The sequence below is a fragment of the Candidatus Neomicrothrix sp. genome (genome assembly GCF_035329545.1).
GTDB classification, from domain to species: Bacteria; Actinomycetota; Acidimicrobiia; order Acidimicrobiales; family Microtrichaceae; genus Microthrix; species Microthrix subdominans.
The window spans coordinates 1-57,005 of record NZ_DAOLGP010000026.1 but is presented as its reverse complement, the minus strand read 5'-3'; the positions used below and the strand labels follow the sequence as shown (position 1 = coordinate 57,005).

The following is a 57,005-nucleotide window of genomic DNA, read 5'->3' as shown; positions in this document are numbered from 1 at the left end:
GACGTCTCCCGGCCGGCGGTGTCCGAGATGGTGCACAAGATGGCCGACGAGGGCCTGCTGACCGTCAACCGGGGCAAGATCGCCCTGAGTGTGGAGGGGATGAAGCTGGCCGAACAGGTCGTTCGCCGCCACCGCTTGGCCGAACGGTTTCTCACCGATGTGCTCGGCCTGTCCTGGGCCCTCGCCCACCAGGAGGCCGGCAAGTGGGAGCACGTCATCTCGACCCCGGTCGAGGACGCGATGGCAAAGCTGCTCGGCGATCCGACGACCTGCCCCCACGGCAACCCGATCCCAGGTAGCGATTACCGCGCCCCCGACCTGGTCGCCCTGTCGGAGCTGGCAGTCGGCGACGGCTTCACGATCACCCGCATCCCCGAGGAGCTGGAGTTTGCCAAGGGCATGCTCGAGTTTCTCGAAAGCCACGAGCTGCTGCCCGGAGCGGTCGGCACGCTGGTGGCGCTCTCCCCCGACGGGTCGGCCACCGTTTCGATCGACGACGACACGGTGGGCATCGGATCGTTCGCCTCCGAGCGCATCATGGTGAAGGCCGCCTGAGCGAAGCCGGTTGCACGGAGCCGGCCGAACCGGGCAGGGCTTGAGCGGGTTGAGCTCACGAGAACAGAGCTTGGGCGGGCAGGCCTCAGGTCGCCGAGCGCAGGGCGTCGACCGGCTCGAGGCGGGCGGCACGCCAGGCCGGATAGGCACCGGCGAGTAGTCCCGCAGCGGCCCCGAGAGCGACGGCAACCAAGGGGAGCCACGGGTCGAGCACGGGCGTCCAACCACGGTTGGCCGCCACGGCGACGGTCACCACCACGCCCGTGGCCGATCCGACCATGCCGGCCAGGGTGCCAAGCAGGGCGCTTTCGGCGAGGAACTGGGCGGCGATGTGGCGACGGCCCGCACCGAGGGCCCGGCGCAGACCGATCTCCCCCACCCGCTCGAGTACGGACACCAACGTGACGTTGGCAATGCCCAGTACGCCGACGAGCAGGGCAACACCACCGAGCATGAGGAACAGCCCGGACACGTCCTCGGCCACGCCCCGCCGGACATCGGAGGGCTCCCAGCCGGCGGTGGCGGTGATCAGGTCCGGTTCGTTGGGCGACAGGGCCAACGGCACCTGATCGGCCACCTGCCCCGCTGCGCCGACGTCGGTCTCGGCGACCAGCCCCGACGGGGCGGTCAGCCCCAGTCGGCTGCGCGCCGTACCGTCGGGCACGACGACCGCGTCGAGCAGCTCGCGGCGACGCTCGGCCGTCGAGATGATGCCGATCACCGCATAGGGGTCGTCACCGATCATGATGGCCGGCGACGAGCTCAGCCGGGTGATGCCCAGCTGATCGGCGGCAGCGGCCCCCAGCACCGCTACCTGGTCGCCACGCCGGTCGTGCCCGGCATCAAAGAATCGCCCGGAGCTCAGCCGCCCCCGTATCGCGCGCAGCAGATCGGGCGAGGTTGCGATGACCGGCGGGGCGACGACCGGCGGGGGGCTGGGGGCGGCCACGGGTACAGCGGTGACGGTCTGACCCTGAGCCAACACCACGTCGCTCAGGGTGGCGGCCGCGTCCACTCCCGCCAGCCGGTCAACACGCCGGGGGGCATCCCAGCCCATCGGGTTGCCGACCACCACCCGCTTGGAGCCGTCCGGACCGCCGGGCACGGTGGCCGGCTGGACATCGACGGTCGAGGCGGCCAGCTCGTCGAAGCGATCGACGATCTGTTGGCCTGCGGTGCGGCTGAGCCCGGCGGTCGCCACCAGCGTGACGATGCCGAGCACGGTACCCAACGCGGTGAGCACCGCCCGCCCGGGACGGGCAAAGGCCGAGCTGAGCGCCTCGTCGACCAGGTCGCGCAGGGCCAGCCCCGACCGGGCGGGCGGCTCGCCGGACGTGGTACCTCGCGGCTCGGTCGGGTCGACGGGAGCGTCCGTCGCTACGCCCGCCGACGGCTCCGTCGCCGTCTCGCTCCCTGGCCCGGTCATCCCGCCACCTCGGCTGCCGGCACCCTCAGCGCTCCGTCGCGCATGACGGCGACCGTGTCGCTGCGACGGGCCACGTCGGCCTCGTGGGTCACGACCAGCAGCGTCTGCCCGTCAGCGTGCAACTCCTCCAACAGGTCCATCACCTCGGCGGTGGTGGACGAATCGAGGTTGCCGGTGGGTTCGTCGCACAACAACAACTCGGGGCGTCCGAGCAGCGCACGGGCGATCGCCACCCGCTGACGCTCCCCGCCCGACAACCTGGTGACCGAGGAGTCCAATCGGGCACCCAGGCCCACCCGGACGAGCGCCTCATGGGCCCGAGCCCGCCGATCCCGTCGGGGGCCCCGACGGTACAGGTCGGCGACCATGACATTTTCGGTGGCGGTGCGGGTGCTCAACAGGTGAAAGGACTGGAACACGAAGCCCAGCCGATAGGCGCGAAGGCCGGCGCGACGGGCATCGCTCAGCGAAGCGACATCCACCCCGTCGAAGCGATACGAGCCCTGTGTGGGACGGTCCAGGCAGCCGATCAGGTTCAACAGCGTGGACTTTCCCGAACCGGACGCGCCGGTGATCGACCACCACTCGCCGCGCTCGATACGCAACGACACGTCGGCCACCGCGTGGATCGGCTCCTCGCCGCCCATCGTGGCCCACACCCCGGCCAGCTCGACCAACGCCGGGCTTGCGCTCTCAGCCACGGCTGGGGTCGGCGTCGTCCGGGGTGGACGTCGGCGTCCCATCGGCCGTGCCGACCACCACCTCGTCGCCCGCCTCGAGCGCCCCCTTCCCGGTCGGCGTCACCTCAACCAGCCCACCGGCGGTCAGCCCTGGTTCCACCTCGACCACGGTTGGCGATGCCTGGTCGTCGTCGTTCGACTGCGGCTCGACCACCTCCACCCGGGTGCTGCCGTCGCCGCCGAGCGACAGCGCAGCCGCCGGCACGACGAGCACCTTGTCGTCGGTGCTGCGCACCCGGAGCGTGACGGTGACATCGGCGCCGAAGCTGTTCGCCGGTGGATCGGTGGGGGCGAGCGTCACGGCGTATCGCTCGGGGCCGGCACCACCGGTGCCCGCGCCGGAGGCCACCGCCACCACGGTGGCCTCGAAGGTCTCGCCCGAGTCGGTGAGCTCGACGCTGGCCCGCTGTTTGGGCTTGACCAGCTTGCGGTCCACCTCGGCCACCGATGACCGGATCTGGGGAACCTCGGACCCCAGCGTCATCACCGCCCCGTCGATGCGAGAGCCTCGCTGCACGGCGGCCTTGGCCACCCGGGCCGGAAGCCGGGGTACGAGCACCACCTCGTCGGCGGGCAGCCGGGAACCCACCCTGGCGGTGGCCGCATCCAGCGCCTGTTCGGCCTTCTTGAGGGCGGCGGCATCGCCCCCCTTGGCCGCCGCCTCGGCCTCGGCATTCAACCGGCCAACCTCCTCGGTCACCTCGGGCGGGGCACCGATCGGTGCGAACTTCCGGTCGGTGTACAGGCGATCGAGGGCGGCGGAAGTGTCGGCGTCCCAGGTGTCGTCGGCCGCCTTGGCGAAGTACCCCAGCCGTCCCAATGCCTCCTCGATCAGCCGCACGTCGTCGCCCAGGTCGCCGGGGCCGAGGTCGCGGTACATCGGCAGGTCACCGACGAGGGCGATCACCGGGCGGTTGCCCACCTCCAAGATCACGTCGCCCTCGTTGACGGTGTCGCCGACGGCGGGGGCCGAGACAACCACGTCGTCGGCGGGACCGATGCTCGAAGCCGCCAGCGTCACCTCGGTGGAATCGACCGCACCAAGCGTGCCCCGGATCCGCAGATCGGCCGAGAGCACCCTGCGTTCCACCGGCACGGTGATCGGGCCCGACGCCGGCGGTTGGGCATCGAGGGCAGCGTCGGCCGGGGACTCGATACGGCGGCCGACCAACACGCCGATGAGCACGGCCACCACCGACAGCACGACCGCGCCGATGGCGATTCGGCGCGGTGTCACCGGCTCAGCCCAACCCGGACAGCTTGGCCAACTCGTCGAGCAGGTCGCCGTTGCGGTCGACGAAGCGTTGCTCGGCGGCGCTGCGCACCTCCAGGTAAACAGGCCGGAAGTACTCGGCCTGGCAGTCGCGGTCGTCTGCGGCCATCGCCAGCTCGTCGGCCTGCAGTTGCTTGAGCTGGGCCAGGTCGACGTCGGCCGGGTCGAAGGCCCGCTCGTTGGATGCGGCGTTCCCGGCTCCGGCCTCGTCGTCATCGCCGGCGACCACTTCGGAGTCGCCCCCGGCTCCCGGGTCGGTTCCTCCGTCGGCGGGCTTGTCCTGCTGGGACTCGTCGCCGCTCTGCTCCGCTCCGGCGTCAGCGGGCACGCTGGTGACGCCGCCCAGGTCGGGCTTGGGTGATTCGGTGCTGGCGAACAGCACTTCATCGAGCCGTTCGGACAGCTGCGCCTCGGGGTCGTCCACCGTCGTCACCCGATGGCCGGACCGGCCCATGCACTCGGCCCACCCCTTCTGAGCCTGCTCGAGCTCCGGCGACGACTTAATCAGGTCGGCGGTCGAGTTAATGCCCAGATCGGTCGACGCCTGGTTGAGCTTGGTCGACAGTTGCTCGAGCCGGACGAGATCCTTGGAGTTGTCCGCATTCATGCCGGCCAGCGTGCAGGAGCCAACCAGCTGTTCCAGCCCGGGGTCGTCGGCACCCTGGGCGCCACCATCGGGGTTGGCGTCGGCGTCGAGGTCGGACTGCGAACCGGCGTTGGGGTCTTCTGAACCGGCCGAGTCCGCAGCGCCTCCGGCCGCCGCAGCGTCACCGGGGATCGTTGGCTCGGCGCCCTCGGCAGCGAACTGGCCCATCTGGCCCGCCAGGTCGGGACCGAACAGGTCGGTGTAGTAGCGGGACTGCTCCTCGGGCGACAGCGAGTCGATGAAGTCCTGGTTGGGGTCGTCGCCGCCGGAGAACACGCCGGTGGGAGCGCCATCGGCGTAGCCGCCGTCGTCGGCATAGATCGTGGAGATGCCGTACCCCCAGCGGGTACGGAACTCCTCGTCGAACAGGTCGGCATACTCGTCCACCGCGCCGAGTTCATCCTCGATGCCGCCGGGGACCTTGACCGGCGTGTATTCCCAGCCGCGGTCGGCCATGCACTGGGCCACCTGCTTCTGCTGTTCGCTCACCAGCTTGGAGGCATCGCCCAGGTTGAGCGCCTTTGCCAGGGGAGAGGAGTAGGTCAGCTCGCCGTCCGGGGTGGACCGGTCGCCGACGGTGGCATCGTCGTCGCCTCCCGAGCATCCACCGAGCAGCAAAGCGGCGCTGGCCACCGCGGCGGCGATCACCGATGTTGTGGTTCTTTTCACGGGTGCCTCGTCGCCATCGAGCCTGTCCGGCTAGCGGGCCATCGGATCAAGGTTAGTTCACTTGTGGGCTGGTTCCGATCAACGCAGGCCACCGTGGCGACGCTGGTCGCAGTCCTTGCACCCAGTTGAGGGAACAGCGGGTGTCGGCCTGCGCCTAGCCCGCTTCCGCCTTGGCGTCCGCCTCGAAAGCGTCGAGGTTGGCGTACTCCTCGGAGGTGTCCACCCAGTCCTCGAACTCGATCACGCCCAGCTCCTCGAAGCGCCGGCGCAGCCAGCCGCCCGAGGCGTCGAGCAGGCCCAGCTTCTTGGTGTTGGGCACGATCTTGGAAAACAACAGCTGCTGAAACATCGTCTGTGCCGGCGGCGGGTGCTCGGCCATCAGCTTCAGCACGGCGCGAGGATCGACACCCATGCGCTCCCACACGTCCACCATGAAGAATCGGTTGCGCAGCCGCTCGGCCGACTCGAAGGTGAACTCTTGGCGCTCACGCAGCTCGGCGTCGGATAGCCCCTCGTAGTACTCGCGCAGGGTGAGCACGCCGAAGGCAACGTGGCGCGCCTCGTCGGACATCACGTAGCGCAACAGTCGCTTGAGCAGCGGCTCCGACGTCGTGTGGTGCATCGCACCGAACGCCGCCAACGCCAGGCCCTCGACCATGATCTGCATGCCCAGGTAAGTGAGATCCCAGCGGGAGTCCGACAGGGTGTCGGTGATCAGGGCCCCCAGGTTGGGATTCATCGGATAGTCGCCGCCGAGCTTCTCGTGCAGGTAGCGGGCAAAAACTTCAACATGGCGAGCTTCGTCGACCGTCTGGGTGGCCGCGTAGTACTTGGCGTCGATCCACGGCGTGGTGGCAGTGACATACCCGGCCACCATCAGCGCGCCCTGCTCACCGTGGAGAAACTGGCTGAGCTGGAAGCGCTGCATCTCGACCCCGACCTGGGTCCACTCGTTCAGGCCGAAGTTCTTGAAGGGCGAACCGGAGACACCCTGGAGCATCTTGAAGCGCTCCATCGAGAACTTCATCAGGTTCTCGGCCACATGTTCTGGGTCGACGTCGATGCTCCAGTCCAGGTCGGTGGCACCGTTCCACTGCGAGGTCTTGGCCTTTTCGTACAGTTTGGACAGCGCCGGGCGGGTCCGCTCGTAGTCCCAGGTGAACAGGGCGTCGGCGTTCAGCTCGACGGCACGGCCGACATCGTCGGCCCAGCCGTCGTCGTCGTAGGCGGACATGATGTGGTCGACGTCGTCGACGTCGCCCATCGGTCGCGCCGCAAACTCGTCGTCCGAAGTTCCAGGCGTCACGGTTGCGGTCATGTGATCTCTCTCCCCCGAGGCGATCGTGTGTGCGCATCTCGAACGTGGCGCCGGTGCGGACGCCTACCTCCACTGCTTCCCCCAAAGTACGCCGTACAGGCCGACCTTTGCACAACCACTGAGGGCAGGAGAGACTCCATCGGTGGCTCCCATCGACACAACCACCGGGATCCCCGGCGAGGGCGGCACCTCTCCGCTCCCGGAATCAGCGGGGGCGACGAAGGCGCGCACACCTCTCACGCTGGACCGCATCGTCAGGACGGCGATCGACCTGATCGAGTCCGAGGGGCCGGACGCCCTGTCGATGCGGCGCCTGGCCACCCGCTTGGGTTCATCGCCCATGGCCACCTACCACCACGTCGCCGACCGCACGGCGCTGCTGGAGGCGATCGCCCTCCACGTGATCACCGAACTCACCACGGAGAGCGTCGAGGCGGACGATCCACCCCAGCCTCGGCTGGAGCCGGACTGGGCGGAGGTGATTCGGGCCACCGCCAAGGGGGCGCTCGTGCTGTCGCGGCGCTACCCGGCCACGTTCGCTGCGCTGCTGCGCTGGCGCCCCACTGCGCTGGTCAGTGGCGTACTCGGCGTCTCCAGCAACCTGGTCGCCGGCGGCCTCGACGAAGCCTCCGCCCGCATGGCTGTGCGCACCGTGACCCGCTACATGATGGGCACCGTGATGGGCGAGGGGGCATCTGCGAGCACGGGGCTCAGCCGAGAGGAACTGGACGAATCGTTCGAGTTCGGCATCGAGGCGCTGCTCGACGGCATGGCCAGGCGCCTGGCCTAGGACCGCTTGCCACCCGAACCGAGGAGCACCTCGGGCAGGGGTCGCTCGTGCACCAGCGACAGTCGGCGGGTGGCGCGGGTGAGCGCCACGTACAGCGCTTGGGGGCCCCGATCGTCGGCCTCGAGGATGTCGGCCGGTTCGACGACGATCACCGAATCGAGCTCCAGGCCCTTCACCATCCGCACGACGACGACGGTCACCTGCTCGTCCAGCCCGTGGCGGGTCGCCCGGCCGAAGTCGACCCCGGCGTCGGTCAGCGCCCGCTCGCAGCGCTCGAGCCAGGCGTCGGCGCAGACGACGGCCACGCTTCCCTGGCCGACTGCGTTGACCTCCCGGCGGACCGCCCCGACCAACACGTCGGCAAAACGCGAGCTGCCCGAAAAATCGTCGACCCGCTCGACCACCGGCTCGTCGCCGAGCTCACGGATCGAGCTCGGCGGCGCCAGCCCGGGCGCGGCCAGCGGTAACAACTGCGCCGCCAGTTCCATAATCGGTCCGGGCAGGCGATAGCCGGTACGCAGCTCCACCCTGCGGGCCGGGCGACGCTGCGGCAGCGCCTCCAGCACCTCATCCCAATCGTCGTGGGCCCACGGCGACGTCGCCTGGGCGATGTCGCCCACCACGGTCATCGAACCGCCCAGGCTTCGCCGGCGCAGCGTCCTCAACTCCATTGGGGACAGATCCTGGGCCTCGTCGACCAGGATGTGGCCATAAGTGCGGATCACATCGCTCTCGCGCCTTCCCGGCCGAGCGCCGAGGCGCACCAAGGCCTCGTCGAGCACGGGCGCATCAGCGAATGCCCACACCCGCTCGGAGGCATCGTCGTGGTGGGGGCTGATCAGGAGGTCGATCTCGTCGTCGCTCAGGCGGCCGGCCGCGGCCGACGCGATGAGGGCCCGAGAGCTGTACAAGTCGTTCAGCAGCTCCGACGCGCTCAGCACCGGCCACATCCACTCGAGGGCGTATCGCACCTCCTCCATCCTGCGAATGCGGTCGCGCAGGTCCTCCGGCGCGATCGGCTGGCGCGAACGCTCGGCGAGCAGGCCGAAGACCCGCTCCTCGACCATCCGCCGACCGGCATTGTGGCTGCGAACGCGGCTGCGGACGTCGGCCACGATCCGGCGACTTTCCTCCACGCTGAGACGCAGGCGCTGGACGCCGAAGGGCACCACGAGCGGCTCCCGCAGGGCCCGCTGGCGATCCCTGACCGCCCGGCGCACCAACGCCACCATGCGCAGGTCACCCTTGACGCGCGCGACCGGCAGCGGGTCGGAGCTGGCCACCCGGGTGTCGGGGATCAGGTCGCCGATCACGGCGGTGTGTACGCCGGCCTCGCCGAGGGACGGCAGAACCTGGTCGATGTAGGACAGGAACAGGCGGTTGGGACCGACGACCAGCACCCCCTGGCCCTCGAGCGGGAAGCGATGGGTGTAGAGCAGGTAGGCCGCTCGGTGCAGGGCCACGACCGTCTTGCCCGTTCCCGGCCCACCCTGCACGATGAGCACCCCCGGCAGCGGCGCCCTGATCACCTCGTCCTGTTCGCCCTGGATGGTGGCGACGATGTCGGACAGCTTGCCCGACCGGCGCTCCTCCAGCGCCGCCACCAACGCCCCGTGGCCCTGCACCGAACCGTGGTCGAGCGCCTCGGCCGCCGAGCCGAACAGCTCGTCGTCCATGCCGAGCAGCGCCCGACCCCGCACAGCGAAGTGACGGCGACGGACCAGCCCCATCGGGTCGGAGGCAGAGGCGCGGTAAAAGGGTTCGGCCACGGGGGCCCGCCAATCGACGACGACAGGGTTCTGGGCTTGATCGGCCACCGAGATGCGGCCGATGTAGTAAGGCTCGGCACCGTCGGGCGGGGGGTCGCCCCTCGTCAGCGGTTGATCCAGGTGTCCCTCTGGGTCGGCGCCGTTGGCGGCGACGTCATCACGGTCGATACGGCCGAACATCAAGGCGCTGTCGCCAAGTTCGAGGTGAGCCAACCGGGCGGCGACGCGATCCCAGATCACATCGCGCTCGTATCGGGCCTGGAACGTGCCGCCGGGTTCGTGCACCACGGTGTCGCGCACCTCTTCGGCGGCCCGGCGGGTGGCGTCCAGGCACTCGTAGGCGAAGTCGATGTAGGCCTGCTCGGCCTCCAATTGAGGGTCTCGGCTCACGAGAACGGCGATTCCTCCGATGGGCGAATTCGTCCGACGATTGCGACGGGGCCGAATTGAGGGACAGAGCAGCCTACCGGGCCCGGCGGCGCCACCGCGGCACGCCACCGGGTCCAATCCGCCGTCCCCCGGCAGTAGGATGCGGGCCGATATGCCCGCTGAGCCCCCCACCTCCGAACCCACGCCCTCACCGTTTTTGGAAGCCGCCCGTGGCGGCTGTCCCGATCGGGTGCCGATCTGGTTCCAGCGTCAGGCCGGCCGTTCGCTGCCCGAGTACCGGGCGGTGCGGGGCAGTGGATCGATCACCGAAGCCATCCTCCAGCCGGAGCTGGCCGCCGAGATCACGTTGCAGCCGGTACGCCGCTACGGGGTGGACGCCGCCGTGCTCTTCAGCGACATCGTTACCCCGGTCCACGCCATCGGGGTGGACATCGACGTCGTGCCGGGCATCGGGCCGGTGGTCGAACAGCCTTTTCGCAGCCGGGCCGACCTCGGCCGTCTCCGCCCCCTCGACCCGGAGGCGGATACCCCGTACGTACTCGAGACGATCAAGGCGGTCATCTCGGCCACCGATGTCCCGTTGATCGGCTTCGCCGGCGCCCCTTTCACCGTGGCCAGCTACCTGATCGAGGGGCGCCCGTCGCGCACCTACGGCGCCACCAAAGCCCTGATGCTCGGTGACGAGGCCCTCTGGTTCGACCTGATGGAGGCCCTTGGCGACCTGGCCATCGCCTCGATCCGCTCCCAGGTGAACGCCGGCGCCCGGGCGGTGCAGCTGTTCGATTCCTGGGCCGGCGCCCTCACGCCCGCCCACTACCGCCGCTACGTGCTGCCCACCTCCCAGCGGGTCTTCGCCGAGCTGGCCGACCTCAACGTGCCCCGCGTGCACTTCGGTGTTGGCACCGGCGAGCTGCTCGGCCTGTTCGCCGAGGCCGGCGCCGACATGATCGGCGTCGACTGGCGGGTGCCGCTCAGCGAGGCCAGAAAGCGGGTCGGTGGCCTCCCCGTCCAGGGCAACCTCGACCCGGCGGTCGTGCTCGCCGGCGTCGAGCCCACGCTGGCCGAGGCCCGCGAAGTGCTCGGCCAGGCGGGGCCCGGTGGCGCCCACGTGTTCAACCTCGGGCATGGAGTACTGCCCGAGACCAACCCGGAGGTGCTCGAAGCGCTGGTCGAGTTCGTCCACGCCGAGGGCCGCACCATCGCCGAGGCCGGGCTGACCGCAGACGGAACGGGAGATACATCCAATGGCTCATGACGCAGAGCGGGTGCGAGGTGCCCTGATCATGGCGTACGGCTCGCCGGGGTCGCCCGAGGAGATCGAGTCCTACTACACCCACATTCGCCGGGGACGCCCGCCCACCGACGAGGCGCTCGCCGACCTGCGCGGTCGTTACGAAGCGCTGGGCGGCACCTCCACGCTGCGACGCCGGACCGCCGACCAGGTGTCGGCGATCACGCTGTCGCTGCAGCACGATCAACCCGGACGCTGGGTGACCGCACTGGGCCAGAAGCACGCTGCCCCCTTTGTCGAGGACGGCGTGGCCCACCTGCTCGAGGTCGGCGCCACCGACATCGTCGGCCTGGTGCTCGCACCGCACTACTCGGCCGCTTCGGTCGGGCAGTACCACGATCGGGCTCGGGCGACCTGCGCCGAGGCCGGCATCGGCTACGCCGGGATTCACTCCTGGTGGGGCGTCGACACCTACCGACGCTTTCTCGCCGACGAGGTCATCGAGGCGCTCGACAAGCTGCCAAACGCCACCAAGGTGTTGATCACCGCCCACTCCCTCCCCTTGCGGGTGCTCGAGGGCGACCCCTACGTCGACGAGCTCACCGCCTCGGCCACAGCGATCGCCGAGGCGGCCGGGCTGAGCGCCGACCGTTGGGCGCTCGGTTGGCAGTCCGCTGGACGCACGCCCGAGCCGTGGGCGGGCCCCGACATCCTCGACGAGCTCCGCACCCTCGCCGACGACGATGAGGTGGACGGCGTCCTGGTCGTGCCCCAGGGGTTCACGGCCGATCACCTCGAGGTTGCCTACGACCTCGACATCGAGGCATCACAGCTGGCCGACTCGCTCGGGCTGGCCTTCGCCCGCACCTCGGTGGTGAACGACGACGTGGCGGTGATGGCCGATCTGGCCGAGCTGATCCACGAGCAGACGCCCGAGCGGGGCGTCCCGTCCTCCGCGCTCGAGACCTGATGGGCCGACCCCGATGGCTGATCGGCCGACCTCGATGACAGGCGCCCGCCAGCGGTTGGTGATCGTCGGCGGCGGCATCTCCGGGCTGGCCGCCGCCTGGGAGGCCAGCATCGGCGGCACGCTCGACGTCACCGTGCTCGACGACGGCGGGGCGGCGGTCGTCCCTGCCGGTTCCCGGCCGGACATCGGGGGGAAGCTCCGCACCTCGCCGGTGGGCGGGGTGGCCACCGACGAGGCGGCGGACATGTTCCTCGCCCGGGTGCCCGAGGGCCTGGCCCTCGCCGACGAGCTCGGTCTGAGCGACCGCCTCACCGCACCGGTCGCCGGCGGCGCCGCCATCTGGATGGACGGGGCCGCCCACCCGATGCCGACCGGGCTGGTGCTCGGCGTCCCCACCGACCCGCACGCGCTGGGTGGCTCGGCGCTGCTCGAGGCCGACGACGTCGAGGCGGTGCGCTCGGAGCTGGTGCGCACCGGTCGACCGGTGGTCGAGGACCGCTCGATCGGTTCGCTGATCAGGGAGCGCCTCGGCGACCGCATCGCCGATCGGCTGGTGCAGCCCCTACTCGGCGGGATCAACGCCGGGGTGATCGACCGGCTCAGCCTGGCCGCCGTGGCGCCCCAGCTCGACGTCGCCGCCCGGTCGGGTCCTTCGCTCACCGGAGCGCTGGCCACCACCCGACGAGCCGCCGGACCGCCCTCGACGGCGCCCGCCTTCTACGGCCTTCCCGGCGGGATGACCGAGTTGGTCACCACCCTCCGCACCGCACTGTCCACTCGGGGAGTGCGCCTGCGCGACGCCGTGCGGGTGGAGTCGATCGAGCGCGCCGGCGGCGAGTTGCGAATGGTGGTCGCCTCGACGCGGACCGGCGCCCGGGCAGCGATCGCGGCCGATGCCGTGATCCTTGCCGTACCCGCCGCAGCGGCGGCGGCGCTGCTCGCCCGGACCGAACCGACCGAGCCGAGCCATTGGGCCGGGGCGCCCGAGACCGCAACCATCCTCGGCGAGTTTCACAGCGCCTCGGTGGCGATGGTGCGCCTCGCCGTCCGCCCCGACCGGGTGCGGGCACCCGCAGGGCGGGCGGGGTTGCTCGTGCCGCATAGGTCGGGGTTCGCCACCGTTGCGGTGAGCTACGCCTCGACCAAATGGGCGCACCTGGCCGAGGACGGTCTGGTGCGACTGCGGATCTCGGTGGGCCACGACGACGACCCCGAGTCCCCTCGGCTGCCCGAGGACGAGCTGGTCGACCGTGTGCTGGACGAGGCCCGCACGCTCACCGGGCTGGACGGGCCGGTGGAGCACCACTCGCTGGTCCGCTGGCACGACGCGTTTCCCCAGTACGACGTCGGTCACCTCGACCGCTGCGCGACCGTCGACGCAGCGCTCGCCGAGGAACTACCCAACGTCCTCGTCACCGGCGCGTCCTACCGGGGCATTGGTATCCCGGGGTGCATCCGCCAAGGCCGTCAGGCCGCACGCGCCGCCATCGCCGGCTGAGTCGTCCGGACTGGGACGGGACGGGCGACCGGGCCCCGTCGGCGCCTCAGCTGCTCGACTCGAGGCGAACGACGATGCGCTGGCGGGCCGAACCCGGCGGATGACAGGCGAACAGCGTTGCGGTGGCATCGACGGTCGGGCGGGCGACATCGAGCTGGTCGGGATTGACGATCTCGGTCCCGGTCACCCGATAGGTCACCGCTGAACCGGCCGGCCCAATCGTCGCCTCGTCGCCCACGTTCAGCTCATCGAGGCGGCGGAACGGTGCGCCGTGGGTGGTCCGGTGCCCGGCGAGCACCATGTTGCCCGGCCGGCCGGGCAAGGCCGTCCCCGGCCAGTGACCGACCGCCGATGCCAGCGATGTCAGCTCAACCCCCTCGGCCACGCCGCTGTCGAGGCCGATCGCCGGGATCCGCAGCCGCATCTCGGACCACCGCCGAGCGTCCGGCGCGCTCCCCGCAGCGCGCCGCGGTGTCCCGGCCGGCAACAGCACCCGTGCGGTCTCGCCGCCGTCGTCGGCACCGACGCCGGGCACCGGCACGACGGCGACCGGACCGGCTTGGGAGCGTTCGGGCGTCAGACGCCGAGCGACGACCAGCCCCGCCACCAGCCCCAATGTCACCGCCAGCACCCACGCGATCAGCGCGACGCTGCGACGGGCCCGCCGCTCGCTGCGATGCTCAGCCATGACACCCCCGCTGTCCCCGGGCGATCTGCGGCGCCCGCCGACACCCCACTCCAGCCATGATGACAGCGAACAGCGCCGATCCAAACCGGTAATTCACCGGTCTCGGGACTCAGCCGGCCAGCACCCCCAGCATCCACACACCGGCCATGAGCGCCACCGCCGTCAGCTCGATCAGCATCGCCAATCCCACCGCTCCCAGCGCCGTCCGGGTCGATTGCCAGGCGAGCGAGTGCGCGCGTAGCCGGGCCCACTCGGCCAAGTAGACGCCGAGCACGAAGCCGATCGGGGCACCCACCACCGGCACGACGAAGAACCCGACCACGCCGAGCACCCCTCCGACCAAGGTCGTTGTGTTTGGGACGCCTTGGCCGCTCATCCGACGCGAAGGCACCAGGTACTTGATCACGAAGCCGACGGCGGCGGTCCCGCTGGCGACGAGGAGCACGAGCCAGCCGACGGTTGAGCGCTGGACGATGGCCCACACCAAGATGGCCGCCCAGGCCAAGGCCGTGCCCGGCAGTAGCGGCACGACCACGCCGAGCATCGCCACGACCAGCAACGCTCCAACGGTGACGTCGAGCCACAGGGGCGCACCGGCGGCGGCGATCACCACCAACCACCCACCACGTCAGCCCCAACCGGGGAGCCCAAACAACCACCAGACAGCGCTCCCCACTCCCCGGTTCGGCAACGACTCCCAACCCGGGAGCCCAAACAACCACCAGACAGCGCTCCCCACTCCCCAGTTCGGCAAGGACTTCCAACCCGGGAACCCGCACGACCGCCAGACGGAACCTCGACTCCCCGGTTCGGGGCGCTGGTGCAGCAGCTCTGCGTGTCGGGGTACCCGCTCATCGGGACAGTCTGGTGTACTGATCCGGTGCTGGACGCCCAACCACCCGACTTCTCCGAGACCCCGTCCACCGAGACGCAGCCGACCGAGCCCGCCGATCCATCCGAACCGGGCGATGGCTGGGCGCCCGCCCGGCCCCTGGCCATCGCCGGGTCGTTGACTGCCGGCGTTGCCGTCGCTGCCGGGCTTCCTCCCTGGGGCTGGTGGCCGATCACCCTGCTCGGGCTGGCCGCTTGGGCGGCGCTGCTCGCCGGGGCCTCACCCCGGGCGCGGTTCTGGCGCAGCTTCGGGGTAGGTGTCGGCTGGTTCGCCCCGTCGCTTCTGTGGATGGTCACCTTCACGCCTCCCGGGTACGTGATCGCCATTGCGGTGTTCTCCACCCTGCTCGGCCTTGCCGGCCTGGCCACACCCCCCGGCCGGGCCCGGGCGCTGGCGCTGCCCGCCGCCCTGGCCATCACCGAGCTCGTCCGCTATCACGCCCCCTTCGGCGGCGTCCCCTTGTCGATGACCGCTCTCACCCAGGCCGAGGGACCTCTCGCTCCGATCGCCCGGCTGGGTGGTCCGCTGCTCTTGACGATCGGCATCGCCGCCGTCGGCGTGGGGCTGGAAGCCGCCATCCGGCGACGCTGGACACACGCCGCCGCCGCCATCGCCCCGGTGCTGGTGATCGCCGTGCTTGGCGCGATGGCCCCCTCCGGCAACGCCGTGCGACCCTTGCGGGTCGCCATCGTTCAGGGCGGCGGCCCGCAGGGCACGGTGGCGTTGAACACCGACCCGGCCGACGTGTTCGACCGCCACCTCGAGGCCAGCCGCTCCGTACCGGGCGACGGTGCCGTCGACCTGGTGCTGTGGCCGGAGAACGTGGTGAACGTCAGCAACAAGCTGGCGACCGACTCGGTGGATCCGGTGCTGGCCGCAGAGGCCCGCCGTCTGGACGCGCCACTCGTCGTCGGCGTGGTCGAGAGCGTCGATGCCGACCAATTCGCCAACTTCTCGATCGTCTACGGCCCCGATGGCAGCACCGGGTCGCGCTATGACAAGCAACGACGGGTGCCCTTCGGTGAGTACGTGCCGTTCCGTCCGCTGGTCGAGCCATTCGGCGGAGGGTTGCTGCCCACTCGCGATCAGCTGCCGGGAACCGGCCCGGCGGTGCTCGACCTGCCATTGGCCGACGGCACCGATGTGAAGGCGGCGACGTTGATCAGCTGGGAGGTGTTCTTTCCCCGGCTGGTGCGCGAGGGGGTGGCGGCGGGAGCGGAGCTGGTGATCAACCCAACCAATGGTGCGTCGTATTGGCTCACGCTGGTGCAGTCCCAGCAGGTGGCCAACAGCCGACTGCGGGCGATCGAGTCCGGCCGATGGGTGCTCCAGGCCGCCCCGACCGGCTTCTCGGCCGTCGTCGACCCCGCAGGCGACGTCATCGCCCGCACGGCAGTCTCCGAAGAGCGCGTGCTGATCGAGACGATCCAAGCGCGCAGCGGCGACACGATCGCCCAGCGAACCGGCTTGTTGCTGCCGTGCCTGGCCTCCGCAGCGCTCCTGCTCGCCGCCTGGGCGATCGCCACCCCGGGCGGGCGCAACCGGTTGACCGCTCGATTCAGTCGACGTCGAGGATCACGGTAAACGGGCCGTCGTTGGTCAGGGTGACCGCCATGTCGGCGCCGAAGCTGCCGGTCGCCACCTCGGCACCCAGCCGGACCAGCTCGGCGGCCACCTCGTCGACGAGCGGTTCGGCAACCGGCCCGGGGGCGGCGGCCGAATAGCCCGGTCGGCGCCCCTTGCGGGTATCGGCATACAGGGTGAACTGGCTGATGACGAGCACGCCCGCCGGCTCGCCGGCTTCGACCAGGTCGGACGCCGACCGTTCGCCGCCGGTGCCGGCGAGAGCAACGTCGAACCCGGCAACAGGGTCGAAGATCCTCAACCGCCACATCTTGGCGGCCAGGCGCCGGGCCAGCTCGGGAGTGTCGTCGTGGGTCACCCCAACCAGCGCGCACAGCCCCGGCCCGATCTGACCGACGCACGCTCCGGCGACGTCGACTCGGGCTTCGCCGACCCGCTGAACGACCGCCCTCATCGGCCCCGCCTTCGCTGTGACGAGCGCCCCGGGATTGACCGTTCCCCAACCATGGGAGGAAGCTAGTCGGCCATGCGCCCACTCCCCGGTCCAGGCGATCCCCTGTCCATCGCCTACCTCACCTATCGGGGTAAGCCCCACGTCGGCGGCCAAGGGGTGTACACGAGGCACCTCACCAAGGCCCTGGCCGACCTCGGTCATCACGTCGTCGTCCTGTCGGGACAGCCCTACCCCCACCTGGATGAGCGGGTATCGCTGATCAAGCTACCCAGCCTCGACATCTACAACGACCACTTCCCGATGCGAATGCCCGGGCTGTGGGAGATCAAGGATCTGGCCGACTGGGCCGAGGTCACCTCGTTCTCGATGGGCAGCTTTCCCGAGCCGCTCGCCTTCTCGATGCGCGCTGCCAAGTGGTTGTCCGACCACGGCGACGACTTCGATCTCGTGCACGACAACCAAAGCCTGGGCTACGGGCTGTTGGCGATCGAGCGGCAGGGCCTGCCCGTGCTGGGCACGATCCATCATCCGATCACCGTCGACCGGCGCGTCGAGATGGAACACGCCGAGAACTGGAAGGCCCGCTGGGGCAAGCGCCGCTGGTATCGCTTCACCCGCATGCAAACCCGGGTGGCCAAGCGGCTGCGTCGCATCATCACCGTGTCGGAAAACTCCGCCACCGACATCCTCGCCGACCACGAGGTGCCCGCCGATCGGCTCCACATCGTGCCAGTCGGCGTCGACCCGGACCTGTTTCGTCCCCTGACCGGCGTCGAGCGGGTGCCGTTGCGCATCATCTCGACCGCGTCCGCAGACGTACCGATGAAGGGCCAGCGGTTCCTGTTGGAGGCGGTGGCCAAGCTGCGGGCCGAGCGCAGCGACGTGTCGATGACGATCATCGGCTCGCTCAAGGACGGCAGCCGCACCCACTCGACCCTCGACCGCCTGGGCCTGCGGGATTGTGTCTCCTTCGTCAGCGGCGTGAGCGACGAGCGCATCGTCGAGCTGTACTCCGAGGCGTCGGTGGCCGTGGTGCCCTCGCTGTACGAAGGGTTCTCGCTGCCGGCGATCGAGGCGATGGCGGCTGGGTGTCCGCTGGTGGCCACCACCGGTGGGGCCCTGCCCGAGGTGACCGGCGCCGACGGAGACACCTGCTACCAGGTGCCCCCGGGCGACGCGGACGCGCTCGCCGTCGCTATGGGCCGGGTGTTCGACCATCCCGCCGAAGCGACCGCCATTGCCGAACGTGGCCGCAACCGCGTCGTGGAGAACTGGAGTTGGAAGCGCACCGCCGAACGAACGGTGACCCATTACCGGGCCCTGCTCGACGAAGCGGCTGCGGAACGAGCGGGATCAGCGGACGCCGACCAGCCCGACCCACACCACGCCCCTGCGGGGGTGTGAGGTGCTGACCGTCGACTTCGACCGGCTGGACCTGAAGCCCGGGCACCGCTTCCTCGACATCGGGGCCGGTGCCGGACGCCACTGCTACGAGGCCGCTCGACGCGGCGCCCACGTCGTCGCCCTCGACTACGACGCCGACGCCCTGCCCGAGGTTCACGCCATGCTCGGCGCCATGGTCGAGGTGGGCGAGGCGCCGGCCGAAATCGGATCGTTGGTCATGCGCGGCGACGCACTGAAGCTGCCGTTCCCCGATACCAGCTTCGATCGCATCGTCGTCTCGGAGGTGCTCGAGCACATCGACGACGACGCCGGCGTGTTGGCCGAAATCCATCGGGTGCTGCGGCCCGGCGGCATCGTGGCCGCCACCGTCCCGGCCTGGTTTCCCGAGAAGATCTGCTGGTGGCTGTCGGCGGAGTACCACGCACCGCTGGTGCCCGGCGGACACCTGCGCATCTACACGGAACCGATGCTGACCAAACGCGTCAACGCATCCGGGCTTCGCTTCGAAGGGTCGGGCCGCACCCACGCACTGCACAGCCCGTACTGGTGGTTGCGCTGCCTGGCCGGTCCGACCAACGACACCAACCGGGCGGTCGCCGCTTACCACCGTCTGCTCGTGTGGGACATGACCAAGGCCCCCTGGGTGACCCGAACCTTCGATCGGGTGATGGCCCGCCCCCTGGGCAAGAGCCTGGTCGCCTACGCCCGGCGCCCCACGACGTCCCCTCAGGACGAACGGTGACGAGCGCGCCGGCCGCCCGAGGGGACGCGTTGACGATGACCGGACCGCTCCGATGAGGGAGCACCGCCGATGACCGAATCGAGCGGATGGCTACGCGGCGTCGAGGGCGTTCTCAGTGGCCCCGACCTCACGCTCACCGTCGAGCGGCTGGCCGAGTGGCAGCTGAGCGACGGCATGATGCCCTGGTACCCCGGTGGCCATGCCGACCCCTGGAACCACGTCGAGGCGCTGATGGCGCTGATGCTCGACGGGCGCAAGGCCGAGGCCGAGGCCGGTTTCGCCTGGTTGGAGCGCCTCCAGCACGCCGACGGTTCGTGGCACCAGTACTACCTGGCCGGCGGCGAGGTGGAGGAAGCCAAGTTCGATGCCAACTGCATCGCCTATGTGGCAGCCGGCCTCTACCACCACTGGCTGCTGTTCGAGGACCGCTCGTTCCTCGACGCCAACTGGGGCATGCTCAGCGGCGCCGTCGATTTCGTTCGTGGCCTGCAGACCGATCGCGGCGAGGTGTTCTGGGCCCGCAAACCCGACGGCACCCCGTTCGAGTTTGCTCTGCTCACCGGATCATCCTCGATCACCCACAGCCTGCGGTGTGCGGTGGCGGTGGCCGAGGTGCTGGGCAAGGAGCGGCCAGAGTGGGTGCGCTCAGCCCAGGCGCTCGGGCGCGTGATCCGCGACGAGCCGGAGGCGTTCGCCCCGAAGCACCGCTGGGCGATGGACTGGTACTACCCGGTGCTCGCCGGGGTGGAGACCGGCGAGCGGGGACGCCACCGGCTTCAGTCCCGCTGGGCGGCGTTCGTGATGGAGGAGCGGGGCGTTCGCTGCGTGTCGGACCGGCCGTGGGTGACCGCCGCCGAGACCTGCGAGTGCGCGATGGCCCACCTGGCGGTTGGCGAGACCGCTGCTGCCAACCAACTCTTCGCCTGGGCGCAGCGACTGCGCAACGACGACGGCCACTATTGGACCGGTATCGTGTACCCCCAAGAGGACTACTTCCCAGCCAACGAGACGTCCACGTACTCCGCGGCGGCAGTCGTTCTCGCCGCCGACGCGCTCTCAGGGGCCAGCCCCGCCTCCTGGCTCTTCGCCGAACACGACCGCCTCCCGGCCGGCGTGCCCGACTAGTGGACGGGCTCGGCGGGCGAGAGGATGTGTTGATGACCGAGCCATTCGCCCCCCGCTCACCAGGCAGACCCATGACGGACGGCACGAGGGACCTGCGACGCTCGGTCCTCGCCGGCGGTCTCGCCGTGGCGCTGCTCGTCGTCCTCCCGCTGACGACGGTGGCCTGGGCGGCGCCGTCCGGGGCCACCGAACGGCCGGCACCGACGTCGGCGGTAACCCCGACGACTTCCGAGGCAAACGGGTCACCGACCTCGGTGACCACCGAGGTCACGCCCAGCACCCCTCCACCGCTGGTCGAGCAGAGCCCGCTTCCGGGCGACACCACCCCAACCGATCCGGTCGACAAGGGCGGCTCGCTCAACAACATCCTTCCCCGGCCGAACTCGGGCCACGAGCCCACCTACCAGGGGGACCGGGGCACCGGCAGCCAGTACGCGGTGCTGGGCGGGATGCTCCTGATGCTCGGCGCGATCCTCGCCCTCGTCACCCGTCAGAGCCGTCGTTCCAAGGCACGCTGGAGCGCCGCCGCACCGATGGCCGGAACCTCGGAGGTGGGTGCCACCCCACCCTCGGATGACCCCGCCTCGGAGGCTCCGGGATCAGACGCGCCGTAGCAGGCGGAGCGAGCCGGTGTGGCCGGTCTCGACGAACTCGCCGGACTCGATGGCCCGCAGATAGATCTCATAGGGCGGGCGCCCGCCGTCGTTTGGGTCGGGAAACACGTCGTGGATCGCCAGTGTGCCACCCGGGGCAACGTGGGGAGTCCACAGCTCGTAGTCGCGGTGGGCCGGCTCGCTGCCGTGGCCGCCGTCGATGAACAACAGGGCCAGCATCGACCCCCACACCGGCGCCACCACCTCCGAGTGCCCGACCAGCGCGACGACCACCCGCTCGAGCCCCACCTCATGGATCGTGCTGCGGAAGGTGGCCAGCGTGTCGAGGAGATCGAGGTCCGGGTCGACGAGATCGGCGTCGTGATGTTCCCAGCCGGCCTGGTTTTCCTCGGAGCCCCGATGATGATCGAGCGCAAACAACACTCGCCCCGCGTCGCGAGCAGCCGATCCTAGATAGAGCGCCGACTTTCCGCAGTACGACCCGATCTCCAACATGGGTGCCGACCCGACGGCTGTGAGTGCGGCGACAGCTGCGGCGTGCAGCGCCAGCCCTTCGTCGGGCGGCATGAACCCTCGGGCGGCCTCGGCCGCCTGTCGATCCTCAGGTTTCACAGCGCCAGCATTCGCTTGACGTCGTCGCTCGGTTCGCCGATGGCCACCACAGAAGGCTTAACTGCCGGGGACGGACGACTTGTCGGAGTCGTCATCGACGGTAGCCACCTCGGCGTCGGGGCTCGCTGCCGGCCCGGGGACATCGGGGGAGGCGCCGTCAAAGACGACACCGGGGAAGAGGTCGCCGCTGACGTCAGCGACGACCTCGGAAGTTTCGTCTTCGTTCAGGTGGGTCACCGTGAACACCAGCTTGTCCAGGAAGACAAACCGGGCGGCCCACACGACGCCGTAGCCGATCAGCTGGGCAGCGAAGATGCCCAGGGCGCGCACCCAGGCGGCGGTGGTGTCCTCGGGCAGCCAACCGTCGACCAGGTACAGACAGTAAGCGGCGAAGGCGGTACCGAGCACGGCCGACACCCAGAAGACGATGACCTCGGTGCGCACCTTGTCTCGGTTGGCGTGACGCCACACGTAGTACTTGTTGGCCAGGAAGTTGGGTGGGGTCAGGATGGTGGCGGCGATCAGCTGCGCTGGCACCACAGCAATGCCCAGCCACCAGTGGAACAACTGAAGGAGGATCTGCCCCAGGGGCACGAACACCAGCGACACCGCCGAGTAGCGAAGCAGCTTGCGGAACTGGTGATGGTTCCACAGCTTCTTGATCCGGTCGGTGGAGGTTTTTGCGGGAACCTCCTCCCAGATGTCTTCGGCGGTATGCATCCCCACCACACTATCGGCGCGCAGTTACCGAACCTGAGCGGCAAGATTCCGCGGCGACGCGCGGTTATCGGTCAGACTCTGCGGCGTGAGCGACGCGGTAACCGACACCGACACCCGCCAGATACCGACCCCGGTGCGGGCACTGCTCGTTTTCGGGCTGCTGTACCTGTTCCTCGTCGGCATCTCCGTTCTGGAAAACGGCATCTCCTCGCTGGGCGAAGGCGTCCAGGAACAGCTTTTCACCAGCGTCAACAACCCGATCGCGGCGTTGTGCGTCGGCATCCTCGCCACCGTTCTGGCCCAGTCCTCGTCGGTGACCACCTCGACCATCGTCGGCCTGGTCGGCACCGGGTTGTTGCCGGTCGAGGCGGCGGTGCCCATGATCATGGGCGCCAACATCGGCACCACCGTCACCGCCACGCTGGTGTCGCTCGGGCACCTGCGCCGCTCCAACGAGATGCGCGATGCCTTCGCCGCCGCCACCGTGCACGACTACTTCAACCTGCTTGCGGTTGCGGTGCTGTTACCCCTGGAGTTGACCACCCACTTGCTGGCCCGCTCGGCGACGTGGCTGACCGACAGGCTGGTCGGCCGCGGCGGCGGCACCTTCAACAGCCCGATCCAGGCGGCGGTCAAGGGCCCGGCCAGGTGGGTACGGTCGGTGGTGGAAGCCACCGGGGCGTCGGGCACCCTGCTCGGGGTGTTGTTGATCGTCGTCGGGCTGTTGTTCATCTTCTTGGCGTTGGCATTCATCACCAGCAACATGAAGGCGCTGGTCGCCGACCGGATGGAACAGTCGATCAACGCCTTCCTCGCCCGCAGCGGCGGTGCGGCGGCGATGCTGTTGGGCCTGGTGATCACGATGGCTGTGCAGTCCTCGTCGATCACCACGTCGATCATGGTGCCCCTCGCCGCCTCCGGGGTGCTGACGCTGCGCAGCGTCTACCCGGTGACCCTCGGGGCCAACGTGGGCACCACGATCACGGGGATCCTCGCCTCGCTGGCCATTTCCAGGCCCGAGGCCCTCACGATCGCCCTGGTGCACACCCTGTTCAACATCGGCGGTATCCTGCTGTTCTATCCCGTTCCGGCAATGCGGGAGATCCCGCTCCGCCTGGCCACCGCCACGGGAGAGTTCGCCGGTCGCCGGCCAGTCGCCGTCGTGTCGGCTGTCGGTTTTTGTTTCGTCGTGGTCCCGGCTCTCGGGATCGCCATCCTGAGGTGAGGTAACGCCATGGTTATGAGTTTTTTCCGAGGCGACGGTAGCGGTGGTGTGACCGAATCCGTCGACCGCCAGATCACCGAGATGCTGGGCGCCTGCCGCCACAGCTTCGATCTGGCCATGTCGGCGCTGGTCGCCGACGACAACATCACCGCCATCGGCGATGATGTTCACGAGACCGACGACCAGGTCAACGAGCTGGAGGAGACCGTGCGCCGCGAGCTGGTGGTTCACGCGGCGGTTCACGGCCAAGCGGACATGACCCTGACCATGCCCAGCCTGCTGGTCGTCAAGCGCCTGGAACGGGTGGGCGACCAATGCAAGAACATCTTCGGCATGGCCAACCAGGGCGTGCGCTTCACCACTGCCCCCGACCGGGACGTCTTCGACGAGGACCGCCGCTTGATCTCGGCGATGTTCGGCACCACGGCCGAGGTGATGGCCTCCCGAAACCTCGACGCCGTCGAGGCGTTCAGTGCCGATGCCGAAGCCCTCATGGCCGAGCTGGAGGACCGGGTGTTTCAGCTGATGACCAGCGACAAGCCGTCCAGCTTCGGAGTGCCCCGGGCGATGCTGGCCCGCTACAGCAAGCGCATCGTTGCCAACCTGGAGGGCTCCGCCCGCACGGTCTCCGTGCCGCTCACCGGCACCGAACCCACCGATCTCGACGAGTGAGACGCTCCCCGGCGAACGCCGCCGCCGTGGCATCCGACCAAGGAACGCCTCGGGTGGCCCGGCGTTGGCTCGGGGTTGCCGGGGCGGCCGTGCTGCTCGCAACCTCCGGCTGTTCCGACGGCGGAAGCGGCGATGGCACCTCCAAGTCCAACTCGGATGAAACTTCTGCGGCTCCGGCATCCTCCGGGCCGGCGGTCACCGCCACCGCGCTCGACGTCGAACTGGATGCCCCCACCGTGGTGCTGGGGGCCGCCGACGGCACGCTCCTCATCGCCGAGCGGGCGGGCACGGTCCGTCGGGTCGACCCCGAAGCTCCGTCGGGCTCCAAGCTGGTGCTCGACGTCACCGCCGACGTGGGCGACACGTCGGGCGAGAAGGGGTTGTTGGGCCTGGCCATCTCCCCCGACGAGGACGAGCTGTACGCCAGCTACACCCGAGCCGAGGACGGCGCCAGCGTCATCAAGATCTTCCCGATGGGGGCCGACGGCGTGGCCGGCGCCTCGGGCCGGGAGATGCTGGTCGTCCCGCAGCCGTTCTCCAACCACAACGGCGGCAACCTCGTCGTCGACGACGAGGGGCTGCTGTGGTTCGGGCTGGGCGATGGTGGCGACGCCGGCGACCCGGATGACAACGGCCAGAACCCCGCCACCCTGCTCGGGTCGATGCTGCGGGTGCGGCCGACACCGGACGGCGATGAACCCTACGAGATCCCCGCTGACAACCCGTTCGCCGACGGCACCACTCCCGACGGGGCTCCATCCAACAACGCTGAGGCGGCCCCGGAGGCGTGGGCGTACGGCCTACGCAATCCGTGGCGCTTCAGCTTCGACTCGGCCACCGGCGACTTGTGGATCGCCGACGTCGGTCAGGGCGAGTGGGAGGAGATCAACCACCTCCCCGCCAACGATGGCCTGGGCAAGGGCGCCAACTTCGGTTGGAACCGTCGCGAGGGTGCGCACCCGTACTCCGACGGACCCGACCCGGCCGCCGAACCGGGCGACATGATCGACCCGGTGTTCGACTACGCCCACTCCGACGGTCGTTGCTCGGTGACCGGCGGCGTCGTCGTGCGCGACTCTCCCGGCCTGGCTGACCTCGACGGGGTCTACCTGTGGGCCGACCTGTGTGAGGGTGTGCTGCACGGGTTGCAGCCCGCCGACAGCGGTGTGACCGACCTCGACCTGGGGGCCGAAGTGCCCGGCATCACCAGCTTCGGCACCGCAGCCGACGGTGAGGTCTATGCCGTCTCGGTCGACCAGAACCAGCTCTGGCGCCTCACCCAAAGCGACTGATCAAGCCGCTACGCAGGCGCAGCACCGATCTCGATCGGTTCCTCGGTCCGCTCATCATCATCGTCGAACACGGCGACGAACTGAGGCTCGCCACCCCTGAGTGACTGGCTTCAGCCGCTGTGGCGATAGACGTTGGTGTCGCGCTGCACGAACCCGAGGCGCTTGTACAGGCGGTTGGCGGCCTCGCGGGTGGGACGGCTGGTCAGGTCGACCGAACGGGCGCCCAGCGACTCCGCCACCTCCAACGCAAACTGGTTGAGCGCCGCACCGACACCCTTGCCGCGAGCATCGCCATCGACGACGACATCCTCGATCCACGCCCGAACGCCGGTAGGGATGGGAAACACCACCAACGTGAGGCTGCCGAGCAACGTCCCGCCCTCCTCGGCGACAAGGAAGTGACAGGCCTCGTGGGTGACGACCCCGGCCAAAACCTGCTCGGTGAGGGGCGGGGCCGACTTGGACAGCTGCGGCAACAATGCCGCCATCGCCTCGGTGAGGCCGGGCTCCATCTCGCTGACCTCGCGTACCTCAACCATTCGTTTGCTCCTCGTTCTCGCTCGTCGCAGTCGGTTCTTCGCCGGTTGGAAGGGGCTCGCCCTCGGGAATCCACACGTCGCTGCGGGGCGGGTCGAAGAACGGAGCCTGCCCACCGCCGTCGATGGCGTCAAAGGCGACGTCCACCCAATTGCCGGCGCCCGCCAGCGGCTCGGGTAGCGAGTCCCGATCGAACCAGCCGACGTCGAGGCACTCGAGGGGGTGATGGACCAGGGTGCCGCCGATCGGCCGCAGCTTGAAGATGAGCGAGTACAGCGGCTCGGCGGAGAACCCGCGCCTCAGCCCGTCAAACACGGCGATCAGCGATTCGGCCCGGGCGATGATGCCGGTCTCCTCCCCCACCTCCTTCTCGGCCACCTCGGCCGGCGAGTAGCCGATGTCGGCCCACCCGGTCGGGTAGAGCCACACGCCCGAATCGGCCCGCTGGATCAACAGGATCTCGCCGTCGTCGTTGCCGACTACCGCGCCAACCGCAATCTTGGGGGTGACGTAACCGGTGGCGGTCTTCATCGACTCGACGACCAGCTGGGAGGGGTCGAGCGTGGTCCGACGAGCGGCCATCCGCATGTCGGTCGCCACGGCGAGCACCTCCTCGTAACGCTCCTGTTCGTAGAGGCTTTCGGTGAATCCCAACCCGTTGCGCGCGATGCCCGCGAGCGCCTCAGACCAGCGGATGAGGTCGGATTCGGTGATGCGTTCCACTGCCGGCGACCCTAGTGGGCACCCGCCGTGCGGGAGGTCCGCTCACGCTATGGCCGCATGGAGAAGCGCCTGGCGCACCGCCGCCACGCGCCGTCGATCGGCCAGCGGGCCGCCAGTTGCCTCCGACACCGAAAAGGTATCCACCGCGTTGGGGCCCAGCGTGCTGAGGGTGGCCTTGACGATCGTGCAGTCCAACTCCGCCAGGGCCGATGCCAGCGAGAAGGCCAGACCCACCCGGTCGGCGGTGGCCACCTCGATCACCGTGACGCCGGTGCCCTCATCGAAGGTGATCGTCGGCTCGGCCATCGTGCCCGGCCAGTCCCGTGCTGGCTCCGCTTCGGCCCGTTCGGCCAGCCGGGCCCTCAGCGCCAGGCGCGAGTTGAGGGCCTCCTGCAACTCGGGGAGGATCGAGTCCCAACGCGGGGCCTCACCCGAGGGCGTGCGGACGCGGAACACCTCGACCGCCCAGCCGTCCCAGGACGAGGCCGACGCAGCCAGGATCTGCGCACTGCGCAGCGCCAGCACGCCGGCAACCCGGGCAAACAACCCGGGACGATCGGGCCAACACACGACCAGACGGTCGCCCTCCCCCGTCAACGCCGGTCGCCGGGCGGCCAACAAGCCCTCGACCGCAAGGTCGGCCCCCAGCGGTGCGGCCAACGGAGCATCCCCCTCCGGTGCCACACCGGCCAGGGCGCCCACCGCCCGGTCGGCGAGGGTGCGCACCAACACGGCTTTCCACGAGCCCCAAGCGGTCGGGCCGGTGGCCCGCCCATCGGCCTCGGCCAGGGCGGCGAGCAAACGCACCTCGGCCACCGAGTGGATATGGTCGGTGATCAGGGCAACGGTGGTCGGGTCGTCGAGGTCTCGCCTGGTCGCCACATCGGGCAATAACAGGTGGTGGGCCACCATCGTGGCGACCACTCGAACTTCGCGTGCGGGAAACCCCATGCGCTCCATCGCCCCTCGGGCCAGCTGGGCACCGACCTCGCTGTGGTCACCTGGCCGGCCCTTGCCCAGGTCATGGAACAGCGCTCCCAACACCAGGAGGTCCGGCCGGTCGACCCGTCCGGCCAGCGCCGCCGCCATCGCAGCGCACTCGGTGAGGTGACGATCGACTGTGAAGCGGTGATAGGGGTTGCGCTGAGGCGCGCACCGAACCGCCTCCCACTCGGGGAGGATGGCCGACCACAACCCGAGGCGGTCGAGCGCCTCGATGACCCCCACCGCCGGCGGACCGGCGCCGACGAGCCGACAGAACAGGCGTCTCGCCTGAGCATCCCATGGGGTCGGGATCGGCGCCAGCTCGGTCAGGTCGACGAGGGTGTCGCGTCGCAGGCGCAGCCCACGTTCGGCGGCGGCCACGGCCAGGCGAAGCACGCTGGTGAGGTTCCACTCGGCGTCATCGACCATCGCTGCGGTCCGCCCTCCAGCCGGCGGTACGTCGCGTTCTCCCTGCGGGGACACGTCGCCACCCTGTTGTACCAACGGCGCAGCGTCGGCGGACCGTGCCCAACGGGGGTCGCTCATCCGGTGCCGTTGCCCCACCAACATCACCTCGTCGGCCACCCGAACCACCTCGCCTGCGAGATCGGGGTCATCCCGCAGCACGACGTCGGCACCGGGCTGGCGGCGGCGGTGGCTGGTGAGCTCCGGCCACAGGTCATCGATCACCCACGACACCTCGCGCGCAGCGGCCGAGATCGACCGGGCCAGGTCGTCGGCCGACGCGTATCCCAACCGCTCGGCCACGGTGGCCTGCTCCTGGAGCACCAGGCGGTTACCGGGCCGTCCGGTCACCCGGTGCAGCTCCGCCCGCACCGCCCACAGCACCTCCTCGGCCTCATCGATCAGGCGCCCCACCTCGCGGGGCAACGGCGACCCAAGCGTCTCGATCCAGCCGAGCGTGTGGACGTCGCGCAACCCGCCTCGGCCCTCCTTCAAGTCGGGCTCGAGTTCGTGGGCAACCTCACCGCAGCGTCGGTGACGTTGTTCGGTCCTATCCACCAGGCGCCGCATCCACTGCGACCCGAGACGGGAGCGCTGGCCCTCGGCTGCGGTCTGCAATCGATCGGTGACCGCCCGATCGCCCGCCAGGTGGCGCAGGCTGAACAGCGATGTCGCGGTGTCGAGGTCGGCATCGGCCAACTCGAGGAATCCCCCGATGCTGCGTAGCGCGTGACCAAGGCCGATCCCCGAATCCCACACCGGATACCACAGGGCGTCGACCATCGCCGCAGGCGGCGGGTCACCAACCCGCTCGTCGTACACGATGATCAGGTCGAGGTCGCTGCCAGGCGCCCGATCGCCCCGCCCGGTGCCGCCAACACCGACCAGCGCCACGTTGGAGGCTCCGGCCCGTTTGCCTTCTTCGGAGGGGTCGTCGGTCAGCCCCGCGACTGCGTCAGCCCACAGCGCCCGCAGCCACCCGACCGTCGCCTCATCGAGGGATCGCCGCAGGGCCCGGCCGGTGAGGGTGCGCTGGCCGATGACCCAATCGAGTGCAGGCCCGGGCCTAGACAGCGTCCCGGCCCCGCTCGCCGGTACGGATCCGAACCAGGTCCTCCACCGGGCTGACCCACACCTTGCCGTCGCCGATCTTGCCGGTGGCCGCCGCCGCCACGATGGCGTCGACGACCGCTCCAGCCCGCTCGTCGTCGACGATCACGTCGATGCGCAGCTTGGGGACGAAATCGACCTGATATTCGGCGCCCCGATAGGTCTCGGTGTGCCCTCCCTGGCGCCCGACGCCCTGCACCTCGGTCACGGTAAGTCCGGCGATGCCGGCCTCCTTCAGGGCGTTTCTGACGTCCTCGAGCTTGAACGGCTTCACGATTGCGGTGATCGCCTTCATCACTGGTTCCTTTCGTTGGGGTGTTCGGATGCAGAACTGGCGGGCGGGGGGCCGACCTTTGCCGGTGCTCCCGTGCTCATGACCGGGTGCCGACCGCCAGGCCGGCCTGGTGGTAGGCGGTCTCGGCGTGCTGGGCCCGGTCGAGCCCCTCCACCTCGGTCTCATCGTCGACCCGCAGGCCGATCGTGACCGACAGGGCGTACAAGATGCCGGCGGTCATCACCCCGGAGAACACGATGGTGACCGCGTTGGCAAGCACCTGCTCGCCCAGCAGGCCGAGACCGCCGCCGAACAGCAGCCCGGGCTGGGCCAGCCCAGGCCCACGGCCCTCCTCCCAGCCGGTTGCGCCCGGGTTGGACAACAACCCGATCATGAGCGAGCCGACCAGCCCGCCGACGAAGTGCACGCCCACCACGTCGAGAGAGTCGTCGTAGCCGAAGCGCCGCTTCAGCGACACCGCCTGGGAGCACACGACCCCGGCCAGCAAGCCGATGGCGATCGCCCCCATCGGGTCGACGTAGGCGCAGGCGGGGGTGATCGCCACCAGCCCGGCCACCACGCCCGAGGCCGCCCCCAGCGTGGTGAACGCCCCGTCGCGGACGCGTTCGGTCAGCACCCAGCCCAGCCCGCCGGCTGAGGAGCCCACGAACGTGGCCATCAGCGCCGCCAGCGCGTGGCCGTCGGCGGCCCCGGCCGAGCCGGCGTTGAAGCCGAACCAGCCCAACCACAGGATGGCGGTGCCGATCAGCACCAGAGGCATCGAGTGGGGTAGGAACCCGTCGCTGGGCCAGCCCTTTCGCTTGCCCAGCATGACGGCGGCAACCAGCGCTGCGATGCCGGCATTGATGTGAATCGACGTGCCACCGGCAAAGTCGAGCGACCCTCGCACCTTCAACCAACCCTCCGGGTTGGCAACCCAGTAGGTCACCGGGACATACACCAACAGCGACCAGACGGGCACGAAGATCGCCCAGGCCGAGAACTTCATCCGATCCGCCACAGCTCCGGAGATCAGCGCCGGGGTGATGGCGGCAAAGGTCGCCAGAAAGGCGACGAAGGCCATCTCCGGCACCCCGACGTTCTCAAACGGGGAGATTCCCCGCAGGCCGACAGCGCTGAGGTTGCCGATGAACGGTCCCGCGCTTCGGAAGGCGAGCGTGTAGCCGAGCACCACCCAGACAAGGGGCACGACGAGGATGCACCACAGACTCATCATCATCATGTTGAGCGTGCTCTTGGTGCGGGTCAGGCCGCCGTAGAAGAGCGCAAGACCTGGGGTCATGAACAACACCAGCGCGGTGCAGACCATCATCCAACTGAGCGATCCGGAATCCATCACTACCTCCAGGGTGAACGACGCCGTCGGGCCCGACGAACGGGCCGACGTCGGGGTTGGGGGACGACACGGAGGACCGTACGGACCGCGTGTTTCCAGTCCGTTTCGAGTCGGTGAACAGGGGGTGTAGCTGCGCCGGTGCCCCCGAGACCGTCTGTCCGACGTCGGACTTCACCCCGTTCACCAGTTGACGGCGAGCACACGTGAGATTTCATACTGTGACGGCCGTCGCCCACTAAGGTCTCATTCGGACCGGAGGGAACCCCCCTCGGTTGAGGGGCCCCCGGGCTTCGATGAGGGACAACCACACGGAGGGAAGATGTTCCACAAGCGCAAATGGACCCGCCTCGCGGCGGGCGTGTTGGCGCTCTCGCTCGTCACCGCAGCATGCGGTAACGACGACGAGAGTTCCAGCGATACCACCCAGAAGACCGACGAGTCCGGCGGGGGCAACGACAACAGCCTCATCGGCATGAAGGGCACCACCCCGTTGGTCGACTTGGGCGACGAGTTCAAGGGTCGTCTCATGGAGATCGATCCCTCGCTGGTCGACTTCAACTACGCAGCGGAAAGCTACGACGCCGCCATCATCCTTGGCCTGGCAGCGACCGAGGCCAAGACCGACGGCTCGGCCATGGCCGAGAAGATCAACGGCATCACCCGCGACGGTGAGAAGTGCACCGACTTCGCAGCATGCAAGAAGCTGATCGAGGCCGGCACCGACATCGACTACGACGGACAGTCCGGCCCGTTGGAGTTCTCGGGCAACGGTGAACCGACGGAGGCCTCCTATGGCGTCCTTCAGTTCGGCACCACCGACTGCGAGGACACGACCGAGTGCCTCGACGACTCCAAGACCCAGTTCATCGTGGCCACCGCACCTGAGGAAGCCGACGTCGACCAGGTGGCGGTCGAAGGCACCCGTGAAGGCAACGGCACCCTCGAGATCGGGTCCCTGCTGCCCAAGACGGGCTCGCTCGCCTTCCTCGGCCCGCCGGAGTTTGCCGGCGTCGACCTGGCCGTCCAGGAGATGAACGAGGCCGGTGGCGTGCTCGGCAACGACGTCGTCCACATCGAGGGCGACTCGGGCGACACCGAGAACGGCGTTGCACCGAAGACGGTCAGCACCCTGCTGGCCAAGGATGTTGACGCCATCATCGGCGCCGCCTCCTCCTCGGTCAGCCTGTCGGTGATCGACACGATCGTGAACGCCGGCGTCATCATGTTCTCCCCGGCGAACACGTCCAAGGAGTTCTCGGACTACAACGACAAGGGCCTGTACTTCCGCAACGCCCCGTCCGACATCCTCCAGGGTTCCGTGTTGGCCGACGTCATCCTTGAGGACGGCCACCAGGCCGTGTTCATCCTCGCCCTGAACGACGACTACGGCACCGGCCTGGCCGATGACCTTCAGAAGTCGCTCGAGGCTGGTGGCGCCGAGGTGGTCGGCAAGGAAATCTACGACCCCAAGGCGACCGACTTCTCCGACATCGTTGGCAAGGCCAAGAGCGCCGACCCCGACGCGGTTGCGCTGATCGGATTCGACGAGAGCTCCAAGATCCTCTCGACGATGATCGAGCAGGGTATCGGCCCGTCAGCCGTGCCGGTGTACGGCGTGGACGGCAACATGGGGAACGCACTGGCCGAGAACTTCGAGGCCGGCAAGTAGCCATCGCTCAGACGCCGCTGCGGCGGCACTGACAACTCGATCGGGCCGGTTCCTACGGGGACCGGCCCGTATCGCGTCTCGCCACCGGTTGAACGGGGTGGGGGTGTGGGGCCGCAACTCGGGAGCCCAAACGACCGCCAGACAGCGCTCTCAACTCCCCAGTTCACAAAGGGCACGCAACTCGGGAGCCCAAACGACCGCCAGACAGCGCTCTCAACTCCCCAGTTCGGAGATGCGGAGCGAGGGCGGGCACGGCGAGGTGGTGCCTGCGCGGGAGGCATAGCGAAGCGGCCTCCCGCCAGGTGCTACCTCGCCGGGCGTCTCACTACCTCATCGGGTCCGGCCGGACCCGGTACTCAGTCCGGGTTGCGGTTTTTGGCCAGGGTGCCCAGGTACAGCTCGATCACCTTGGGGTCGTGCAACAGCTCGGCGCCGGTGCCGGCAATGGCGTTCTTGCCCTGGTCGAGCACGAATGCCCGGTCACATACCTGCAGGCAACGCCGGGCGTTCTGCTCGACCATGAGGATCGACACGCCGGTGGCGTTGATGCGCCGACAGTTGATGAACACCTCGTCCTGGAACGCCGGCGAGAGGCCGGCGGAGGGCTCGTCGAGCAGCAGCACAGATGGCTCCATCATCAGCGCCCGCCCCATGGCCACCATCTGGCGCTCGCCCCCGGACAGCGACCCTGCCTGCTGGCTGGCGCGCTCGCCCAGGCGGGGGAACAGCTCGGCGACATGGGCAAAGCGCTCCTTGACCACCGACGGCCGCAGGAAGGCGCCCATCTCCATGTTCTCGCGCACCGTGAGTGCCGCGAAGACGTTCTCGGTCTGGGGAACAAACCCGACGCCCCGGCTCACCAGCTGGTGGGCCTTCATCGAGGTGATGTTCTCGCCGCGCAGGCTGACGACGCCGGTCGTGACCGTGATCAGCCCGAAGATCGCCTTGAGCAGCGTGGACTTGCCGGCGCCGTTGGGGCCGATGATGCCGACCATCTCGCCCCGGTTGAGCACCGCCGAGCAACCGTTGAGGATGTTGACGCCGGGAACGTACCCGGCGATCAGATCATCGGCCACCAGGATCGGCTCGCCGGGCTGCGGATCCTTCGACAGGTGCTGTGGGGCGAGATGCCCGAAGCCTGCGCCGAGCGCCTTGTCCTCGTCGGAGATCGCTTCGTCAGACATCTCCCGGCCGGCGGTTTGTCCACCCAAGTCCTCGGTGCGTGCCGGCTGGTCGATGTATTCCATCAGGGCGCCTCCAGCGTGCCGGCATCCGGCTCGGCTTCCACCGACCCCTCGCTCGGGTTGGTGAGAATGTCCGGCCTCAGGTCGAGATCGTGATGGCTGCCCAGGTAGGCGTCGATCACTGCGTCGTTGGAACTGATATCGCTCGGCGTGCCTTCGGCGATCAACCGGCCTTCAGCCATGACGGTCACCCAGTCGGAGATTTCCTGCACCATGTCCATGTCGTGCTCGACGAAGATCACGGTACGGCCCTCGTCCCGCAGTGACAGGATATGGCCGAGCAGCGATTGCTTCAGTGCCGGGTTGACGCCGGCCATCGGCTCGTCCAACATGATCAGTTCGGGTTCGGCCATCAGCGCCCGGGCCATCTCGAGCAGCTTGCGCTGGCCGCCGGACAGCGAGCCGGCAAACTCCTCACGCATGTGGGCCAGGCGAAAGCGTTCCAACAACAGGTCGGCGCGCTCGGTGATCTCCTTCTCCTGGGCGGACCACAGCGGCGGAACGATCGCCGTCAGGAAACTTTCCCCACGCTGGTGGGTGGCGCCCAACATCATGTTCTGGATGACCGACAGCTTGGACAACGACTTGGTCAGCTGGAAGGTGCGGATCATGCCCAGGCGGGCCACTTTGTGCGGCGCAACGCCGGCGAGCTTCTTGCCGTTGAACGTCCACGCCCCGGAGGTCGCCTTGTCGAAGTTGGTCAGCAGGTTGAAGAAGGTGGTCTTGCCGGCACCGTTGGGCCCGATCAGGGCGGAGATCGCCCCGCGCTGAAACTCGACATGGTCGACGTTGACGGCCGTGACGCCGCCGAAGCGACGGGTGACCCCATCGGCGACCAGGATCGGATCGGGCTTGGGGGCGCCGGGCTCGCGAGGCACGTCGGCGAGCACCTTCGCTTCGAGGGCGCGGTCCCGTGCGACCAGTTCGGCCGGCGGAGCGGTGGCTGCGTCGGGGCGGGGCGGACCGCTGGGGACCGTGGCGGCATCTCCGGGACCGGTGTAGGTGGGGGCGTCGTCAGCGGACATCGACCTCGAGCTCCTTTCGATCCCCGAAGATCCCTTGGGGTCGGAACACCATCAGCACCATCAGGGCGATGCCGAGGAAGATGAAGGGGATGACGCCCGCCTGGACGTCGGTCATCACCGAATTGGGGATGATGTTGGCCTTGGCCGCCTGATCGGCGGTCTCGGAAACGAAGGTGAAGATCGACCAGAACATCATGCCGCCGATCACGGGTCCGAAGGTGGTGGCGGCCCCGCCCAGGATCAGCGCTGTGTAGGCGATGAACGTCGCCTTGGTGGCGAAGTCGTCGGGCCCGGCAAAGTTCTTGGCCAGCGCCAGGATGATTCCGCCGCAGGCGCCCATGACGCCGCCCAGGATGAGGGACTGCATCTTGTAGGCGTAAACGTTCTTGCCCAGCGAACGCACGGCGTCCTCGTTCTCGCGCACCGACTTGAGCACGCGTCCCCAAGGGCTGCGCATCAGCAGGTAGGTGAGCAGGGCAAAGAACCCCACAAGCAGCCAACCCCACAACATCACCCAAAGTTCCTGCCCGCGGAACGACAGCGGTCCCAGGACGTAGCGCCCGCTGTTGGAGAAGATGTTGGCGTCATAGAACCCGTTGGCGAACTCGTTGATGCCAGAGTTGCCGCCCGTGACGCTCTCGACCGCTTCGGATCGCACGGTCAGGCGGATGATCTCCGACGCCGCGATCGTGACGATCGCCAGATAGTCGCCCCGCAGCCTCAGGGTGGGTAACCCGAGGATGAGGCCGAGGACGACCGCTGCGAGGACGCCGAACAATATGGCGGCCCACAGGGGCCAACCCCAGTTCGTGTAGCTGATCGCCGTGCCGTAGGCGCCGGCGGCCATGAACCCGGCCTGACCAAAGTTCAACAGGCCCGTGTAGCCGAAGTGAATGTTCAGCCCCTGGGCGCCCAGGATGTAGAAGAGCGCCAGTGGCGTGAACAACGCCGTCAGCGTCTGCTGGAAGATGAAGCCCCAATCCATCAGCCCACACGCTCCCGTCGTCCGAAGATGCCTTGCGGCGCGAACATCAGTACCACGATCAACACGACGAGCGCTCCGACGTTACGCAGCGACGTGGGGATGAACAGCGTGGACAACTGGATGGCGAGGCCCAGGAGGAAGCAGCCCGCAGCGGCACCGAAGGCGGTGCCCAAGCCACCGAGGGTGATGCCGGCGAACATCAACAGCAGTAGCTGCTGACCCTCCATGAAGTTCACCTGGAAGCTGGTCGAGTACAACACGCCGCCCATGGCAGCCAACCCGGCGCCCATCACCCACACCAACAACACCACGCGGTCGACGTCGATGCCCGACGAGGCTGCCAGCGCCGGGTTGTCGGCGACCGCCCGCATCGCCTTACCGAAGCGAGCCGTGCGCAGGAAGGTTCCGACCGCCCCGAGCACAACGAGGGCGATGACGATCGTGATGACCGTACGTGCGGGGATCACCCGGGAACCCAGCTCGAACCCACCACCACCCACCGTGCCGGTGTAGGGCTTGTTGCGGGCGCCGAAGAAGTACTGGAACAGGTTGAGCGCCAACAGCGACAGCCCGAAGCTGACCGTCATCAGGCCAAACAGGCTGAGCTTGCGCCGCCGCAGCGGCCGCCACAGCCCCAGCTCGAGCCCGGCTCCCGACGCCGCACCGATCAGCACGCCGAGCACGGCTGCGAGCGGCAGCGGCAGGCCGACGCTCTGGTTGAGGTACCAGGTGATGATCGCACCGAAGGTCACCATCTCGCCATGGCTGAAGTTGGTGAGCTGGATCGTGCCGTAGATCAGCGACAACCCGATGGCGCACATGGCGATGATCAGCCCCAGTTGCACGCCGTCGACCAACTTGCCCGGGATCTCGTCAAGCTTGGTCGCCGCCTGTCGCGTGCTCTCGCCGAACGGGAAGTTCTGGATCTGGCGCTTGTCGGCGGTCAGCCGGAAGGTGCGTGACACCGCCTCCGGGTCGGTCAGCTTGACGCCGTCGGGCAGGGAGTCGACCTGCAGGGTGACGGTGTAAGTACCGAGGTCGTCACCCACCCCGAGAACGAAGATGCCCTCTTTGTCGGAGGTGACGGTCTGGGACTCGCCACCCTCCTTTTCGATCTTGATGTCGACCCCGACGACCGGCTCGCACGTCTCGGAGATCAGCACACCGGCGATCGAGGCGCCTTCGGGCCGAGGGAGCGTCGGCCGCTCGCACTTGGTGTTCTGGCGCGGTGTCCTCTCGGCAGCTCCAGCCGACGAACTCCACATCGTCATCGAACCGATACCGACGAGCATCGCCAACGCGACGCCTAGACGGCGTATTGGTGTCGTCACCGGCGATCAACTACGACGTTCATTCGCTTCCCCCTCACAAGGCGGCGAGCATAACGGACGTCACACCTGCGGGTGCGAATGTCACCCAAACGCAAGCTCTACTGCAGACCGACCGCTCTCAGCGAACCCCGAGGGACTCGAGCACCTGGTCCGGGTCGTCCACCATGCCCACCCAGAACCGACCGAACTCGGCGTAGCGCGACGATGCTTCATCAAAGCGCATCGTGTACACCACCTCCTTGAGGTCGTCGGGGTGCTGGGCGAACAGGGTCACGCCCCACTCGAAGTCGTCCGTGCCCGTCGAGCCGGTGATCAGCTGGGTGACCCGGCCGGCGAATGCCCGACCCGAGGTGCCGTGTTCCCACATCAGCTTCTTACGCTGCTCGTAGGGGAGGGTGAACCAGTTGGCCCCCGGGCCGCGACGCTTCGACATCGGGTAGAAGCAGAACGCCGGCTTGCCTTCCGGGGGCAACGTGGGGAACAACCGCTCCTGGATACGGGACTCGGGCATGCCCTTGGCGTACTCGGAGACCTCGGTGAGCGACACGTAGCTGTCGACCAGTTCGAGACCGGCGGCGACCAGCTGCGTCTGTAAACCCCGCAGCCGCCATTGATCCGACGAGAGGGCCATGACCCCCAGGTCGGCCTTGTGGCCCAACAGCGCGGCACACACCGCCTGATCGTCCCCGTCGTTGCCGCCTTTGAGGGCGGCGAGGACAGCGGTCCGGTCGGCGGTGGCGGAAGCCTTGAAGAACAGGTGTAACACGGCCTGGCCGACGGTGGGTTCGGATGGCGAAGTCATGGGGCCACCCTACGACCCGGAGAAGCGTTGTGGCACACGTCGATCGATCCGACTGCTCTGACAGAAGCAGCTCCTGTCCGACAGAGAGAGCGCGCGCCTGTGCGGAAACCAGAGGGCGCTGGCAGCGGCCAGTAGGGTCACGACCCATGGCTCAGGCCGACCCTCGTTTCGTCACCGGCGACGACGACGCCCCGGATTGCGAGCTGATCGGTCGAGCCTCACCGGCCATGGTGCGGTCCCCCACCTACGTCGTGCGCTTGCTGGTGGGGGCGGTCGCCATCCTGGTTGGCCTGGTGATCGCCGTGCTCTACGAGGACGCAGCAGCCGGGCTGGCCTACAACCAACGGCTGCTGCTCGACGCCTTGCCCGACGTCCTCCAAACCCTGGTGAGTTCGCTGGGGGTCTACGCCCTGGTCGCCGTCGTGGGGGCGATCAACTGGGTGTTGCTCAGCCAACGACGGTTCCGGACCGCCCTCACCCTCAACCTGGCGGCGCTGGCCGGAGCGGCGCTCAGCTTCGCCGCCGAACGCGTGGTCGTGGCTATGTCGTCGTCGAGCACCCTCGACGGCTTCCTGGCCGAGCGGCTGAGCGGGCAGTCGATCCCGACGATCTCCACCTCCCCCATCCTCGGCGCAACGGTGGCGGCGCTCGTCCTGGGTGGGCCGTGGCTGAGCGCCCGGTGGCGAAACGCCTGGTGGTGGACCACCGTCATCTACATCGCCGCCGTGTCCGTGCTGTCCACGTCCGGATTTCTCGGCGTGCTCGTCGACCTGGGGGTCGGCACGGTGGCCGGCGCGTTGATCGGCATCATCTTCAAGACACCAAACCAGGATCCGAGTGGAGCGTCGGTCGTCGCCTCGCTGCGGCGGCTCGGGCTGTTGCCGGTCAGCCTGGCCTCGACCGCCCCCCACCCGACGAGCACCCCCACCTCGGTGCGCTGGGAGGGCACGCTGGAGGACGGCTCCGACATCGCCATCAAAGTACGCGGGCCCAACCGCCACGCCGCCGAGCTGCTCTCCCGGTTGTGGCGGCGGTTGCGCCTGAAGGCACCCAGGGGGGAGCGCAGCGTCGGGACCCTTCGGGGGGAGGCCAACCACGAGGCGCTGTCATCGCTTCAGGCCCACAACCTGGGCGTCCGAACCCCGCGGGTGCTCGCATTCGGGTCAACCGGGGCCAACGGCATGATGCTGGTGACCGAGTTCGTCACCGCCACCGACCTGGCGGAAGTCGACGAGCACCGCTTCGTCGGCGCGCTCGAGGACGCCTGGGCCCAGCTGGCGGCGCTGCGTCGCGCCGGCATCGCCCACCGGCAATTTCGGGTGGACAACCTGATGATCGACGACGACGACCACATCTGGTTGGTGGGCTTCGTCGGCTCGGAGGTGGCGGCCGACGACGTTCAGCTGACCGACGACATCGTCGAGTTGCTCGCCTCGACCGCGGCGGTCGTCGGGCCGCAGGCGGCGGTGGCGGCGGCGCTCAAGGTCCTCGGGCGCGATCCGCTCGTCGAGGCGCTCTCCCGCATGCAGCCCCTGGCCGCAACCACCGTCACCCGGGATGCGCTCAGCCAGGACGGCTTCAAGGCGCTGCGCAGCGAGGTGGCCAAGCGTACCTCGATCGAGGAGGTGCCCGACGCCGAGGACCTGTCGCGCTTCAGCACCCGCCGCATCCTCACCATCTCGATGATCGGCGGCGCCGCCTACTTCCTGGTGCCACAGCTGGCGTCGGCCGGCAACCTGTGGGACGAGACCCAGTCGGCCAACTGGTGGTGGGCGGCGGTGGCGCTGTTGTGCTCGGCGGTGAGCTACGTCGGCTCAGGCCTGGCCCTGGTCGGCGGCGTGCCCAACCGGGTGCCGATCCTGCAGGCGGTGCTCGCCCAGGTGGCCGCAGCGTTCTCCGACACGATCACGCCGGCCAAGGTGGGCGGGATGGCCCTCAACCTGCGCTTTCTCACCAAGCAGGGGGTGGATGCAGCCGTCGCCGCCGCCGGCGTCGGTATGTCGGTCGTCGCCGGGTTTGCGGTGCACATCCTGTTGGTGGCGTCCTTCATCACCGCCGCCGGCCGCTCCAGCGGCGGCCTCGGCCTCGGCCTGCCATCGCTGACCACCGTCCTCGGTTTGGTGGCGGTCGTCCTTGCGGTGTCCGGCCTGGTGATGGCCACGCCGTGGGGTCGCCGGGTGTTTCTCCAGAACCTCATCGACGCCCTTCGCCGGGCCCGCGACGGCGTGGTCGGAATCGCCACCCGACCGGGCAAGGTGGCGTCGCTCTTCGGCGGTTCGGCGATCACGACGATGGCCAACCTGGTGGCGCTGTACGTGTCGGTTCTGGCCTTCGGCGGGTCGGCCAGCTTCGTCCAGGTGGGCGTCGTCTACCTCACCGGTGCGTTCGTCGAGGCGGCCGCACCAACCCCTGGTGGGTTGGGCGCCTCCGAGGCCGCCTACATCGCCGGGCTGACCGCCGTGGGCATGACCACAGCGGTCGCCGTGCCGGCCGTGTTCCTGTTTCGCCTGGCCACCTTCTGGCTGCCGGTGGCGCCCGGCTGGGCGGCGATCACCTACATGCGCAACCGGGACGACCTGTAGCCCAACCGGGGCCGGCGGGGGCGCCCGGCGGATGTGTCCGCCGCGCCGGCCGTCCCCCAGCGGTCGGGCACTCGGCCACCAGCGGCGGACCGTCGGCCTGCTAGCCCCCGGCGACGGCGGGAACGATCGCCACGGTTTCGCCATCGGGCACGGGCGTGGACAACCCGTCGAGGTAGCGCACGTCCTCGTCGGAAACGAACACGTTGACGAAGCGTCGCAACTGACCGTCGTCACCAAAGATCCGCTCGCGGAACCCCGGGTAGGCCTCTTCAAGCGAGGCGAGTACCTCGCCGACGTTGGTGCCTGCGACGTCGACGGAAGAGGTGCCACCGGTCAGGGTTCGAAGGGTGGTGGGGATACGAACGGTCACGGCCATCGCAAAGGCCTCCTTGGGTCGGGGCGAACTCGAAGTTGGACGGGCCGACGGACGCCGGCTCGCGAGCGGCCGATCGTAGCGACACAGACGCGTTCCCGGAGAACGCTCACGTCCCGCTCGATGTTCCCCACCCATCGTTTCGCGGTCGGCGCGCGCCACCCGACCGGTGCCGACGCACCCCGACGCCGTATGATCGGAGCGCTCGTCGGCGCTCGGCTTGACCCCGGGGGCCCGTTCAGTCCGAGCCCAATCACATGACCGCGCCATCCTCCTCAACCCTCCCGGGGCCGCCCTTCTTGGCAGGCCCGCTCCGTCAGGCCAGCCATCGCGACTTCGATGTCGCCCGGCTGGCCGCCACCCGCACCGACCGGGTCACCGTTGCCATCCCGGCCCGCAACGAGGACGGGACGGTCGGCGACATCGTGGCGGCTCTGCACCGGGATCTGGTCGTCGGCGGGCTCGTGGACGAGCTGATCGTGATGGACGACCACTCCACCGACAACACCGCCAGGGAGGCCGAGGCCGCCGGGGCCACGGTGGTGGCGTCGTCGTCGTTGTTGCCCGAGTTCGGCTCCGGGCATGGCAAGGGTGAAGTGCTGTGGAAGTCGCTGTTTGCCAGCACCGGCGACGTCATCGTGTGGTGCGACGCCGACATCACCGATTTCTCAAGCCACTTCGTCACCGGACTGCTCGGTCCGTTGCTGAGCAACACCGACGTGCAGTTCACCAAAGGCCACTATCGCCGGCCCGGCGAAAACGGCACCGGGGGCGGCCGGGTCACCGAGTTGGTTGCCCGACCCCTGCTGTCGATGTTCTTCCCCCACCTGGCGCTGGTGGCCCAGCCGCTGTCGGGCGAGTTCGGTGGGCGCCGGTCGGTGCTGGAACGCCTGAGCTTCGTACGCGGCTACGGGGTGGATGTCGGGCTGCTGATCGACATCGCCGCCGCCATGGGCACCGAGTCGATCACCCAGGTCGACCTCGACGTACGCACCCACCGAAACCGGCCGTTGTCGGAGCTGGGCCCGCAGGCCGCCGCGGTGGCCGCCGCCATCCTGGCCCGGGTCGATCCCCGGCTGATCGGCGAGCGCATGACCCTGGAGCGGCCCGACCTCTCGGTGGCCGAGGTCGACCTGGGCGAGCTGCCTCCGATGCTCAAGGTGGACGACTACTCCGCCCGCTGACCCAACCGGACGCCCGTCGGGCAGCGGCTGGGTTCGGAAGCAGCTCAGCCCGGAAGCAGGGCGTCGAGCATCCGCTCGGTGGCGAGCGTCACCGAGCGAGCGGGATCACCGAGCGCTGCCTCTCGTCCGACGCCAGCAACCAGCGAGGCGACTTCGAAGCCCGGGGGCAGCTCGAGGCCGTCGTCGAGTTCACCCACCACCGCTCCCGCCGACAGGCCCAGCGAGGCGGCCAGTCCGGCGACGCCGCCGAGCACCTTGCCCTCGAAGGAGGCGGCATCGCAGAGACCCTCGCCGGTCAGAACCGCGTCGGCGTCTTCGAGCATCACCTCAAGGCCGACGTGGTCGGCGACCAGCTCGAAGCCCTCGGTCAGGGTGGCGCCAAGCGCCGCCAACCCCCCGGCGAGCCCTCCCGCCGAGCCCGAACCCACCAGCGACGACACGTCGACGCCGTAGCTCTCCGCGTACAGTTCCACCAACCGGTCCAGCCGCCGGCTGAGCAGCTCCACCTGGGCGGTCGTGGCGCCCTTCTGCGGGGCGAAGCAGGCGGCAGCTGCGGTGAAGGTGAGGCGGACGTCGCAGGCGACTTCCAGACGGACGCCGCCCAGACGCGGCACGGGCCCCAGGCTCCGCAGCGCACCCAACCCACCATCGGTGGTCGCCGAGCCTCCCATGCCGATCACGATCGACCGGGCGCCGGCGTCGAGGGCGGCGGCGATCAACTCGCCCACCCCGGTCGTGTCGGCGGCCAGCGGCTCGTTGCCCTCGGCCCCGCCGACCAGCGCCAGCCCGGAGGCGGAGGCCATCTCGAGCACCGCCCGCTTTCGGCTGAGTCGCCAGCCGGCCTCAACCGGGTCGCCGAGCGGTCCGGTGACGGTGCTCGTGCGGTTGGCGCCCCCCAACACCTCGAGAAACCCTTCGCCGCCGTCGCTCATCGGCACCTTGAGCGCCGTCCACCCGCGCGCTTCCACGGCTTCGGCCATGGCTTCGGCGGCATCGAGCGCGCTCAGCGAGCCGCGGAACTTGTCGGGGGCCACGACGATGCGCACCCGGCCAGGGTAACGACCGACTGCGATCGGCCCGCACCCCTCTCCCCGGATGCCTGGGGGCTCCGGTCGGGCTATCCCGCCGCGGTGGTCGCCACGCCCGGCGGTGTGCTGGTGGCCGCGTCGCCACCGTCTGCACCCGGTTTCGCCGGATCGAAGCCGTCGCCGAGAATGACGATCACCTGAGCGTTCTTGCCGCTGGCCTCGATGGAAACCTCGGGGGGCCGCGCCTCCACGGTTGACTCGGGGAGCCCGGCGGCCTTGGCGACAGCCTTGGCGTCGGCCTCGAAGCCGTTCTCGAAGTACACCTTGGTCGGCTGGCCCTTGTCGCCGTTGAGCGCCGCAACGCTCGTATAGCCGGCCGCCTTCAACTTCTCGGCAACGTCGCCGGCCGCACCGCTCACCCCGGAGGCGTTGGCCACGGTGACCTTCAGCTCGGCGACCGGCACCGACGTCGTCGGCGCAGCGGTCGTCGTGGTCGCGTCCTTGGCAGGATCGTCACCACCGGCGGTTGTCGACGTGGCCGAGTGCAGATCGGGTGAGGCCGTCACCTGGCCAGTGCCGGGGTTCTTCCAGACCAGCAGCACGCCGATGATCACTGCAACGGCGACGAGGGCGATCCCGCGCCCGGCGTTGGGCTGGGTGGGACGAGAAGATCGTGATCGTGTTGGTTCGGTCATGTGTTGGTTCCCGCCGTCGACCTGGATGGACTACCCGGGCGGCTCACCGAGGCGTGTGACAACAATCGGTGCTGAGGAGAGTAGTAGCCGCCGCCAGAAAAGTCGGTGACCCTCCGGAACGGCACCCCTGGAAGGGGACCGACGGGGGCCGATCCCCCCGAAACCCAACGCTCACAACGAGCGACGTCGGGTGATCTCGTAGGTGGCGATCGCCACCGCCGCAGCCACGTTCAACGAGTCGAGGCTGCCTCGTAGCGGCAGCGACACCACCTCGTCGCAGCGGCGCGCCACCAGACGCGACAGACCTTTGCCCTCGGCGCCGGCGACGAGGCAGATCGGCTGGGTGGCGACGGTCAGGTCGTAGAGCGAGGTGGGACCGGCGCTGTCCAGGCCGACCACCCACACCCCCGCCGAACGGAGCGACTCGATCGCAGCGGGCAACCCGCCCACCAGAGCCATCGGCAGGTGCTCGACGGCACCGGCGGCCGTCTTGGTCACCGTCGGCGTGACGTGCGCAGCCCGGTGTCGGGGCAGGATGACCCCATCCACGCCGGCACATTCTGCAGTTCGCAGCAGCGCACCCAGGTTGCGGGGGTCGGTGACCCCATCGAGGGCCAGCAGAAACGGCGAACCGCCACGGCCGCCGTCTGCAACGAGGTCCTCGAGCTCGACCGGCTTCAGCTCGGCGGCCTCGGCCACCACGCCTTGGCTGGACTCGGTGTAGCTGCGACGGTCGAGCGCCTTACGTCCCAGCTCGGTCACCATCACCCGCTGCTCGCGTGCCAGCTGACGAATGTCGTCGAGCACCGGCGCCGGGTCGAGGTCCTCGGCCAGGAAGATCTCGCGCACCTTGCGGGTGCCCGCCAGCAACAGCTCGCGCACGGCCTGACGACCCTCGACCTGGTCCCCGCCCAAGCCGTAGCGCGAGGTGGTGGCGCTCGGCCGGGTTCGACGGTCGCCGCGATCGCTGTAGCGAACCGAGCTGCCGGTCTGAGCGGTCGGGCCGCGGCGAGGGGGTCCGCTGCGCTGGCCTCCGCCCGCTTTGCCCCGTGGCGGCTTGCCTCCTGAGCCACCCCTGCTCGGCGTCCGTTCGCCGGCGCCCGAACCTCGCCCTCGGCCAGGTCCACCGCCCTTGGGAGAAGCGCCCTTGCCGACGCCACCCCGCGCCGGCCGCTTACCGCCGGACGGGTTGTTTCTCGAGCCTCCCGTTCCCCGGCTCATCGGCGGGCCACCAGTGCGCTGGCCAGCGCAACGATCGCTTCGCCGGAGCCGAGCGAACCGACGCCCTCGGCACGTCGTCCTTTGACCGACACAGGCGCGCCGACCACATCGCTGAGCCGCCGGGTCATCTCGTCGCGGTGAGGCGCCAGCTTGGGTCGTTCGGCGATCACCGAACAGTCGACGTTGACCGCCTGCCAACCGGCGTCGGCCACACGGGCGACCACCTCGCCGAGCAGTGCCATCGAGTCGGCGCCTGCGTGAGCCGGGTCGGTGTCGGGAAAGTGGGAACCCAAATCACCGAGCCCGATGGCACCCAGCAGCGCCTCGGCGACCGCATGGGCGACCGGATCACCGTCGCTGTGGGCCTCCAGCCCGGGCACACCGGGAATCTCGACTCCGCCGAGCACACAGCGACGCTCGGGATCGTCGGAGAAGCGATGGATGTCGAAGCCGTTGCCGACGCGCAGGTCGATCGGCTCGGTGCGGTCGTGGTCGGCCATCTCCCCATCCTCCCGCGCCGCCGCACCCGGGCGGTCATCGGCGTGGGGTGCAGGCCCGGTCGCATCCCGTTCGGCCAGCAGCGCTGCGGCGACGACGAGGTCCGACGGCACGGTCACCTTCAGGTTCGCCGGGTCCCCCTCGACGACCTCAATCCGCTGCCCGCAGGCCTCGATCAGCGAGGCGTCGTCGGTGGCCTCGCGATGATCCCGGTGCGCCTGGCGCAACGCGTCCGCACGGAAGGCCTGGGGCGTCTGCACGGCGATCAGCGTGTCCCGATCGACCACCGATCCATCGTTCGAACGCAGCGTGTCGGTCAGCGCCACGCCAGGGATGGCTCCGGCCGCCCCGTCCGGGGACGCAACCGCGTCGATCACCCGACGGAACACGGCCCGGTCGGCCAACGGGCGCGCCCCGTCGTGCACGGCGACGATTCCAGCCGTTGCTGGCACTGCCGCCAGCCCGGCCCGCACCGATTCCGAGCGTGTGGCACCCCCGGCCACGACGGCGTCGATGCCGGGCAGCTGCGGCCGCAGCCGGGCCAGGTGCTCCAACCGGTCGGCGGGCACGACGACCACGACACCGGTGGAGACCTCCGCAGCCGCCTCGAGCGCCCAGGCCAGCAGGGGCCGACCCGCAAGGGCGACGAACTGCTTGGGCCCCCCGAAACGCCGCCCGGAGCCGGCGGCCACCACGATCGTCCACACATCGAGCACCATCACAAGGTAGGCGAGTGCCATCGGCCACAGCATGAGCAGGCTCAGCACTAGGATGCGCTCGTGGATCGATCCAAGCTTGCCGAAGTCACCTTGTTCGCTGCGCTCACCGACTCCGAGCTCGATCGCATGCTCGACGAGTCGTCCAGCCTCGACCTGGTTCGAGGCGACGTGCTGTTCAAGGAGGACGAGGATGCCGACGCATTGTTCGTTGTCGAGTCGGGCCGGGTGGCGATCGGCAACCGCTCGGTCGACGGTCGCGAGTCGATAGTCGCTCTGATGGAATCAGGCGACCTGTTTGGCGAGATGAGCCTGTTCGACGGCACCGGACGCTCGGCCGACGCCCGGGCGCTCGAGCCGTCGCAGGTGCTGTCGGTTCCCTTCGGCCCGCTGCGCGCCATCCTCGATGAGCGCCCCGCCCTCCTGTGGGAGGTGGTGAAGATGCTCAGCGGGCGGCTGCGCCACATGGACGCAGCGCTCGCCGATGCGTTCTTCCTCGATGTGACCGGCCGTACCGCCAAGCGCCTGCTCGAGTTGGCCGGCGACACCGATGCCTTCGAGATTCCCATCACCCAGGAAGAGCTGGCCGGGCTGATCGGCGCCAGCCGCGAACGCGTCAACAAGGCGATCTCGGCGTTCATGCGCCTCGGCTGGATCGAACAGCACGACCGGGCCTACGTCATCTTGAAGCGACGCGAGCTCGAGATCCGCGCCCGCTGAGTCGATCCCAGCCGCTCGGCGCGGACGCCTCGCCGGTGCGGCTGTCCGACCAGCGCTGCGTTCATTGGGTGGGCGACTCCCATCGGGGGTTCCGCCCGGTCCACCCGAGGAGACGGTCGACCGCAGTGGCACCGTCTGGGACGGACACCTCGGCGCCGAACACCCCCGGCGAGCGCATCACCTCTGGTGGAACCGCGTCGCCGAGCGCGCGAACGAACGGGACTGCGTCGTCGGGGATCGAGACGCTCACGTCGGTCGCCGCCGCGATGTCCCAGGCGTGGAGGAACAGGTCGGCTGCCGGGAACCTGAGCCCGTCCCGAACGGAGCGACGCCCCATCGGGGTGTCGACCACCCGCTCCAGGCCGAGGTCGTCGATCTCCGCCACCGCTTCCCGGGCGGGGGCGGCCAAGCCGGTCCACCACAGCAACGGGTCGGCCCGGACGGCGTCACCGGGCGGATCCTGACGCCCGAAGCCGAGATCGGGCGCTTCGCCCGCGCAGGATGTGCAGCCCCATGGCCGTCGCGGCGCCGACGTGGCCGAGAACATCAAGCGCTCGCCAGCCTTCACACGGCGATGGCCGACCCCAGGCGTCACCGGGCACCTGCTCGACCACCTCGGACATCACATCGATGCCACGCCGATACGCTTCGTCGCTCGTCCAAATCATGGAGACACCCCCACATTTTGCGGTGCGGCGAAGCTACACCACGGATTCGCTTGCGACGTCGAGGTTTCGCGACCCACGGCGCAACCGATGGAGGATGGGCGCTACTCGACCCGCTTCAGTTCGGCGGTCAGGTGGTGGGTCATCGGGAGGCCGACCGCAGCCATGGCGAGGTCGTAGCCGAGCCGATTGCCCGTCACCAGGTAGCGCCGCTCCGTGGCGGTGACCTCCTTGGCCGTGGGTGTGCCGGCGACGATGGTGGAGTCGACCGCCAAGCGCACGGCGTGCCGATCCTCGGCGCCACCGGGATGGGTGGCGAGGCCGGATCCCGCCTCGATGAGGCCGGGCGCCTGGGCGATGACCAGCTCCACCTCCGACTCCCCGATCAACCGCAGGTAGCCGGTCTCGGCGTGCAGCGGACGACCGTCGTCGGCGTGCCTGGTCGCCGACGTATAGACCAGCACCGGCTTGTCGGCCAGCGGCGCGAACGTGATCGTTTCGGAGTACCCGAAGTCGTCGATCGTCGGGTACTCCCCTTTCCCGGACCCTTCCCAGCGGCCGATCAGCGGTCGCAGCGGGTCGAGCAACGGTGACATCGCAGGTGGAGGTGGCGAATCGACGGAAGGCGGGTCGGCTTGTTCCGCCACCACATCGGCCGGCGCAGCGCTTCCCAGCAGGTGGGCCCAGCGGGCCTCGCGGCGACCGGCCTGACGGGGCAGCTCGACGACCAGCGGCGTGGTGCGACCGGCCAGCTCGCCCAGCGCATCGGTCACCTCGGACAGCTCGCCAAAGCTGTGGAGGCGGCCGGCCCGGCTGCGCAACTCCCCTGGCGTCTGCGGCCCGCGCAGCATCAGCAGCGTCAGCACCGCCCGACGACCATCGGACAGCTCCAACACCTCGTCGGCCACCTGACGGAACTTCTCCCGTCGCTCTCCGGAGCGGGGATACACCCGACGAATCAGCGAGCGATCTCGCAGGGCGTCGAGCGCGCCGGCAACCTCGCCTGCGTCGAGCGCCATGATCGGGTTGCGCCCCGAGCTCTGGTTGGCGGCCGTCACCAGCGCGTTGAGCGTCAGCGGGTAGGTGGAGGGAACGGTCAGCTCTTTCTCCATCAGGCATCCCAGCACCCGGAGTTCGATGGCTCCGAGCGCAGGCGCGACCTCGCCGGTCGCCGGTTCGCCGCTCATCAGGTCGTCGCTCACGTTGGTGACCCCGCTTCGCTCGCAGCGGTCGGATCGCCGCCGCTGCCCAGAAACGCCAGGGCACGCCCCCACGCGTCGGCCGCATCCTCGGGGCGGTGGTTGGCACCGTCGGGGTCCTGGGCGAACGCATGGTCGGCGCCGGGGTAGCGCACCACGGTGGCCACCTCGTCCAGCTCGTCCAACTCGCTCTCCGGCAGCCACGGATCCTCCGTGCCGCACAGCGCCAGCACGGGACACGCTCCCGGCGCTGCGACCGAATCGATGGCATCGGTCTGATGGGGAGCCCGCCACGCCTCGGGCATGCGGATCATGCCGTAGAAGCTCACCGAAGCGTCGAACCGCCCCGACGACGAGGCCTTCATGGCGTACATGCCACCCATGCAGAACCCCATGATGCCAACGGTGTCGCACCCGGTCGCCTCCGCTGCAGCCAGCGCATCGGCCAGTTTGGCGTCATCGCGCAGCTCACCGGCGGACTCCAGGCGATCGACCACGCTCAGCTGCTCGCGGCCGGGCCACATCTCCGGCACAACCACGACCCAGCCCTCGGCGTCGGCCACCCGTTGAGCATGCTGGTCGAACAGCGGCCGCAGACCACGGATATCGGGCCACATGACGAGGCCACGAGCGGGCGTCACCCCGGCCGGACGAGCGATCTCCGCCGGCGTGCCGGTGTGCAACGTGATGCGCATGGTCCCCTTTCGGCCGAGTTGTTCGGCTCCTGATGACGGTGGCTACTGGTAGCGGTTGAGGATCGACGATTGAGCCTGCTGGCTGAGACCGTCACGGATGACCGCTGCCAGCTGCTCGCTCACCTCGGCCACGTCGGCCAGTTCCTCGGTCGAGGCCCGCATCAGCTTGTCGAACCGGCCGCAGCTGCCGACCACCGCTTCGATCACCGGCTCGGGAAGCCGGGGCAGGATGCGTGCCAGGATGCGATAGCCGCGCGGCTGCATCGTCTGGTCGAGGTCGACCGAGTTGCCGTCGCCGAGCTCGAGCACGTCGCCGACATCGTCGGGGTCGGTGATCTCGCCCGGGTCCAGGTCCCGCAGACGCTCGAGCGCCTCCGCAGGTTCGATGCCGTCGGGTGCGTAGTCGCGGATCAGGTTGGTGCGTTCGTCGCCGACGCCCGCCATCAGGTCGCGAAGCTGGAGGCGCACCAGGCGGCCGTCGGCACCCAGCTCGATCAGGTGGTGCCGGAGTTCGTCGGCGATCCGGCTGACCATCTCGGAGCGCTGCAGCACGACGATGACGTCGCGCAGTGTCACCAGGCCCTCCACCTCGTGGGCGGTCAGGCTGGCCAGCTCCTCGTTGAGGCGGCTCTTGTAGCGCTCCAGCGTCTGCAGCGCCTGATCGCAGCGGTTGAGGATGTTGGGGATCGACTCGAGCTGGTACTTCTCGTCGCCCCGGTACACGGTGAGCACCGCCATGTCCTCGGACACGGTGGCCACCGGCACGCCGACCGAGCGCGCCACACGCTCGGCGGTGCGATGGCGGGTGCCGGTCTCGGTGGTCGGCACGTTGGGGTTGGGCACCAGGTGAACGTTGGCGCGGGCAATACGCGACGAGTCGGCCGACAAGATGATGGCGCCGTCCATCTTGGCCAGCTCGCTCAACCGTTGGGGCGTGAACGCTGCGTCGAGGAGGAACCCGCCCGAACACACGTTGAGCACCTCCGGGCCATCCCCGACGACGATCAGGGCGCCCATCCTCGCCTTGGAGATGCGATCGAGGCCGTCGCGCAGCTGGGTTCCGGGAGCGACCGCCGACAGCGCGTCCCACAACTCCTGTTTGCGCCGAGCGATCACGTTTCTATCTTAGCGCCAAGCTGCCAATGCCCGGCCCTGGCCCTGGCCCTGGCCCTGAGCGGACCAGCTGCAGCGCCGCCACCCGATATCGAACCAATCGTCGGTCGAAGCGCCAAGCGTCCACCGAGCAAGAGTTCAGGCGAGCACTCGATCGAGCCACGCAATGAGGTCGGCGGTGACCTCGTCACGGTTGATCTCGTTGAGGATCTCGTGGCGTGCCCCCGGGTATCGAGCAACGAAGACGTCGTCGACTCCGGCGTCGCGGTAGCGCTGAGCAACCAACTCGATCAGCTCACCGCCGCCCGCCAGTGGATCGGCGTCGCCCGACATGAGGTAGATCGGCAGATCGGCCCGCACCCGGGCGATCGAATCCAGATCGCTGGTCGATGCGGTCCCCTCGAGCATGCCGCGAGCGGCCGTTGCGTCGAGGCCGAAACCGCAGGCGTCGTCGGCGACGTAGGCGTCGACCTCGGCGCGATCCCGGCTGAGCCACTCATACTCGGTCGGCGCCGGCTCGAACGGGGCGTTGAAGGCGCTGAGATCGACCTCGGCATCGGGATCGATTCCAGCTCCAATCACGTCGAGCGCCGAGGTGCCCGAGAGGACCGCAGCATCCACGTCGCCGGAGTGGCCGATCAGAAACTGCTGGAGCGCAAACGAGCCCATCGAGTGGCCGAACAGGATCAGCGACGTGTCGGGGTGCTCCTCGCGGGCCCGTTTGCCGAGCGTTCCGATGTCGGCGACGAGGCCCGCCCACCCGGCCGGCCCAAGCTCGCCGTAATGCTCCGGACCACCGGCGGTGCGGCCGTGACCGCGATGGTCGTTGGCGTACACCACGTATCCGGCGTCGGTGAGCGCTTCGGCAAACCGGCGGTAGCGGGCGGCGTGCTCGCCCATACCGTGCGCCAATTGGACGATCGCCCGCGGCGTGCCGTCTCCGGTCCAGCGATACACGTGGATCGATTGGCCGTCGCTTCCGTCGAAGGTGAAGGTGTCCTCGTTCATCGCCCGATCCTCCCACACCGGTTGATCACCCGGGGGCCCTCAGCGGGTTCGGGACTTCGAACGCGATCATCGACAGTTAAAACGCGCACGAAGCGTCGACCCGCGCCTCCGACTGGGCGGTGAGCGAATGTACGGACAATACTGACCCGATGAATCGCCCTTCACCCATTCGAGCCGTCCTCGCGTCCTTGGCATTGTTGGTAGCAGGGCCAGCGCTCGCCGGGTGCTCCGGCGATGAGGCGGCAGATGCAGCCACCCCCGGCGCCGAAGGCTCGAACGCTCCAGCGCCGGGCCGGGAAGCAGCCGGGGTGGCGTTGGATGCCGACCGCATCGTCATCGACGTACGTACTCCCGAGGAGTTCGACGCCGGCCACGTCAACGATGCTCGGCTCATCGACATTCAGGGACCGGACTTCGACGCCCAGATCGCCGAACTCGACCCCGACGCCGACTACGTCGTCTATTGCCGCAGCGGCAATCGTTCAGCGGTCGCAGCCGGGGAGATGCGGGCCATCGGCCTGGACGTCCTCGACGGTGGAGCAATGGACGACATGACCGCCGCCGGGTGGCCTGCCGGCTGAGTGCTCGAAGGGTGTTGCGGGCGTGCGACCGCAGCGCCGGTGTCGCTCCGCCACCGAGGAGTGCTACACCGCCCGCAGGTCGGCATCCTGCAGCGAGATCGCCTGCATCGCCTCGCCCAGCGTGGGCACCTGTTGAAGGCGGGCGGAGCGCGACCACTCGGCTGCGCCACCGGCTGGGTGGACGCTGCGGTCGCGCGGCGCCACGATGCGGTGGAAGCCCAGCCTGGCCGCCTCCGAGATCCGGCGGCTCGGTTCGGGCACCGCCCGCAGCTCGCCGGTGAGCCCCACCTCCCCCACCATCATCACATCGCCGGGGATGGCCCGCAGCGTTGCCGCCGACACCACTGCGGCGGCGATCGCCAGGTCGGCGGCCGGCTCGCGAACGGTCAGCCCGCCGGCGACCGAGACGAACACGTCGGCGTTGCTCAGGTCGAGCTGCGCCCGCTGAGCGAGCACCGCCAGGATGAGGTCGATGCGCCTGGGCACCAGCCCGGTGACGGTGCGGGTGCCGTACCCCCCGGTGCCCGCCGGGCGGGGGCTGACCAGCGCCTGCACCTCGACCAGCACTGGCCGGTGGCCCTCGAGCACGGCCACCACCGCCGAACCGGGTACCCCGGCGCGCCGATCGGCCAGCAACAGCCCGGACGGATCGTCCAAGGACTCGATGCCCTGGCGGCCCATGCGAAACATGCCCACCCGGTCGGTGGCACCGAAGCGGTGCTTCACCACCCGCAACAGCCGCAGCGCGCCGTCGCGGTCGCCCTCGAAGTGCATCACGGTGTCGACGGCGTGCTCCAGCACCCTCGGCCCGGCCAGGCCGCCGTCCTTGGTGACATGGCCGACCAACACGACGGCGGCACCGCTGCGCCGGGCGACCGCCACCAGGGCGTTGGTGGCCTCACGCACCTGGGTGACCGAGCCGGGCACGCCGCTGACCCTGTCGTCATAGAGCGTGTGGACCGAGTCGACGACCACCAACGCCGGGGTGGTCTCGGCCAGCCGAGCCAGCACCACCTCCAGCCTGGTCTCGGCCAGCACGTACAACTCGTCGCAGATGGAGTCCAGGCGCTGGGCGCGTCGCTTGAGCTGATTGGCCGACTCCTCGGCGGTGACGTAGAGCACGCCGCGGCCACTCCGGGCCACGCCCGCAGAGGCCTGCAACAACAGCGTGCTCTTGCCCACCCCCGGCTCACCCCCGATCAGGCTGACCGATGCCCCGGTGAAGCCGCCGCCCAGCGTTCGGTCCAGCTCGCCTATGCCGGTTGCGAACTGTGGGTCCCCCAGCTCGGGAACGTCACCGATCGCCCGCACCGTGCCCGGCACGTGCGGGATCGGGTGGTCGTCGGCCGGAGCCGCCAGCTCCTCGGTGAGGGTATTCCAGTCGCCGCACCCGCCGCAGCGACCGGCCCACTTGGGGGCCTCCTGCCCACAGGCCAGGCAGCGGAAGACGGGTGCGGGTGATGCTTTGGAAGCCATGACACCACGCTAGAAACGAACTGTGACAACGAAGGCCGGCGAGAGCCTTTCGCCCCACAGCGGCCACGGCGGGTACAGGATGGCTTCGCCGGACGTGTTCACCGACGCTGCGCGATCAGATCGATCTCGATGTTCGAGCCGAGCGGGAGCGAAGCCACCCCGATGGTGGTGCGCGCCGGGAATGGCTCAACAAACCTGGAGGCGTACACCCGGTTCATCTCTTCGAAATCGTCCATGTCGGTCAGGAAGACGTTGATCTTCACCACGTCCTCCGGGGTGAGCCCGGCCGCTGCGAGCACGCCGAACAGGTTGTCGAAACACTGCTCGGTGCGTCGGGCGACGTCACCCTCGACGAGCGCGCCGGTGGCGGGGTCGATCGGCGTCTGCCCCGAGCAATAGACGACACCGTCGGCGTCGACGCCGTGGCTGTACGGACCGACCGCAGCGGCGGTTGGGCTGGTGATGGGCCGGCGCATGTCGTGCTCCTGTTTGGCGTGAGGCGGTGCGTGAACGCATCAATCGTCGTGAAGGTCGTTGCACCGGTCCGACCAGGTCGGTGCCGCAGCGACACTACGAGATGACCCTTCCACGTGAGCGTCGACCACATGCGTTCCCACGTTCCACATCGGCGATCACTTCGGTGCCGAGCGGACGGGGAACCACTCGTCCACGACCGAAGCGACACGGCCCAGTTCCACCAGAGCGGCAGCGATCCCTGGCGATGCTCACGGACCGTCGCAGGCCACCTCGCCCGGGAGCAGTGCCCGCACCACCACTTGGAGTTCGGCACCCTGATCATCGACGAACGGCATGCCGGAGACCCGCGCTGCGGAAAACACCTCGGCTGCGTGAACACCGGCGATCTCGGCGCAGCGCGACCCGGCGACCGTGTCGTTGGGCTTGACCGTGCCGAACACCTCGACGAACCGCGGCCCTGGCCACGGTGTCGTCCCCTCCGGAGTCGTGCCGAACTCGTGGGTCCCCGGCAGGTCGGTCACCTCAACCCGATCCGGCACCCACGGCGTAGGTCGATCACCCAACCGACGCGATCGTTCGATCAGCGTCTCGAGTGTGTTGCGGGCCTCGATTTCCGACGTGCCGAGATCGCCCCGCGCGTCGTACCCCAAGCCATGTACGCTGACCTCGGCCGGGCCAGCCGCGCTGCGGAGCCGCACCGTGGTACCACCCAAGTCGGCGACGCGTGGGGTGCCGTAGTTCACCGACTCATCGATCATCTCGGATGCCGCTGCATCATCGAGGAAGGCCCGGAGCTGCTCGGGCGGCACCGAGCCCAGCAACACCTCCACGGGCGGCGGCACCGTCCACGGCGGCGTCTCGAGCTCCTCGGCAACGAAGATGCGACCGTCGCCGTAGATGGTCACCTCGGGCACGTCGTTGGCGGCGACGGCGAAGGGCACGAGCCCACCGCCGATGTCCACCTGCCACACCACCTCGCTGTCGGACAGCATCTCGGCCGCGGCCGACGTGTCGGTCGGGAGCGTTCCCTCGGCTACTGGTCCGTTGGTGGCTGGTGCGTCCACCGAACCCTCGGTTGCGGTTCCGCATCCGACGGTTGCCAGCACGATCGCTGTGCTGACAGCCGCCGCGCAACGAGGAGCGCAGCGCAACCCGCTGCCGACATGCGGGCACTCGGAGTGGTGTGGGCGGGTTTCATCGAAGGTACGCCGGTGACCCGACTGCCGCCTCAACGCTGTTCGAACGACCTGACGAACCGATCTGGACACGCTGCCTCCCTGGACCCTTGCCACCTGAGACGACGACGAAGGGCCAGGAGTTCCCCACGACCCGGAAAACTACGGCTGGGTTGCGATCCGACAAACCGGATCGCACCGACCAAGCCGACAGAGACGCGCTCGGCCGGGGTCAGCCGCGCTACCGATCGAGACGCCGGCTGGCCCACATGCCGATGAGCAGCACGGCGCCGGCCAACAACACGAGCACCCCACCGACCAACACCAACTGCGGGGCCCGGCCCGACTTTTCCTCCGAGGTGGCGCTGAGCGCCGTCTCGGTACCCGCCGCAGTGAGATCGGCGCTCCAGCTCACCCGGCTGCCCGCCGACGTGCCCTCGGAGCGTTCCCCGTTGCTGTCGATCAGCTCGCCGGGCATGGAGACGGACAGGTCGAGCGTGAGCGACCCCGGGTTGTCCTTCAGCTCGGCGGCCAGGTCCTTGTCGCTGCGGCCCAACGCCAGGCCGTCGAGGGCGTCGGCCACGCCTTGGTCGGAGAACTGGGCGAGGTTGACCTCGGTGACGAGGCGACCGTCGAGGACGTACTTGGTGCCGCCGAACTTGTCGAGCACGTTGACCTGAAGGCCCTGCAGCGGTCCGTCGGGCCCGGTGATCTCCTCCAGGGTTGGCTGCAGGTCGCTCGGTCGTCCGTAGTCCTTCGTGACCAGTAGCTTCACCGAGCCGTCCTCGACCAGCTCGGGGTCGGTCACGTCCCAACCGGCTGCGGCCAGATCGCTGGTGTCGATCGCCTCCAGGCCTCCGATGCGTCCCAGCGCGTCGCGGTCGAGCTCGACGACCACCTCGACGGTGCCCGAGCCGTCCTCGGCCACGTCCACGTTCACCTCGGCGGTCGCCTCGCAACCGACGAGGCCGACGACGACCAACAACGCAAGCAGCACCGAGCGGATTCGGCGGGAGGGGGTTCGCACCCCCGTCACGGTAGACGGCCCCCACGGTGGCCAACGACCTCGAAGGCTCGGTGCCCGTAGCTGTCATGGCGAACGCGCAACCGCCCGGCTCGCCCTCGTGGGGCGGGCCGGGCCGTTGCTCTCGAGCTCGGGACGCTCAACCGAGCGTCCCGATCACGATCGTCGGATCAGTTACCGGACTCCGGGACATCGCCCGCCACATCGCCGGCAACCATCTCCGCCGGCGAGTCGGGCGGGATGAAGCCCTCGACCGCCTTGAACACCGCAATGTTCTCGTCCGGATTCTCCGGGTCGGGCTCAACGTCGACCACGATGATCTGGCCGGCGGTGAACTCCTTGTGGAGCAGCTTCTCCGAGACCGGATCCTCCACCTGGCGTTGGATCGCCCGGCGCAACGGCCTGGCCCCCAACGTCGGGTCGTACCCGGTATCGGCCAAGTGAATCTTCGCCGCCTCCGTGATCTCGAGGCCCATGCCCAATCCGGCGAGCTGCTCGGCAACCCGGGCGGTCATCAGATCGACGATCTGGATGACCTCGTCCTTGCTCAGCTCGTGGAAGACGATGACGTCGTCGATCCGGTTGAGAAACTCGGGCCGGAAGTGCGCCTTGAGTGCGTCGTTGACCTTGGCCTTCATCCGCTCGTAGCTGACCGCCTCATCATTGCGCGAGAAGCCGACGTTGGCCTTGCGCAGATCCGCGGTGCCCAGGTTGGAGGTCATGATCAGCACGGTGTTGCGGAAGTCGACCGAGCGGCCCTGGCTGTCGGT

At 69.3% G+C, this 57,005-nt stretch carries 55 protein-coding genes (1 of these 55 running past the window's edge); 18 read left to right on the top strand and 37 right to left on the bottom strand.

All coding sequences use genetic code 11. The features are described from left to right. Positions 1–555 carry the 3' portion of a metal-dependent transcriptional regulator gene (locus tag PKD89_RS13890; protein WP_287393947.1) on the top strand. Its footprint begins 132 nt before the window's first position, so 555 of the gene's 687 nt are visible here — the last part of the coding sequence; its start codon lies off the left edge, out of view; it ends in the stop codon at positions 553–555. 85 nt (positions 556–640) lie between these two features. On the opposite strand, the gene PKD89_RS13885 is transcribed toward PKD89_RS13890, so the two are convergent. The 5 genes from PKD89_RS13885 to PKD89_RS13865 form a co-directional block, all read right to left on the bottom strand. Further along, the gene (locus PKD89_RS13885) at positions 641–1,981 is read right to left on the bottom strand and encodes an ABC transporter permease (RefSeq protein ID WP_324332501.1); all 1,341 of its coding nucleotides are present in this window, start codon (positions 1,979–1,981) and stop codon (positions 641–643) included. Beyond that, on the bottom strand, positions 1,978–2,682 hold the full coding sequence (locus tag PKD89_RS13880; protein WP_287393943.1) for an ABC transporter ATP-binding protein: 705 nt from the start codon (positions 2,680–2,682) through the stop codon (positions 1,978–1,980). The genes PKD89_RS13885 and PKD89_RS13880 overlap by 4 nt, the downstream gene beginning before the upstream one ends. After that, positions 2,675–3,958, bottom strand: a complete 1,284-nt coding sequence (locus PKD89_RS13875) for a hypothetical protein (protein ID WP_289010499.1) — start codon at positions 3,956–3,958, stop codon at positions 2,675–2,677. The genes PKD89_RS13880 and PKD89_RS13875 overlap by 8 nt, the downstream gene beginning before the upstream one ends. Positions 3,959–3,962: 4 nt before the next feature. Continuing rightward, entirely contained in the window at positions 3,963–5,309 is a 1,347-nt protein-coding gene (locus PKD89_RS13870) for a hypothetical protein (protein WP_289010500.1), read from the bottom strand. A gap of 154 nt (positions 5,310–5,463) precedes the next feature. Next, positions 5,464–6,627, bottom strand: coding sequence for a ferritin-like domain-containing protein (locus PKD89_RS13865; RefSeq protein ID WP_289010501.1), 1,164 nt, complete (start codon positions 6,625–6,627; stop codon positions 5,464–5,466). Positions 6,628–6,769: 142 nt separating this feature from the next. On the opposite strand from PKD89_RS13865, the gene PKD89_RS13860 reads away from it, so the two are divergent. Then, entirely contained in the window at positions 6,770–7,417 is a 648-nt protein-coding gene (locus PKD89_RS13860) for a TetR/AcrR family transcriptional regulator (protein WP_289010502.1), read from the top strand. Here PKD89_RS13860 and PKD89_RS13855 read toward each other — a convergent pair. Beyond that, positions 7,414–9,576 (bottom strand): HelD family protein, encoded by a 2,163-nt coding sequence (locus tag PKD89_RS13855; RefSeq protein WP_289010503.1) that lies wholly within the window; start codon positions 9,574–9,576, stop codon positions 7,414–7,416. The genes PKD89_RS13860 and PKD89_RS13855 overlap by 4 nt on opposite strands. A gap of 151 nt (positions 9,577–9,727) precedes the next feature. Here PKD89_RS13855 and hemE point away from each other — a divergent pair, with 151 nt between their 5' ends. From hemE to hemG, 3 genes are read left to right on the top strand one after another with little or no spacing between them, the layout of a single operon-like run. Next, positions 9,728–10,831: a uroporphyrinogen decarboxylase gene (gene hemE / locus PKD89_RS13850; protein ID WP_287379842.1), complete on the top strand. Its 1,104-nt coding sequence runs from the start codon at positions 9,728–9,730 to the stop codon at positions 10,829–10,831. Continuing rightward, positions 10,821–11,777, top strand: a complete 957-nt coding sequence (hemH, locus tag PKD89_RS13845; protein WP_289010504.1) for a ferrochelatase — start codon at positions 10,821–10,823, stop codon at positions 11,775–11,777. Before hemE ends, hemH begins: the two co-directional genes overlap by 11 nt. Before the next feature lie 13 nt (positions 11,778–11,790). Beyond that, positions 11,791–13,275: a protoporphyrinogen oxidase gene (gene hemG, locus PKD89_RS13840; RefSeq protein WP_289010505.1), complete on the top strand. Its 1,485-nt coding sequence runs from the start codon at positions 11,791–11,793 to the stop codon at positions 13,273–13,275. Between the two features lie 46 nt (positions 13,276–13,321). Here hemG and PKD89_RS13835 read toward each other — a convergent pair whose 3' ends face one another. Beyond that, positions 13,322–13,963 carry a class E sortase gene (locus tag PKD89_RS13835; RefSeq protein ID WP_324332500.1) on the bottom strand — a complete coding sequence of 214 codons (642 nt, stop codon included), beginning with the start codon at positions 13,961–13,963 and terminating at the stop codon, positions 13,322–13,324. Between the two features lie 109 nt (positions 13,964–14,072). Next, positions 14,073–14,573 carry a DUF456 domain-containing protein gene (locus tag PKD89_RS13830; RefSeq protein WP_324332499.1) on the bottom strand — a complete coding sequence of 167 codons (501 nt, stop codon included), beginning with the start codon at positions 14,571–14,573 and terminating at the stop codon, positions 14,073–14,075. 270 nt (positions 14,574–14,843) lie between these two features. On the opposite strand from PKD89_RS13830, the gene lnt reads away from it, so the two are divergent. Next, complete coding sequence (gene lnt / locus PKD89_RS13825) at positions 14,844–16,439, top strand: apolipoprotein N-acyltransferase (protein WP_289010310.1); 1,596 nt, start codon at positions 14,844–14,846, stop codon at positions 16,437–16,439. Here the strand turns inward: lnt and dtd are convergent. Next, positions 16,414–16,893, bottom strand: a complete 480-nt coding sequence (gene dtd / locus PKD89_RS13820; RefSeq protein WP_289010311.1) for a D-aminoacyl-tRNA deacylase — start codon at positions 16,891–16,893, stop codon at positions 16,414–16,416. The genes lnt and dtd overlap by 26 nt on opposite strands. Positions 16,894–16,965: 72 nt before the next feature. Between dtd and PKD89_RS13815 the strand changes: the two genes are divergently transcribed. From PKD89_RS13815 to PKD89_RS13800, 4 genes are all read left to right on the top strand, one after another. Further along, positions 16,966–18,297 (top strand): glycosyltransferase family 4 protein, encoded by a 1,332-nt coding sequence (locus tag PKD89_RS13815; protein ID WP_289010312.1) that lies wholly within the window; start codon positions 16,966–16,968, stop codon positions 18,295–18,297. Position 18,298: 1 nt separating this feature from the next. Continuing rightward, positions 18,299–19,039, top strand: coding sequence for a class I SAM-dependent methyltransferase (locus tag PKD89_RS13810; protein WP_289010313.1), 741 nt, complete (start codon positions 18,299–18,301; stop codon positions 19,037–19,039). Between the two features lie 69 nt (positions 19,040–19,108). Continuing rightward, positions 19,109–20,164 carry a hypothetical protein gene (locus tag PKD89_RS13805; RefSeq protein ID WP_287379834.1) on the top strand — a complete coding sequence of 352 codons (1,056 nt, stop codon included), beginning with the start codon at positions 19,109–19,111 and terminating at the stop codon, positions 20,162–20,164. 71 nt (positions 20,165–20,235) lie between these two features. Further along, on the top strand, positions 20,236–20,778 hold the full coding sequence (locus PKD89_RS13800) for a hypothetical protein (protein ID WP_287379833.1): 543 nt from the start codon (positions 20,236–20,238) through the stop codon (positions 20,776–20,778). On the opposite strand, the gene PKD89_RS13795 is transcribed toward PKD89_RS13800, so the two are convergent. Together PKD89_RS13795 and PKD89_RS13790 are read right to left on the bottom strand one after the other, a co-directional pair. Further along, entirely contained in the window at positions 20,764–21,390 is a 627-nt protein-coding gene (locus tag PKD89_RS13795; protein ID WP_287393935.1) for a class I SAM-dependent methyltransferase, read from the bottom strand. The two genes, PKD89_RS13800 and PKD89_RS13795, sit on opposite strands and share 15 nt — an antisense overlap. Positions 21,391–21,447: 57 nt before the next feature. Continuing rightward, positions 21,448–22,110, bottom strand: a complete 663-nt coding sequence (locus PKD89_RS13790) for a GtrA family protein (RefSeq protein WP_287379831.1) — start codon at positions 22,108–22,110, stop codon at positions 21,448–21,450. Positions 22,111–22,195: 85 nt separating this feature from the next. Here PKD89_RS13790 and PKD89_RS13785 point away from each other — a divergent pair, with 85 nt between their 5' ends. Genes PKD89_RS13785 through PKD89_RS13775 form a run of 3 tightly spaced genes read left to right on the top strand, consistent with a single transcriptional unit; the run spans position 22,196 to position 25,299 of the window. Next, entirely contained in the window at positions 22,196–23,335 is a 1,140-nt protein-coding gene (locus tag PKD89_RS13785) for a Na/Pi symporter (protein WP_287379830.1), read from the top strand. 48 nt (positions 23,336–23,383) lie between these two features. Further along, the gene (locus PKD89_RS13780; RefSeq protein WP_287379829.1) at positions 23,384–24,007 is read left to right on the top strand and encodes a PhoU domain-containing protein; all 624 of its coding nucleotides are present in this window, start codon (positions 23,384–23,386) and stop codon (positions 24,005–24,007) included. 53 nt (positions 24,008–24,060) lie between these two features. Further along, positions 24,061–25,299, top strand: coding sequence for a PQQ-dependent sugar dehydrogenase (locus PKD89_RS13775; protein ID WP_289010314.1), 1,239 nt, complete (start codon positions 24,061–24,063; stop codon positions 25,297–25,299). Positions 25,300–25,409: 110 nt separating this feature from the next. On the opposite strand, the gene PKD89_RS13770 is transcribed toward PKD89_RS13775, so the two are convergent. From PKD89_RS13770 to PKD89_RS13750, 5 genes are all read right to left on the bottom strand, one after another. Next, the gene (locus PKD89_RS13770; protein WP_287379827.1) at positions 25,410–25,838 is read right to left on the bottom strand and encodes a GNAT family N-acetyltransferase; all 429 of its coding nucleotides are present in this window, start codon (positions 25,836–25,838) and stop codon (positions 25,410–25,412) included. Beyond that, positions 25,831–26,559, bottom strand: coding sequence for an NUDIX hydrolase N-terminal domain-containing protein (locus PKD89_RS13765; protein ID WP_287379826.1), 729 nt, complete (start codon positions 26,557–26,559; stop codon positions 25,831–25,833). Before PKD89_RS13765 ends, PKD89_RS13770 begins: the two co-directional genes overlap by 8 nt. 42 nt (positions 26,560–26,601) lie before the next feature. Beyond that, complete coding sequence (locus tag PKD89_RS13760) at positions 26,602–28,902, bottom strand: HD domain-containing protein (RefSeq protein ID WP_287379825.1); 2,301 nt, start codon at positions 28,900–28,902, stop codon at positions 26,602–26,604. Positions 28,903–29,074: 172 nt separating this feature from the next. After that, positions 29,075–29,413 (bottom strand): P-II family nitrogen regulator, encoded by a 339-nt coding sequence (locus PKD89_RS13755; RefSeq protein WP_287379824.1) that lies wholly within the window; start codon positions 29,411–29,413, stop codon positions 29,075–29,077. Positions 29,414–29,489: 76 nt separating this feature from the next. Beyond that, entirely contained in the window at positions 29,490–30,749 is a 1,260-nt protein-coding gene (locus PKD89_RS13750) for an ammonium transporter (protein WP_287379823.1), read from the bottom strand. A 319-nt stretch (positions 30,750–31,068) separates the two neighbouring features. Between PKD89_RS13750 and PKD89_RS13745 the strand changes: the two genes are divergently transcribed. After that, positions 31,069–32,418, top strand: coding sequence for an ABC transporter substrate-binding protein (locus PKD89_RS13745; protein WP_287379822.1), 1,350 nt, complete (start codon positions 31,069–31,071; stop codon positions 32,416–32,418). Positions 32,419–32,774: 356 nt separating this feature from the next. On the opposite strand, the gene PKD89_RS13740 is transcribed toward PKD89_RS13745, so the two are convergent. The 5 genes from PKD89_RS13740 to PKD89_RS13720 all read right to left on the bottom strand — a co-directional run bounded on the left by PKD89_RS13740 (position 32,775) and on the right by PKD89_RS13720 (position 37,805). Beyond that, positions 32,775–33,602, bottom strand: coding sequence for an ABC transporter ATP-binding protein (locus PKD89_RS13740; protein WP_425591254.1), 828 nt, complete (start codon positions 33,600–33,602; stop codon positions 32,775–32,777). Positions 33,603–33,664: 62 nt separating this feature from the next. Further along, positions 33,665–34,687: an ABC transporter ATP-binding protein gene (locus PKD89_RS13735; RefSeq protein ID WP_287379819.1), complete on the bottom strand. Its 1,023-nt coding sequence runs from the start codon at positions 34,685–34,687 to the stop codon at positions 33,665–33,667. Then, positions 34,677–35,672 (bottom strand): branched-chain amino acid ABC transporter permease, encoded by a 996-nt coding sequence (locus PKD89_RS13730; RefSeq protein WP_287379818.1) that lies wholly within the window; start codon positions 35,670–35,672, stop codon positions 34,677–34,679. The genes PKD89_RS13735 and PKD89_RS13730 overlap by 11 nt, the downstream gene beginning before the upstream one ends. Beyond that, the gene (locus PKD89_RS13725; RefSeq protein WP_287379817.1) at positions 35,672–37,003 is read right to left on the bottom strand and encodes a branched-chain amino acid ABC transporter permease; all 1,332 of its coding nucleotides are present in this window, start codon (positions 37,001–37,003) and stop codon (positions 35,672–35,674) included. Before PKD89_RS13725 ends, PKD89_RS13730 begins: the two co-directional genes overlap by 1 nt. Before the next feature lie 118 nt (positions 37,004–37,121). Then, the gene (locus PKD89_RS13720) at positions 37,122–37,805 is read right to left on the bottom strand and encodes a chlorite dismutase family protein (protein WP_287379816.1); all 684 of its coding nucleotides are present in this window, start codon (positions 37,803–37,805) and stop codon (positions 37,122–37,124) included. Between the two features lie 146 nt (positions 37,806–37,951). Here PKD89_RS13720 and PKD89_RS13715 point away from each other — a divergent pair, with 146 nt between their 5' ends. Next, a complete protein-coding gene (locus PKD89_RS13715; RefSeq protein ID WP_287393929.1) occupies positions 37,952–40,387 on the top strand; it encodes a lysylphosphatidylglycerol synthase transmembrane domain-containing protein in 2,436 nt (811 codons plus the stop codon). 100 nt (positions 40,388–40,487) lie between these two features. Here the strand turns inward: PKD89_RS13715 and PKD89_RS13710 are convergent, their stop codons facing one another. After that, entirely contained in the window at positions 40,488–40,763 is a 276-nt protein-coding gene (locus PKD89_RS13710; protein WP_287379814.1) for a ubiquitin-like small modifier protein 1, read from the bottom strand. 254 nt (positions 40,764–41,017) lie between these two features. On the opposite strand from PKD89_RS13710, the gene PKD89_RS13705 reads away from it, so the two are divergent. Then, positions 41,018–41,944, top strand: coding sequence for a glucosyl-3-phosphoglycerate synthase (locus PKD89_RS13705; protein ID WP_287379813.1), 927 nt, complete (start codon positions 41,018–41,020; stop codon positions 41,942–41,944). A gap of 44 nt (positions 41,945–41,988) precedes the next feature. Here the strand turns inward: PKD89_RS13705 and PKD89_RS13700 are convergent, their stop codons facing one another. From PKD89_RS13700 to ispD, 4 genes are all read right to left on the bottom strand, one after another. Next, the gene (locus tag PKD89_RS13700) at positions 41,989–42,990 is read right to left on the bottom strand and encodes a glycerate kinase (RefSeq protein ID WP_287379812.1); all 1,002 of its coding nucleotides are present in this window, start codon (positions 42,988–42,990) and stop codon (positions 41,989–41,991) included. 71 nt (positions 42,991–43,061) lie between these two features. Continuing rightward, positions 43,062–43,667 (bottom strand): LytR C-terminal domain-containing protein, encoded by a 606-nt coding sequence (locus PKD89_RS13695; RefSeq protein WP_287379811.1) that lies wholly within the window; start codon positions 43,665–43,667, stop codon positions 43,062–43,064. Positions 43,668–43,838: 171 nt separating this feature from the next. Further along, complete coding sequence (gene rlmB / locus PKD89_RS13690) at positions 43,839–44,888, bottom strand: 23S rRNA (guanosine(2251)-2'-O)-methyltransferase RlmB (protein ID WP_287379810.1); 1,050 nt, start codon at positions 44,886–44,888, stop codon at positions 43,839–43,841. Next, positions 44,885–46,126 (bottom strand): 2-C-methyl-D-erythritol 4-phosphate cytidylyltransferase, encoded by a 1,242-nt coding sequence (gene ispD / locus PKD89_RS13685; RefSeq protein ID WP_287379809.1) that lies wholly within the window; start codon positions 46,124–46,126, stop codon positions 44,885–44,887. Before ispD ends, rlmB begins: the two co-directional genes overlap by 4 nt. Before the next feature lie 39 nt (positions 46,127–46,165). Here ispD and PKD89_RS13680 point away from each other — a divergent pair, with 39 nt between their 5' ends. Then, the gene (locus tag PKD89_RS13680; protein WP_289011229.1) at positions 46,166–46,822 is read left to right on the top strand and encodes a Crp/Fnr family transcriptional regulator; all 657 of its coding nucleotides are present in this window, start codon (positions 46,166–46,168) and stop codon (positions 46,820–46,822) included. Between the two features lie 61 nt (positions 46,823–46,883). Here PKD89_RS13680 and PKD89_RS13675 read toward each other — a convergent pair whose 3' ends face one another. The 6 genes from PKD89_RS13675 to PKD89_RS13655 form a co-directional block, all read right to left on the bottom strand. Further along, positions 46,884–47,369 (bottom strand): hypothetical protein, encoded by a 486-nt coding sequence (locus tag PKD89_RS13675; RefSeq protein ID WP_287393927.1) that lies wholly within the window; start codon positions 47,367–47,369, stop codon positions 46,884–46,886. Continuing rightward, entirely contained in the window at positions 47,269–47,490 is a 222-nt protein-coding gene (locus PKD89_RS19835) for a maleylpyruvate isomerase N-terminal domain-containing protein (RefSeq protein ID WP_349257352.1), read from the bottom strand. The genes PKD89_RS13675 and PKD89_RS19835 overlap by 101 nt, the downstream gene beginning before the upstream one ends. Positions 47,491–47,591: 101 nt before the next feature. Next, positions 47,592–48,689, bottom strand: coding sequence for a DUF480 domain-containing protein (locus tag PKD89_RS13670; RefSeq protein ID WP_287379806.1), 1,098 nt, complete (start codon positions 48,687–48,689; stop codon positions 47,592–47,594). After that, a complete protein-coding gene (locus PKD89_RS13665) occupies positions 48,686–49,381 on the bottom strand; it encodes a dienelactone hydrolase family protein (RefSeq protein ID WP_287379805.1) in 696 nt (231 codons plus the stop codon). Before PKD89_RS13665 ends, PKD89_RS13670 begins: the two co-directional genes overlap by 4 nt. Before the next feature lie 42 nt (positions 49,382–49,423). Continuing rightward, on the bottom strand, positions 49,424–50,497 hold the full coding sequence (disA, locus tag PKD89_RS13660) for a DNA integrity scanning diadenylate cyclase DisA (protein WP_287393925.1): 1,074 nt from the start codon (positions 50,495–50,497) through the stop codon (positions 49,424–49,426). Positions 50,498–50,632: 135 nt separating this feature from the next. Beyond that, entirely contained in the window at positions 50,633–51,502 is an 870-nt protein-coding gene (locus tag PKD89_RS13655) for an alpha/beta fold hydrolase (RefSeq protein ID WP_287379803.1), read from the bottom strand. A gap of 149 nt (positions 51,503–51,651) precedes the next feature. Here PKD89_RS13655 and PKD89_RS13650 point away from each other — a divergent pair, with 149 nt between their 5' ends. Then, positions 51,652–52,083: a rhodanese-like domain-containing protein gene (locus PKD89_RS13650; RefSeq protein WP_287379802.1), complete on the top strand. Its 432-nt coding sequence runs from the start codon at positions 51,652–51,654 to the stop codon at positions 52,081–52,083. Between the two features lie 63 nt (positions 52,084–52,146). Here the strand turns inward: PKD89_RS13650 and radA are convergent, their stop codons facing one another. The 5 genes from radA to PKD89_RS13625 all read right to left on the bottom strand — a co-directional run. Beyond that, positions 52,147–53,559 (bottom strand): DNA repair protein RadA, encoded by a 1,413-nt coding sequence (radA, locus tag PKD89_RS13645; protein WP_287379801.1) that lies wholly within the window; start codon positions 53,557–53,559, stop codon positions 52,147–52,149. A gap of 98 nt (positions 53,560–53,657) precedes the next feature. Further along, the gene (locus PKD89_RS13640; protein ID WP_287379800.1) at positions 53,658–54,035 is read right to left on the bottom strand and encodes a Rid family detoxifying hydrolase; all 378 of its coding nucleotides are present in this window, start codon (positions 54,033–54,035) and stop codon (positions 53,658–53,660) included. Positions 54,036–54,284: 249 nt separating this feature from the next. Next, positions 54,285–55,100, bottom strand: a complete 816-nt coding sequence (locus PKD89_RS13635) for a hypothetical protein (protein ID WP_287379799.1) — start codon at positions 55,098–55,100, stop codon at positions 54,285–54,287. 352 nt (positions 55,101–55,452) lie between these two features. Next, on the bottom strand, positions 55,453–56,238 hold the full coding sequence (locus PKD89_RS13630; RefSeq protein WP_287379798.1) for a hypothetical protein: 786 nt from the start codon (positions 56,236–56,238) through the stop codon (positions 55,453–55,455). A 167-nt stretch (positions 56,239–56,405) separates the two neighbouring features. Then, on the bottom strand, positions 56,406–57,005 hold a 600-nt coding region (locus tag PKD89_RS13625), incomplete at its 5' end, for an AAA family ATPase (protein WP_289011231.1).

Bases quoted from the DNA above. Each gene is read 5' to 3' on its own strand.
- radA (WP_287379801.1), bottom strand. From the start codon at position 53,559: ATGGCTTCCAAAGCATCACCCGCACCCGTCTTCCGCTGCCTGGCCTGT.
- PKD89_RS13735 (WP_287379819.1), bottom strand. From the start codon at position 34,687: ATGTCCGCTGACGACGCCCCCACCTACACCGGTCCCGGAGATGCCGCC.
- PKD89_RS13770 (WP_287379827.1), bottom strand. From the start codon at position 25,838: ATGGTTGAGGTACGCGAGGTCAGCGAGATGGAGCCCGGCCTCACCGAG.
- PKD89_RS13865 (WP_289010501.1), bottom strand. From the start codon at position 6,627: ATGACCGCAACCGTGACGCCTGGAACTTCGGACGACGAGTTTGCGGCG.
- PKD89_RS13665 (WP_287379805.1), bottom strand. From the start codon at position 49,381: ATGCGCATCACGTTGCACACCGGCACGCCGGCGGAGATCGCTCGTCCG.
- PKD89_RS13755 (WP_287379824.1), bottom strand. From the start codon at position 29,413: ATGAAGGCGATCACCGCAATCGTGAAGCCGTTCAAGCTCGAGGACGTC.
- PKD89_RS13835 (WP_324332500.1), bottom strand. From the start codon at position 13,963: ATGGCTGAGCATCGCAGCGAGCGGCGGGCCCGTCGCAGCGTCGCGCTG.
- hemE (WP_287379842.1), top strand. From the start codon at position 9,728: ATGCCCGCTGAGCCCCCCACCTCCGAACCCACGCCCTCACCGTTTTTG.
- PKD89_RS19835 (WP_349257352.1), bottom strand. From the start codon at position 47,490: ATGATTTGGACGAGCGACGAAGCGTATCGGCGTGGCATCGATGTGATG.
- PKD89_RS13750 (WP_287379823.1), bottom strand. From the start codon at position 30,749: ATGGATTCCGGATCGCTCAGTTGGATGATGGTCTGCACCGCGCTGGTG.
- PKD89_RS13740 (WP_425591254.1), bottom strand. From the start codon at position 33,602: ATGTCTGACGAAGCGATCTCCGACGAGGACAAGGCGCTCGGCGCAGGC.
- PKD89_RS13730 (WP_287379818.1), bottom strand. From the start codon at position 35,672: ATGGATTGGGGCTTCATCTTCCAGCAGACGCTGACGGCGTTGTTCACG.
- PKD89_RS13715 (WP_287393929.1), top strand. From the start codon at position 37,952: ATGGCTCAGGCCGACCCTCGTTTCGTCACCGGCGACGACGACGCCCCG.
- PKD89_RS13695 (WP_287379811.1), bottom strand. From the start codon at position 43,667: ATGACCGAACCAACACGATCACGATCTTCTCGTCCCACCCAGCCCAAC.
- PKD89_RS13720 (WP_287379816.1), bottom strand. From the start codon at position 37,805: ATGACTTCGCCATCCGAACCCACCGTCGGCCAGGCCGTGTTACACCTG.
- PKD89_RS13800 (WP_287379833.1), top strand. From the start codon at position 20,236: ATGACGGACGGCACGAGGGACCTGCGACGCTCGGTCCTCGCCGGCGGT.
- PKD89_RS13650 (WP_287379802.1), top strand. From the start codon at position 51,652: ATGAATCGCCCTTCACCCATTCGAGCCGTCCTCGCGTCCTTGGCATTG.
- PKD89_RS13640 (WP_287379800.1), bottom strand. From the start codon at position 54,035: ATGCGCCGGCCCATCACCAGCCCAACCGCCGCTGCGGTCGGTCCGTAC.
- PKD89_RS13790 (WP_287379831.1), bottom strand. From the start codon at position 22,110: ATGCATACCGCCGAAGACATCTGGGAGGAGGTTCCCGCAAAAACCTCC.
- PKD89_RS13805 (WP_287379834.1), top strand. From the start codon at position 19,109: ATGACCGAATCGAGCGGATGGCTACGCGGCGTCGAGGGCGTTCTCAGT.
- PKD89_RS13705 (WP_287379813.1), top strand. From the start codon at position 41,018: ATGACCGCGCCATCCTCCTCAACCCTCCCGGGGCCGCCCTTCTTGGCA.
- PKD89_RS13710 (WP_287379814.1), bottom strand. From the start codon at position 40,763: ATGGCCGTGACCGTTCGTATCCCCACCACCCTTCGAACCCTGACCGGT.
- PKD89_RS13675 (WP_287393927.1), bottom strand. From the start codon at position 47,369: ATGTTCTCGGCCACGTCGGCGCCGCGACGGCCATGGGGCTGCACATCC.
- PKD89_RS13745 (WP_287379822.1), top strand. From the start codon at position 31,069: ATGTTCCACAAGCGCAAATGGACCCGCCTCGCGGCGGGCGTGTTGGCG.
- ispD (WP_287379809.1), bottom strand. From the start codon at position 46,126: ATGGCACTCGCCTACCTTGTGATGGTGCTCGATGTGTGGACGATCGTG.
- PKD89_RS13815 (WP_289010312.1), top strand. From the start codon at position 16,966: ATGCGCCCACTCCCCGGTCCAGGCGATCCCCTGTCCATCGCCTACCTC.
- hemG (WP_289010505.1), top strand. From the start codon at position 11,791: ATGGCTGATCGGCCGACCTCGATGACAGGCGCCCGCCAGCGGTTGGTG.
- rlmB (WP_287379810.1), bottom strand. From the start codon at position 44,888: ATGAGCCGGGGAACGGGAGGCTCGAGAAACAACCCGTCCGGCGGTAAG.
- hemH (WP_289010504.1), top strand. From the start codon at position 10,821: ATGGCTCATGACGCAGAGCGGGTGCGAGGTGCCCTGATCATGGCGTAC.
- PKD89_RS13885 (WP_324332501.1), bottom strand. From the start codon at position 1,981: ATGACCGGGCCAGGGAGCGAGACGGCGACGGAGCCGTCGGCGGGCGTA.
- dtd (WP_289010311.1), bottom strand. From the start codon at position 16,893: ATGAGGGCGGTCGTTCAGCGGGTCGGCGAAGCCCGAGTCGACGTCGCC.
- PKD89_RS13655 (WP_287379803.1), bottom strand. From the start codon at position 51,502: ATGAACGAGGACACCTTCACCTTCGACGGAAGCGACGGCCAATCGATC.